This window comes from Nocardioides sp. (genome assembly GCF_047606145.1).
Classification (GTDB): domain Bacteria; phylum Actinomycetota; class Actinomycetes; order Propionibacteriales; family Nocardioidaceae; genus Nocardioides.
This window is the reverse complement of sequence record NZ_JASGET010000129.1, coordinates 1-57,671: the sequence shown is the minus strand read 5'-3', so window position 1 is coordinate 57,671 and position 57,671 is coordinate 1. Positions and strand designations below refer to the sequence as shown.

50 protein-coding genes and 1 pseudogene (1 of these 51 running past the window's edge) are annotated in these 57,671 nt (G+C 68.6%); 38 read left to right on the top strand and 13 right to left on the bottom strand.

The features are described 5' to 3' along the window. The 14 genes from prmC to QM638_RS17145 form a co-directional block, all read left to right on the top strand. Positions 1-729, top strand: partial view of a peptide chain release factor N(5)-glutamine methyltransferase gene (prmC, locus tag QM638_RS17210; protein WP_415143865.1) — the 3' portion only. It extends 135 nt beyond the left edge of the window; the window shows 729 of its 864 coding nt (coding positions 136-864); its start codon lies off the left edge, out of view; it ends in the stop codon at positions 727-729. Positions 730-778: 49 nt separating this feature from the next. Continuing rightward, complete coding sequence (locus QM638_RS17205; RefSeq protein ID WP_415143863.1) at positions 779-1,687, top strand: L-threonylcarbamoyladenylate synthase; 909 nt, start codon at positions 779-781, stop codon at positions 1,685-1,687. Then, positions 1,687-2,847: a glycosyltransferase family 4 protein gene (locus QM638_RS17200; protein WP_415143861.1), complete on the top strand. Its 1,161-nt coding sequence runs from the start codon at positions 1,687-1,689 to the stop codon at positions 2,845-2,847. Before QM638_RS17205 ends, QM638_RS17200 begins: the two co-directional genes overlap by 1 nt. 484 nt (positions 2,848-3,331) lie before the next feature. Beyond that, positions 3,332-3,754, top strand: coding sequence for an ATP synthase subunit I (locus QM638_RS17195; RefSeq protein WP_415143859.1), 423 nt, complete (start codon positions 3,332-3,334; stop codon positions 3,752-3,754). After that, positions 3,751-4,611 (top strand): F0F1 ATP synthase subunit A, encoded by an 861-nt coding sequence (gene atpB / locus QM638_RS17190; protein ID WP_415143857.1) that lies wholly within the window; start codon positions 3,751-3,753, stop codon positions 4,609-4,611. Before QM638_RS17195 ends, atpB begins: the two co-directional genes overlap by 4 nt. Positions 4,612-4,681: 70 nt before the next feature. Then, a complete protein-coding gene (locus QM638_RS17185; RefSeq protein WP_415143855.1) occupies positions 4,682-4,936 on the top strand; it encodes a F0F1 ATP synthase subunit C in 255 nt (84 codons plus the stop codon). Between the two features lie 55 nt (positions 4,937-4,991). Next, the gene (locus QM638_RS17180; RefSeq protein ID WP_415143853.1) at positions 4,992-5,540 is read left to right on the top strand and encodes a F0F1 ATP synthase subunit B; all 549 of its coding nucleotides are present in this window, start codon (positions 4,992-4,994) and stop codon (positions 5,538-5,540) included. Continuing rightward, on the top strand, positions 5,540-6,349 hold the full coding sequence (locus tag QM638_RS17175; RefSeq protein WP_415143851.1) for a F0F1 ATP synthase subunit delta: 810 nt from the start codon (positions 5,540-5,542) through the stop codon (positions 6,347-6,349). The genes QM638_RS17180 and QM638_RS17175 overlap by 1 nt, the downstream gene beginning before the upstream one ends. A gap of 76 nt (positions 6,350-6,425) precedes the next feature. Next, on the top strand, positions 6,426-8,066 hold the full coding sequence (atpA, locus tag QM638_RS17170) for a F0F1 ATP synthase subunit alpha (protein ID WP_415143849.1): 1,641 nt from the start codon (positions 6,426-6,428) through the stop codon (positions 8,064-8,066). 9 nt (positions 8,067-8,075) lie between these two features. Further along, positions 8,076-9,008: a F0F1 ATP synthase subunit gamma gene (locus QM638_RS17165; protein ID WP_415143847.1), complete on the top strand. Its 933-nt coding sequence runs from the start codon at positions 8,076-8,078 to the stop codon at positions 9,006-9,008. Positions 9,009-9,039: 31 nt separating this feature from the next. Next, entirely contained in the window at positions 9,040-10,494 is a 1,455-nt protein-coding gene (gene atpD / locus QM638_RS17160) for a F0F1 ATP synthase subunit beta (protein WP_415143845.1), read from the top strand. Between the two features lies 1 nt (position 10,495). Continuing rightward, positions 10,496-10,885 carry a F0F1 ATP synthase subunit epsilon gene (locus QM638_RS17155; RefSeq protein ID WP_415143843.1) on the top strand — a complete coding sequence of 130 codons (390 nt, stop codon included), beginning with the start codon at positions 10,496-10,498 and terminating at the stop codon, positions 10,883-10,885. A 19-nt stretch (positions 10,886-10,904) separates the two neighbouring features. Beyond that, positions 10,905-11,348 carry a DUF2550 domain-containing protein gene (locus QM638_RS17150; RefSeq protein WP_415143841.1) on the top strand — a complete coding sequence of 148 codons (444 nt, stop codon included), beginning with the start codon at positions 10,905-10,907 and terminating at the stop codon, positions 11,346-11,348. A gap of 85 nt (positions 11,349-11,433) precedes the next feature. Next, complete coding sequence (locus QM638_RS17145) at positions 11,434-12,645, top strand: MFS transporter (protein ID WP_415143840.1); 1,212 nt, start codon at positions 11,434-11,436, stop codon at positions 12,643-12,645. 42 nt (positions 12,646-12,687) lie between these two features. Here the strand turns inward: QM638_RS17145 and QM638_RS17140 are convergent, their stop codons facing one another. Then, complete coding sequence (locus tag QM638_RS17140; RefSeq protein ID WP_415143838.1) at positions 12,688-15,852, bottom strand: SNF2-related protein; 3,165 nt, start codon at positions 15,850-15,852, stop codon at positions 12,688-12,690. A gap of 102 nt (positions 15,853-15,954) precedes the next feature. Then, the gene (locus QM638_RS17135; protein WP_415143836.1) at positions 15,955-16,548 is read right to left on the bottom strand and encodes a cob(I)yrinic acid a,c-diamide adenosyltransferase; all 594 of its coding nucleotides are present in this window, start codon (positions 16,546-16,548) and stop codon (positions 15,955-15,957) included. 109 nt (positions 16,549-16,657) lie between these two features. On the opposite strand from QM638_RS17135, the gene QM638_RS17130 reads away from it, so the two are divergent. The 5 genes from QM638_RS17130 to QM638_RS17110 all read left to right on the top strand — a co-directional run bounded on the left by QM638_RS17130 (position 16,658) and on the right by QM638_RS17110 (position 20,389). Further along, a complete protein-coding gene (locus QM638_RS17130; protein WP_415143834.1) occupies positions 16,658-17,047 on the top strand; it encodes a hypothetical protein in 390 nt (129 codons plus the stop codon). 101 nt (positions 17,048-17,148) lie between these two features. After that, a complete protein-coding gene (locus QM638_RS17125; RefSeq protein WP_415143832.1) occupies positions 17,149-17,454 on the top strand; it encodes an STAS domain-containing protein in 306 nt (101 codons plus the stop codon). 88 nt (positions 17,455-17,542) lie between these two features. Continuing rightward, the gene (locus QM638_RS17120) at positions 17,543-19,639 is read left to right on the top strand and encodes a protein meaA (protein ID WP_415143830.1); all 2,097 of its coding nucleotides are present in this window, start codon (positions 17,543-17,545) and stop codon (positions 19,637-19,639) included. A gap of 21 nt (positions 19,640-19,660) precedes the next feature. Then, the gene (locus QM638_RS17115) at positions 19,661-19,849 is read left to right on the top strand and encodes a hypothetical protein (RefSeq protein ID WP_415143828.1); all 189 of its coding nucleotides are present in this window, start codon (positions 19,661-19,663) and stop codon (positions 19,847-19,849) included. A gap of 15 nt (positions 19,850-19,864) precedes the next feature. Next, positions 19,865-20,389: a ferritin gene (locus QM638_RS17110; protein WP_415143826.1), complete on the top strand. Its 525-nt coding sequence runs from the start codon at positions 19,865-19,867 to the stop codon at positions 20,387-20,389. A gap of 8 nt (positions 20,390-20,397) precedes the next feature. Here the strand turns inward: QM638_RS17110 and QM638_RS17105 are convergent, their stop codons facing one another. Next, a complete protein-coding gene (locus QM638_RS17105) occupies positions 20,398-21,804 on the bottom strand; it encodes an MFS transporter (RefSeq protein ID WP_415143824.1) in 1,407 nt (468 codons plus the stop codon). 102 nt (positions 21,805-21,906) lie between these two features. Here QM638_RS17105 and QM638_RS17100 point away from each other — a divergent pair, with 102 nt between their 5' ends. Continuing rightward, positions 21,907-22,761, top strand: coding sequence for a helix-turn-helix transcriptional regulator (locus QM638_RS17100; protein ID WP_415143822.1), 855 nt, complete (start codon positions 21,907-21,909; stop codon positions 22,759-22,761). Positions 22,762-22,827: 66 nt separating this feature from the next. Here QM638_RS17100 and nucS read toward each other — a convergent pair whose 3' ends face one another. After that, positions 22,828-23,526 carry an endonuclease NucS gene (nucS, locus tag QM638_RS17095; RefSeq protein WP_415143820.1) on the bottom strand — a complete coding sequence of 233 codons (699 nt, stop codon included), beginning with the start codon at positions 23,524-23,526 and terminating at the stop codon, positions 22,828-22,830. A 25-nt stretch (positions 23,527-23,551) separates the two neighbouring features. Between nucS and QM638_RS17090 the strand changes: the two genes are divergently transcribed. Beyond that, the gene (locus QM638_RS17090; RefSeq protein WP_415143818.1) at positions 23,552-24,073 is read left to right on the top strand and encodes a GNAT family N-acetyltransferase; all 522 of its coding nucleotides are present in this window, start codon (positions 23,552-23,554) and stop codon (positions 24,071-24,073) included. 42 nt (positions 24,074-24,115) lie between these two features. Continuing rightward, positions 24,116-25,921 carry a 3-hydroxyacyl-CoA dehydrogenase family protein gene (locus QM638_RS17085; RefSeq protein WP_415143816.1) on the top strand — a complete coding sequence of 602 codons (1,806 nt, stop codon included), beginning with the start codon at positions 24,116-24,118 and terminating at the stop codon, positions 25,919-25,921. Between the two features lie 81 nt (positions 25,922-26,002). Here QM638_RS17085 and QM638_RS17080 read toward each other — a convergent pair whose 3' ends face one another. Further along, entirely contained in the window at positions 26,003-26,497 is a 495-nt protein-coding gene (locus QM638_RS17080) for a DUF4189 domain-containing protein (RefSeq protein ID WP_415143815.1), read from the bottom strand. Between the two features lie 289 nt (positions 26,498-26,786). Here QM638_RS17080 and QM638_RS17075 point away from each other — a divergent pair, with 289 nt between their 5' ends. After that, positions 26,787-27,620, top strand: a complete 834-nt coding sequence (locus QM638_RS17075; protein ID WP_415143813.1) for an alpha/beta fold hydrolase — start codon at positions 26,787-26,789, stop codon at positions 27,618-27,620. Positions 27,621-27,811: 191 nt separating this feature from the next. Here the strand turns inward: QM638_RS17075 and QM638_RS17070 are convergent, their stop codons facing one another. From QM638_RS17070 to QM638_RS17055, 4 genes are read right to left on the bottom strand one after another with little or no spacing between them, the layout of a single operon-like run. Further along, positions 27,812-28,318, bottom strand: coding sequence for a flavin reductase family protein (locus QM638_RS17070; protein WP_415143811.1), 507 nt, complete (start codon positions 28,316-28,318; stop codon positions 27,812-27,814). Beyond that, positions 28,315-28,827, bottom strand: coding sequence for an NADPH-dependent FMN reductase (locus QM638_RS17065; protein WP_415143809.1), 513 nt, complete (start codon positions 28,825-28,827; stop codon positions 28,315-28,317). The genes QM638_RS17070 and QM638_RS17065 overlap by 4 nt, the downstream gene beginning before the upstream one ends. Positions 28,828-28,880: 53 nt before the next feature. Then, positions 28,881-30,191 (bottom strand): NtaA/DmoA family FMN-dependent monooxygenase, encoded by a 1,311-nt coding sequence (locus QM638_RS17060; RefSeq protein ID WP_415143807.1) that lies wholly within the window; start codon positions 30,189-30,191, stop codon positions 28,881-28,883. Beyond that, the gene (locus QM638_RS17055; protein ID WP_415143805.1) at positions 30,191-31,504 is read right to left on the bottom strand and encodes an NtaA/DmoA family FMN-dependent monooxygenase; all 1,314 of its coding nucleotides are present in this window, start codon (positions 31,502-31,504) and stop codon (positions 30,191-30,193) included. Before QM638_RS17055 ends, QM638_RS17060 begins: the two co-directional genes overlap by 1 nt. Positions 31,505-31,813: 309 nt before the next feature. On the opposite strand from QM638_RS17055, the gene QM638_RS17050 reads away from it, so the two are divergent. The 13 genes and pseudogenes from QM638_RS17050 (at position 31,814) to QM638_RS16990 (ending at position 50,068) form a co-directional block, all read left to right on the top strand. Continuing rightward, the gene (locus tag QM638_RS17050; protein WP_415143803.1) at positions 31,814-32,611 is read left to right on the top strand and encodes a GntR family transcriptional regulator; all 798 of its coding nucleotides are present in this window, start codon (positions 31,814-31,816) and stop codon (positions 32,609-32,611) included. A gap of 172 nt (positions 32,612-32,783) precedes the next feature. Continuing rightward, positions 32,784-34,022 carry an NtaA/DmoA family FMN-dependent monooxygenase gene (locus QM638_RS17045; protein ID WP_415143801.1) on the top strand — a complete coding sequence of 413 codons (1,239 nt, stop codon included), beginning with the start codon at positions 32,784-32,786 and terminating at the stop codon, positions 34,020-34,022. 321 nt (positions 34,023-34,343) lie between these two features. Next, positions 34,344-35,234 carry an ABC transporter ATP-binding protein gene (locus QM638_RS17040; protein ID WP_415143799.1) on the top strand — a complete coding sequence of 297 codons (891 nt, stop codon included), beginning with the start codon at positions 34,344-34,346 and terminating at the stop codon, positions 35,232-35,234. Next, complete coding sequence (locus QM638_RS17035; RefSeq protein ID WP_415143797.1) at positions 35,231-36,208, top strand: ABC transporter ATP-binding protein; 978 nt, start codon at positions 35,231-35,233, stop codon at positions 36,206-36,208. The genes QM638_RS17040 and QM638_RS17035 overlap by 4 nt, the downstream gene beginning before the upstream one ends. 155 nt (positions 36,209-36,363) lie before the next feature. Continuing rightward, positions 36,364-38,388, top strand: a complete 2,025-nt coding sequence (locus QM638_RS17030) for an ABC transporter permease subunit (protein ID WP_415143795.1) — start codon at positions 36,364-36,366, stop codon at positions 38,386-38,388. 355 nt (positions 38,389-38,743) lie between these two features. After that, the gene (locus QM638_RS17025) at positions 38,744-40,345 is read left to right on the top strand and encodes an ABC transporter substrate-binding protein (protein ID WP_415143794.1); all 1,602 of its coding nucleotides are present in this window, start codon (positions 38,744-38,746) and stop codon (positions 40,343-40,345) included. Positions 40,346-40,390: 45 nt separating this feature from the next. Beyond that, positions 40,391-41,698, top strand: a complete 1,308-nt coding sequence (locus QM638_RS17020) for an NtaA/DmoA family FMN-dependent monooxygenase (RefSeq protein WP_415143792.1) — start codon at positions 40,391-40,393, stop codon at positions 41,696-41,698. A 179-nt stretch (positions 41,699-41,877) separates the two neighbouring features. Beyond that, positions 41,878-42,829, top strand: a pseudogene (locus QM638_RS17015) (IS481 family transposase). A 272-nt stretch (positions 42,830-43,101) separates the two neighbouring features. Next, positions 43,102-44,184, top strand: a complete 1,083-nt coding sequence (locus QM638_RS17010; RefSeq protein WP_415143790.1) for an IS110 family transposase — start codon at positions 43,102-43,104, stop codon at positions 44,182-44,184. Between the two features lie 562 nt (positions 44,185-44,746). Then, positions 44,747-46,054, top strand: coding sequence for an NtaA/DmoA family FMN-dependent monooxygenase (locus QM638_RS17005; RefSeq protein ID WP_415143788.1), 1,308 nt, complete (start codon positions 44,747-44,749; stop codon positions 46,052-46,054). 33 nt (positions 46,055-46,087) lie between these two features. Then, a complete protein-coding gene (locus QM638_RS17000) occupies positions 46,088-47,410 on the top strand; it encodes an NtaA/DmoA family FMN-dependent monooxygenase (RefSeq protein ID WP_415143787.1) in 1,323 nt (440 codons plus the stop codon). 44 nt (positions 47,411-47,454) lie between these two features. Then, positions 47,455-48,750 (top strand): NtaA/DmoA family FMN-dependent monooxygenase, encoded by a 1,296-nt coding sequence (locus QM638_RS16995; RefSeq protein WP_415143785.1) that lies wholly within the window; start codon positions 47,455-47,457, stop codon positions 48,748-48,750. Positions 48,751-48,847: 97 nt separating this feature from the next. Beyond that, positions 48,848-50,068: an MFS transporter gene (locus tag QM638_RS16990; protein ID WP_415143783.1), complete on the top strand. Its 1,221-nt coding sequence runs from the start codon at positions 48,848-48,850 to the stop codon at positions 50,066-50,068. 450 nt (positions 50,069-50,518) lie between these two features. On the opposite strand, the gene QM638_RS16985 is transcribed toward QM638_RS16990, so the two are convergent. From QM638_RS16985 to mce, 4 genes are all read right to left on the bottom strand, one after another. Further along, on the bottom strand, positions 50,519-51,751 hold the full coding sequence (locus tag QM638_RS16985) for an AI-2E family transporter (protein WP_415143782.1): 1,233 nt from the start codon (positions 51,749-51,751) through the stop codon (positions 50,519-50,521). Further along, entirely contained in the window at positions 51,748-53,040 is a 1,293-nt protein-coding gene (locus QM638_RS16980; RefSeq protein ID WP_415143780.1) for a hypothetical protein, read from the bottom strand. Before QM638_RS16980 ends, QM638_RS16985 begins: the two co-directional genes overlap by 4 nt. A gap of 161 nt (positions 53,041-53,201) precedes the next feature. Next, positions 53,202-54,542, bottom strand: coding sequence for a crotonyl-CoA carboxylase/reductase (gene ccrA / locus QM638_RS16975; RefSeq protein WP_415143779.1), 1,341 nt, complete (start codon positions 54,540-54,542; stop codon positions 53,202-53,204). A 155-nt stretch (positions 54,543-54,697) separates the two neighbouring features. Next, complete coding sequence (gene mce, locus QM638_RS16970) at positions 54,698-55,159, bottom strand: methylmalonyl-CoA epimerase (protein WP_415143777.1); 462 nt, start codon at positions 55,157-55,159, stop codon at positions 54,698-54,700. Between the two features lie 136 nt (positions 55,160-55,295). Here mce and QM638_RS16965 point away from each other — a divergent pair, with 136 nt between their 5' ends. Beyond that, positions 55,296-56,480 carry an acetyl-CoA C-acetyltransferase gene (locus QM638_RS16965; RefSeq protein WP_415143775.1) on the top strand — a complete coding sequence of 395 codons (1,185 nt, stop codon included), beginning with the start codon at positions 55,296-55,298 and terminating at the stop codon, positions 56,478-56,480. Then, positions 56,470-57,465, top strand: a complete 996-nt coding sequence (gene meaB / locus QM638_RS16960; protein WP_415143773.1) for a methylmalonyl Co-A mutase-associated GTPase MeaB — start codon at positions 56,470-56,472, stop codon at positions 57,463-57,465. The genes QM638_RS16965 and meaB overlap by 11 nt, the downstream gene beginning before the upstream one ends. Positions 57,466-57,671: the final 206 nt, after the last annotated feature.

Genomic DNA, 57,671 nt, shown 5'->3' with positions numbered 1-57,671 from the left:
GAGGTGCCGCCCGCGACGCGGAGCCGGTACGCCGACCTGATCGCCCGCCGGGCCGCGCGGGAGCCGCTGCAGCATCTCACCGGGACCGCCCACTTCCGCCACCTCGCCCTCGCCGTCGGCCCGGGCGTCTTCGTGCCACGGCCGGAGACCGAGCTGCTGGCCGGCTGGGCGATCGAGCAGGCCAGCGCGGTGGCCGGTACCGGACGGGCGCCGGTGGTCGTCGACCTGTGCACCGGCAGCGGTGCCATCGCGGCGAGTCTGGCCGACGAGCTGGCCGAGGCACGGCCGGCGCCGCTGATCCATGCCGTCGAGCTGTCCGAGGAGGCGTTCGCCTGGGCCGAGCGCAATCTCGCCGGCACCGGGGTCGACCTGCGTCAGGGAGACTTCGCCACCGCCTTCCCCGAACTCCTCGGGACCGTCGACGTGGTGGCCTGCAACCCGCCCTACGTCCCGTGGGAGGCCTGGGAGTCGGTGGCCCCCGAGGCCCGCGAGCACGACCCGGAGATGGCGCTCTTCTCTGGCCGGGACGGGCTCGACGCGATCCGCGCGCTGGAGCGCCGTGCCGCCGAGCTGCTGCGCCCCGGCGGCGTACTCGGCGTCGAGCACGCCGAGGTCCAGGCCGCATCCGTGCCGGCCATCTTCGGCGCGTCGGGCCGGTGGTGCGCGGTACGCGATCATCAGGACCTGGCAGGGCGTGCACGCTTCACCACCGCGCGACTGGCACGATGAGGGTTGACGCGATCGCCGTGCCCGGCGGCGCGGGCAGGAGAGGAGAGGCGTGAGCACCCGATATCCCACCGCCACCGAGGAGGAACGCGAGGCCGCCATCGAGGCGGCGGCCGAGGCGCTCCACGACGGCGAACTCGTCGTCCTTCCCACCGACACCGTGTACGGCCTGGCGGCGGACGCCTTCGACAAGGGCGCGGTCACCCAGCTGCTGGCCGCCAAGGGCCGCGGTCGGGAGAAGCCTCCACCGGTGCTGATCGCCAACGCCGCCACTCTCGACGCGTTGGCCACGCGGGTGCCGGACTGGGCCCGCACCCTGGTGGAGAAGTTCTGGCCCGGACCGCTCACCATCGTCTGCCACGAGCAGGCCTCGCTGCAGTGGGATCTGGGCGAGGCCCGGGGCACCGTCGCGATACGCATGCCGGACCTCAAGCTCACCCGTGACGTCATCGACCGGGTCGGGCCGCTCGCGGTCAGCTCGGCCAACACCACCGGCGATCCGGCCGCCACCGACGCCGAGGCGGCCGAGGAGATGCTCGGCGACAAGGTCGAGGCGATCCTCGACGGGGGTACGGCGTCCGGGGGAGTGGCCTCGACCATCATCGACGCCACCGGTGAGGAGCCCAGGCTGCTCCGGCTCGGCGCGATCGGCGTCGCCCGGCTCAACGAGCTGCTCGCCGAGCACGACCTCAAGCTGCTCATCGAGGATCCCGACGACGAGGCCGATGAGGCCGATAAGGCCGACGAGAGCGATGAGGTCGACGAAGTCGACGAAGACCTCGACGCCGAGACGGACGCAACGGACGCGACGGACGCGACCGACCAGGCTGAGGACCAGACCGACGCCGAGACCGACGACCAGAACGACGACCAGAACGACGACCAGAACGACGACCAGAACGACGACCAGAACGACGACCAGACCGTCTCACTGACCAAGCAGGACGACGGCGACGCCTGATGCGTGCCTACCTGCTGGTCTTCCTGGTCGCGGCCGTGGTCAGCTACCTGCTGACCGTGATCGCCCGGGAGATCGCCCTGCGCACCGGTGCCGTGGCCCGGGTGCGTGACCGGGACGTGCACGCCGAGCCGGTGCCCTATATGGGCGGTCTGGCCATGCTCGGCGGTCTGGTCGCGGCGTACCTGGTGGCCCGCAAGCTCCCCTTCCTGGCCGACGCCTCCTACGTGGTGCACGACACCGGGGTGGTGATCCTGGCCGGCGCGGTGATCTGTGTGGTCGGCATCATCGACGACATCTTCGAGCTGGACGCGCTGACCAAGCTGGGCGGGCAGATCCTGGCGACCGCCGTGCTGATCGCCTTCAACGTGCAGTACATCTTCTTCACCCGGCCCGATGGGGTGCAGTTCTCCTTCGAGGACTCCCAGGGCGCGCTGCTGACCGGCCTGGTGGTGGTCGCCACCGTCAACGCGGTCAACTTCATCGACGGACTGGACGGCCTCGCCGCGGGTGTGGTCGGGATCGGCGCGGTCGCGTTCTTCCTGTTCTGCTACGAGCTGACCCGGTTCAACGACCTGAGCCGCGCCACCACCGCCGCGCTGCTGAGCGCCGCGCTGGCCGGGGCCTGCGCGGGCTTCCTGATCCACAACTGGCACCCGGCCCGGCTGTTCATGGGGGACAGCGGCTCGATGCTCATCGGCCTGGTGCTCTCCGGCAGCGCGGTCAGCCTGTCCGGGCAGTTCACTCCGACGGATCTGGCCGAGGGAGCCCGCGGATCGCAGGCGAGCCTGTTGCCCACGCTGCTGCCGGTGCTGCTGCCGGTGATGATCCTGGTGGTCCCGCTCGCGGACCTGGTGCTCGCGGTGGTCCGCCGCACCCGGGCCGGGCGGTCGCCGTTCTCGCCGGACAAGCAGCATCTGCATCACCGGCTGCTGGAGATCGGCCACTCCCAACGCCGTGCGGTGCTGATCATGTGGCTGTGGGCCGCGCTGGTCGGCTTCGGGTCGGTGTTCGCCAGCCTCTACACCGGGCCGGCGATGTGGGGCGGCCTGCTCGCCGCGGTGGTGGTCACCCTGGTGCTCACCTTCCTGCTGCCGGCCTACCGGAGCCGGCGCCCCGTGCCGGCTCCGGACGAGCTGGAACGATCAATTTCTTCGCCGTGAAGCGCTTGTGATAGCTTTCACGAGCCATCGGACGATCGCTCGTCCCGGTGGCCGACCCCACACCTACACCACAGAAACGGCCGCCGATGTTGACGACCGCTCAGAGCGCCACCCGGCCCGGGCCAGACCGGGCGATCTGGGGTGGCGATCGCTGTGATACGTTGCGGTCGAACGTCGGGGCGACGTCCACATCTGCTGCGCGCGGCGCGTCCGATGCGTGGGGCCTTCCAGATACCGATCGGTTTCGATGCCAGACCAGCGAGCTGACCAGCAACTGCGAGGCCGAGATCTACTCGGTCTCGGAGGTCTCCTGGTGGGCTGCGTGGTCGGGTGTACGGCGCTCGGGCTGCTCGTCGACCATCTCACCGGACTCGCACCACTGGGCGCGGTTCTCGGCGTCGCCGTCGGGATCGTGCTCGCTTGCGTCGGTTTCGCGATGCGGGTCGCGCGGGCGTTTCGAGACACGTCGGAGTGAGGTGACATCGTGACCAACGCAACCCCGGAGGGCAGTGACCTTCCCCAGGCGAGCATCGGCCGTGTCATCGTCGACCAGCGCAAGATCGAGCTGATCGCCCTCGGTCTGATGATCTTCAGCCTCTGGTTCTACCAGCTCGGCTCGTGGGTGCTGCCCGGGTGTCTGGCGGCCGGCATCCTGCTCGGACTGCTCAACCATCTCGCCACCGAGTACTGGCTGCTCAAGGTGATCTCCAGCGGCCGTACGCCGACCCGGGCGGAGCTCACCCGCGCCACCATCGTGCGGCTGTCCATCCTCGCGGTCGTCGCGGTGGCCATCGCCGCGTTGTTCTGGCCCGACGGCATCGGGGTGCTGCTCGGCCTGGCCATCTTCCGCCTCATCGCCCTGGTGATGACCACCCTCCCGTTGCTGAAGGAGCTGAAGCATCAATGAGCGGCCTGCTGCCCCTCGAGATCGACATCCACCCGGGCGAGCACCCGGAGTGGCACGTCCTCGGCATGACCTTCAACGCCGACACGATCTGGAACACGCTGATCGCGGGCGCGATCGTGGTGGCGCTCGGCCTGCTGCTGCGCCGGCAACTGGTGCGGCGACGTGAGGACAACGTCCCGACCAAGCTGCAGCTGCTGTGGGAGACGATCGTCAAGGAGGTGCAGACCCAGGTCGAGGACAACCTCGGCTTCGTGCACCCGTTCGTGGTTCCGCTCGCGGTGGCCCTGTTCTTCTTCATCCTGATCGCCAACTGGCTGGAGATGATCCCCAGCAAGACGAACGACGACGCGACCCAGATCTTCGTGGCGCCGACCTCGGACACCAACCTCACCTATGCGATGGCGATCCTGGTGATCGTCGGGGTGTGGGTCTTCGGCATCCGCCAGCGCGGCGCCAAGGAGTACTTCAAGCACTTCGTCGGGCAGAGCATCTTTCCGGACAAGAAGGGGATCGACATCCCGATCCGGGTGGTCTTCACCTTCCTCAACGTGCTCGAGGAGCTCATCAAGCCGGTCACGCTGGCACTGCGACTCTTCGGCAACATCTTCGCCGGCGGGATCATGATCGGCCTCATCGCCGGTCTGGTCGCCTGGAAGATCGGCCCGGCCCCGCTCGGTGGTGTGCTCGCGTTCCTGAGCACCATCGCGTGGAAGCTGTTCGACATGTTCATCGGCCTGATCCAGGCGTTCATCTTCGCCCTGCTGACGGTGCTCTACTTCGGCATGGCGGGTGGCGGTCACGGTGACCACGACGAGGAGAGCGCCGAGCACGGCACCACCCCCGAACCAGCGGCCTGAGCCCCGGCTCGGTCCGTTCCAAGAGGTACATTCCACGCGTCGGACCCCGACGCAGAACCAAGGAGAGACAGTGGCAGACATTGATTCGGCTATCAAGACCGCCGGCGCCTTCATCGGCGGCGGGCTTGCGCTCGGCGGCGGCGCGATCGGTGCCGGCGTCGGTGACGGCCTGGCCGGTTCGTCGTACATCCAGGGCGTCGCCCGTCAGCCGGAGGCCCAGGGCCGCCTGCAGACCATCTTCTTCCTGACCGTGGGTCTGGTCGAGGCGATGTTCTTCATCAACCTCGCCTTCATGGCCCTGTTCGTCTTCGTCCTGGGTAAGTGACCGGGCCCCGACCGGGGCCCGCACGACCCGTACTAGACAAAGGACCAAGAGGTAGATGAGCACCTTAGTGAGCGACCTGAACCCGCTGGCGAGCAACTTCCTCGTGCCCAACGGCACGTTCATCGTGGAGTTGATCGCGTTCGTGGTCATCGTGCTCCTCCTGGCCAAGTACGTCATCCCGCCGATCAACAAGGCGATGACGGCGCGGCAGGAGGCGATCCGGCAGCAGTTCGCCGACCTCGACCAGGCGAAGGAGGACGCGGTCTCGGCCCGGGACGAGTTCCAGTCCCAGATCGCCGATGCGCGTCGCGAGGCCGCCCAGATCCGCGAGGAGGCTCGCGAGCAGGGCGCGGCGATCATCGCCGAGATGCGCGAGCAGGCTCAGGCGGAGGCGTCCCGCATCGTCGAGCACGGCAAGGCCCAGATCGAGGCCGAGCGCCAGCAGGCCGTCGCCTCGCTGCGCACCGAGGTCGGCAGCCTGGCGACCGGCCTGGCCGGCCGGATCGTGGGCGAGAGCCTCGAGGACGACGCTCGGCAGAGCCGGGTCGTGGAGCGCTTCCTCTCCGAGCTGGAGTCCGGTACGCCGGCGGGCGGTGTGAACTGATGGACTTCCGCGGAGCGTCGGCCGAAGCCGTCGCGGCCCTGACCGACCAGCTGGTCGACCAGTTGGCCGGCGACCGGTCCGCGGCCGACAAGGCCGCCGGGGCGCTGTTCTCGGCGGCGCAGACCTTCCGCACCGAGCCCGCGCTGCGCCGCTACGCCACCGACACCACGGTGCCCGGCGAGGCGAAGGCCGGTCTGGCCACCGAGCTGTTCACCCGGGTGGACCAGCCCGCTGCGGTGGCGGCGCTGGCGGAGGCGGCGTCGCGTCGTTGGACCCGCAGCACCGATCTGCCGGACGCGGTCGAGCGGCTCTCCGAGGTCGCCGCGATCTGCTCCGCCTCCGACGGCGAGCGCCTGTCCGCCGAGCTCTTCGAGCTGCGCCGGGTGGTGGATCACTACCCGGACCTGCGCGACGCGCTCTCCGACCCGACCCGGACCGTGGGGGACAAGGCCGGCCTGTTGGACTCGCTGTTCGCGGGCAGGTTCCAGGACGCGACCCTGCGGCTGGCCAAGCAGGCGCTGGCCGGCTCCTACGGCACGGTGCCGGCGGCGCTGTCGTCCTACCGCCGGCTGGCCGGGGAGATCCACGGCGAGAGCGTCGTCACCGTCCATGTGGCCGCGCCGCTGAGCACGGACCAGGCGGAGCGCCTGAACGGCGTGCTCTCGCGGCAGTACGGCCGCGCGGTTCACGCCGACGTCGTCGTCGACCCGACCCTGATCGGCGGCGTCCGAGTCGAGGCCGGGGACGAGATCGTCGACGGAACCATCGCCAGCCGCCTCGACGACGCTCGCCGACGGCTGGCCGGCTGAGTCTCGACCAGAGCTCGACCACCGAAGAGCCCGACCACCGAAGAACTTGAAGGAACGAGAGAGAAGGCATCAGCAGATGACGGAGCTCACCATCCGTCCGGAGGAGATCCGCGACGCACTGCAGAAGTACGTCGCCGAGTACAAGCCCGAGGCCGCGAAGACCGAGGAGGTCGGCGTCGTCGCCCAGACCGCCGACGGCATCGCGCGCGTCAGCGGACTGCCCTCGGCGATGGCCAACGAGCTGCTCGAGTTCGAGGACGGCACCCTCGGCATCGCGCTGAACCTCGACACCCGCGAGATCGGCGTCGTCATCCTCGGTGACTTCGACAAGATCGAGGAGGGTCAGGCCGTCCGTCGGACCGGCGAGATCCTCTCGGTCCCGGTCGGCGACGGCTACCTCGGCCGGGTGGTGGACCCGCTCGGGAACGCCATCGACGGGCTGGGCGAGATCGAGACCACCGGTCGCCGTGCCCTGGAGCTCCAGGCGCCGACGGTGATGCAGCGCAAGTCGGTGCACGAGCCGCTGGCCACCGGCATCAAGGCCATCGACGCGATGACCCCGATCGGGCGTGGCCAGCGTCAGCTGATCATCGGCGACCGGGCCACCGGCAAGACCACCATCGCCATCGACACGATCATCAACCAGAAGGCGAACTGGGCCTCGGGCGACCCGACCAAGCAGGTGCGCTGCATCTACGTCGCGGTCGGCCAGAAGGGCTCCACCATCGCCTCGGTGCGCGGTGCCCTGGAGGAGGCCGGCGCCCTGGAGTACACCACCATCGTGGCCGCTCCCGCCTCCGACAGCGCCGGGTTCAAGTACCTGGCGCCGTACACCGGCTCCGCCATCGGCCAGCACTGGATGTACGACGGCAAGCACGTCCTGATCGTCTTCGACGACCTGACCAAGCAGGCCGAGGCCTACCGCGCGGTGTCGCTGCTGCTGCGTCGTCCGCCGGGTCGTGAGGCCTACCCCGGTGACGTCTTCTACCTGCACTCCCGGCTGCTGGAGCGGTGCGCGAAGCTGAGCGACGACATGGGCGCCGGCTCGATGACCGGCCTGCCGGTCATCGAGACCAAGGCGAACGACGTCTCGGCGTTCATCCCGACCAACGTCATCTCCATCACCGACGGCCAGATCTTCCTCCAGTCCGACCTCTTCGCGGCCAACCAGCGTCCGGCCATCGACGTCGGCGTCTCGGTCTCCCGCGTCGGCGGCTCGGCGATGACCAAGGCGATGAAGGCGGTCACCGGCTCGCTCAAGGTCGAGCTCGCGCAGTACCGTGCGATGGAGGCCTTCGCGATGTTCGCCTCCGACCTGGACGCCGCCTCCCGGCAGCAGCTCGACCGGGGCCAGCGGCTGATGGCGCTGCTCAAGCAGCCGGCCTACTCGCCGTACCCGCTGGCGGAGATGACCGTCTCGCTCTGGCTGGGCACCTCCGGTCGTCTCGACATCGTCCCGACCGTGGACGTGCTCAAGTTCGAGCAGGAGTTCCTCGACTTCTTGCGCAACTCGCACGAGGGCATCCTGTCCGTCATCCGGGAGACGACGAAGTTCGAGGACTCCACCGAGTCGGAGCTGGCCGCCGCGTACGACCACTTCCTCGGCGAGTTCCAGACCTCCGACGGCGGGTTCATCCGGGCCGGTCACGAGGAGGCGACCCCGCTGGCGGACGAGGACGTCGAGCAGGAGCAGATCGTCAAGCAGAAGCGGGCGTGAGGTCCTCGCATGGCTGTGTCATTGCGCGAGTACCGCGCGCGGATCAAGTCGACGGAGTCGATGAAGAAGATCACGCGCGCGATGGAGCTCATCGCCGCGTCGCGGATCATCAAGGCGCAGCAGCGGGCGAATTCGGCTGCGCCCTACGCCCGTGAGCTGACCCGGGCGGTCTCCGCGGTGGCGACGTACTCCAACGTCGACCACGCGCTGACCACCGAGCCGGAGTCGGCCACCCGGGCTGCGGTGCTGGTGGTCACCAGCGACCGTGGTCTGGCCGGCGCCTACTCCTCCAGCGCCATCCGGGAAGCGGAGTCGCTGGTGGAGAAGCTGCGTGGCGAGGGCAAGCAGGTCGACCTCTACATCTCCGGCCGCAAGGGCGAGGCCTACTACAAGTTCCGCGGTCGCCCGGTGCGGCGATCGTGGACGGGGCACTCCGACCAGCCGACCTACGAGGTGGCCAAGGAGATCGGCAGCACGCTGATCGAGGTCTTCCTCGCCGGCGCGGCCGAGGCCGGATCCGAGGCGAGCGCGGTCGGTGTGGACGAGGTGCACGTCGTCTACACCCGGTTCGAGTCGATGCTGGTGCAGGCCCCGACCGCCGTCCGGCTGCTGCCGCTGGAGGTCGTGGAGGGCGAGACCCGACCCGAGCCGGGCGAGGTCCTGCCGCTGTACGAGTTCGAGCCGTCCGCCGAGGCGGTCCTGGACGGGCTGCTGCCGCAGTACGTGGAGAGCAGGGTCTTCTTTGCCCTGCTGCAGGCCGCCGCCTCCGAGCTGGCCGCCCGACAGAAGGCGATGAAGTCGGCCACCGACAACGCCGACGAGCTGATCAAGAAGTTCACCCGGATCGCGAACCAGGCACGCCAGGCCGGCATCACCCAGGAGATCAGCGAGATCGTGGGCGGCGTGAACGCCCTCGCCGACGCCAGCTCCGCGAACGACTGACCCCTACCGGAATCTGAGAAGAGTGAGTGACATGACTGCAACGGTTGAAGAGACCGCCGGTACGGCGGCCGCCGGGGCCGCCGGGCGCATCGCCCGGGTCATCGGTCCGGTCGTCGACGTGGAGTTCCCCGTCGACGCCATGCCCGACATCTACAACAAGCTCGAGGTCGACGTGACCCTGGGCGGCGAGACCAGCGTGCTGCCGCTGGAGGTCGCCCAGCACATCGGCGACGGCGTGGTCCGCGCGATCTCGCTGAAGCCGACCGATGGGCTGGTGCGCGGTGCCTCGGTGCGCGACACCGGCGGACCGATCACCGTGCCGGTCGGCGACGCGACGCTGGGACACGTGTTCAACGCGACCGGCGACGTCCTCGACGTACCGGCCAGCGAGCTCCAGGTCACCGAGCGGTGGGGTATCCACCGTAAGGCGCCGGCGTTCGACCAGCTGGAGTCGAAGACCCAGATGTTCGAGACCGGGATCAAGGTCATCGATCTGCTGACCCCGTACGTCCAGGGCGGCAAGATCGGCCTGTTCGGTGGCGCCGGGGTGGGCAAGACCGTGCTCATCCAGGAGATGATCGCCCGGGTGGCCCGTGACCACGGTGGTGTGTCGGTCTTCGCCGGGGTGGGGGAGCGGACCCGTGAGGGCAACGACCTGATCGTCGAGATGGACGAGGCCGGCGTCATCGGGCAGACCGCCTTGGTGTTCGGTCAGATGGATGAGCCGCCGGGTACCCGGTTGCGGGTGGCGCTGTCGGCGCTGACGATGGCGGAGTACTTCCGCGATGTGCAGAACCAGGACGTGTTGCTGTTCATCGACAACATCTTCCGGTTCACCCAGGCCGGTTCGGAGGTCTCCACGCTGCTGGGCCGGATGCCGTCGGCGGTGGGGTATCAGCCGAACCTGGCCGACGAGATGGGCACGCTGCAAGAGCGGATCACCTCGACCCGGGGTCACTCGATCACCTCGATGCAGGCGATCTACGTGCCCGCCGACGACTACACCGACCCGGCGCCGGCCACCACGTTCGCTCATCTGGATGCGACCACCGAGCTGTCGCGTGACATCGCCTCGCTGGGTATCTACCCGGCGGTGGATCCGTTGACCTCGACCTCGCGGATCTTGGACCCGCAGTACATCGGTCAGGCGCACTACGACTGTGCGATCCGGGTCAAGCAGATCCTGCAGCGCAACAAGGAGCTGCAGGACATCATCGCGATCCTGGGTGTCGATGAGCTCTCCGAGGAGGACAAGATCATCGTGTCTCGGGCTCGCCGGATCCAGCGGTTCTTGTCGCAGAACACCTACGTGGCCAAGCAGTTCACCGGCATCGAGGGCTCCACGGTCCCGGTCGCGGACACGATCGAGGCGTTCAACAAGATCGCCGACGGCGACTACGACCACGTGGCCGAGCAGGCCTTCTTCATGTGCGGCGGTCTGGACGACGTCGAGCAGAAGTGGGCTGAGATCCAGAAGAGCCTCTGAGATGGCCGAGGCACTGCACGTCGAGCTGGTCGCGGCCGACCGGACGGTCTGGTCGGGTGAGGCCACCCAGATCAGCGCCCGCACGGTCGACGGCGATCTGGGCGTCCTGCGTGGCCACCAGCCGCTGCTCTCGCTGCTCAGCCCGAGCGTGGTGGAGATCAGCGGGACGAACGAGAAGGTGATCGCCTCGGTGGACGGGGGATTCATCTCGGTGGCCAACGACCGGGTCTCGGTGCTCGCCGAGCACGTCTGGCTGGGCGGCGAGATCGATGCCGCCCAGGCCCGCGCCGAGCTCGACGAGGCGAAGACGGCGGCCGGTGCGAGCGCCGAGTTCGATCCCGCCGTACGGTTGGCCCAGGCCCGCGTCGACGCGGCGGCGAAGGCATCCTGAGGCGAGAGGGCAGACCTGGATGGCGCTGTGGGAGTGGCTGCTGGAAGCAGTAGGCGTTCTCCTCGCGCTGGTCGTGGTCTATGGCGTGGCCCTCATGGTGCGCCGACGCGTCATCGCTCGCCACGGCGGCACGTTCGAGCTCAGTCACCGCGTCCGGGGTGGACACCCCGGACGCGGTTGGCTTCTCGGGCTCGGGCGATACTCCGGATCCACCCTGGAGTGGTTCCGGGTCTTCTCCCTCGATCCACGTCCGAAGAGGATCTGGGAGCGAGCACAGCTCACCTTCGTCTCCAGCCGTACGCCGGCCGGCCTGGAGCAGATGTCGCTCTATCCCGACCATGTCGTGGTCGAGTGCCGCTCCGGTGCTCGTAGCGTCGAGTTGGCGATGTCGGAGTCGTCCCTGATCGGCTTCCAGGCCTGGCTCGAGTCGCGCAACCCGGGCACCGACTGGAGCATCAAGTAGCCGGGTCAACGGCGTCTCATCGGCCCTTCGCGGCGTCGTCCTCGCTGATTCGCGGGCCGGCTCCCCTCCCTGATTCGATGGTGCCATGAGCAGCGCCCTTCGCTCCGCGCGGACCGGATCGGCGATGGTCTTCGCCGCCAACGGGGCACTGTTCGCCTCGTTCGTGTCGCGGCTGCCCGACATCCGCTCGGCGCTGGCGCTGTCCAACGGCGGCCTCGGTCTGCTGCTGCTGTGCGCCGCCGCGGGTTCGGTGGCCGCGCTCCCGTTCGCCGGCCCGGTGGTGACCCGCTTCGGTCCCACCGTGGTGGTGCGGGTGGCCACCGTCGTGTGTGCCACGGCGCTGTTCCTCGCCGCGGTCTTCGTCGTCACCGGGGTGGTCTGGCTGGTGGCGGTCATGCTCGCCGGATACGGCTGCACGATGAGCACCTGGGACGTCGCGATGAACGTGGAGGGGGCCGAGGTGGAGCGGCGGCTGCGCCGCACCACCCTGCCGCAGCTGCACGCCATGTTCAGCCTCGGCTCGGTCGCGGGCGCGTTGGTGGGGGTTCCGATGGCCGCCCTGCAGCTCCCGCTGCCGGTCCATCTGGCGGGCGCGGCGGTGCTGGTCACGGCGCTCTCCCTGTCCGGGACCCGTGCCTACCTCGCCGAGCGTCCCCGCCCGGCGTCCCAGGCCCCGACCGAGCACGGTGAGGCCGCCCGCCCGGGTTCGGGCCGGTCCGCGTTCGCTGCCTGGCGGGAGCCGCGGACGGTGCTGCTCGGGGTGATGGTGTTCGCCTTCGCGGCGGTCGAGGGCAGCGCGAACGACTGGCTGACCCTGGCGGTGATCGACGGCTACGACACACCGCACTGGGTCGGGGTGGCGGCGTACTCCACGTTCGTGGTGGCGATGACCCTCGGCCGCCTGCTCGGCGCGCGGGCGGTGGACCGGTTCGGGCGGGCGCCGATGCTGTGGGGCTGCACCGTCTGCGCCTTCGTCGGCATCCTGACGGTGGTCTACGGCGGTCGGCTCGCGCTGGCGTTCCCCGCGATCGTGGTCTGGGGCATCGGCGGTGCGCTCGGCTTCCCGGTCGGGCTGGGCGCCGCCGCCGACGACGGTGCCCGGGCGGCCGCCCGGGTCGGGGTGGTGTCGACGATCGGGTACACCGCGTTCCTGGCGTTCCCGCCGCTCCTCGGCGCCCTCGGCGACCGGGTCGGGACCCTCGACTCGCTGGTCGTCATCGCCTGCCTGATGCTCCCGGCGGCGATCACCGTGACCGCCGCCCGGCCGCCTCGGGTGGCGGACTCGCTGGTCCGCTGACCGGACCGGGTCGTCCGCCGACCCCCGGCGCGGTCCGGGCGGTCAGTGGTCGAAGAGGCGGCGGATGTCGTCGGCGTCGATGGCGGTGCTCATCAGGCCCTCCCCGTCGACCACCCGGGCGAACAGCTCGGCCTTGCGACCCTGCAGCTCCATCACCTTCTCCTCGATGGTCTCGGCCGACACCAGCCGATAGACCATCACCTTCTCGGTCTGTCCGATCCGATGCGCGCGGTCCACCGCCTGGGCCTCGGCGGCCGGGTTCCACCACGGGTCCAGGACGAAGACGTAGTCGGCCTCGGTCAGGGTCAGCCCGACGCCGCCGGCCTTGAGCGAGATCAGGAACACCTGTGCCGCACCGGTGCGGAACCGCTCCACCACACCCTCGCGGTCCCGGGTGGCACCGTCCAGGTAGGTGAGCTCGATGCCGGCCTCCTCCAGCCGGCGCCGCGCCCGATCGAGGAAGGTGGTGAACTGGCTGAACACCAGCGCCCGGTGGCCCTCGGCGGTGAGCTCGACCAGATGGTCGAGCAGGACGTCCAGCTTCGCCGAGCCGACATGGTCGTGCTCGGCGTCGACCAGCGCCGGGTCGAGGGCGAGCTGGCGCAGCCGGGTGATGGCGCTGAGGATGGCGACCCGGTTCCCGTCGAAGTCGTCGAGCAGCCGGAGGATCCGCTGGCGCTGCTTGGCGAGATGGGCGTCGTAGAGCCGGCGGTGGCGGGCGGAGAGCTCGACGGTGAGCACCTGCTCCTGTTTGGGCGGGAGGTCGGCGGCGACCAGTTCCTTGGTACGGCGCAGCAGGAACGGCCGGATCCGGGTGCGGAAGCGGGCCAACGCGAGCTCATCGCCCTGCTTCTCCACCGGTGTGACCACCTGCTGCCGGAACGTCTTGGCGGAGGGGTAGAGCCCCGGCGCGACGATGGAGAGCAGGGACCACAGCTCCATCAGCCGGTTCTCGAACGGCGTCCCGGTCACCGCCAGCCGGAAGGGTGCCTCGATCCGGCGGACGGCGGCGTACGCCTTGCTCTGGTGGTTCTTGACCTGTTGGGCCTCGTCCAGGATCAGTCCCGCCCACTCCTGGCCGCCGAACTGATCCTGCTCCAGACGCAGCATCGCGTAGCTGGTGACCACGACGTCGCTTCGGGCGGCGATCGCGGCGACGTCGTCCACCCGCCGCTGGACCATGCCGATCCGCAGACCGGGGGTGTGCCGGGCGGCCTCGCTCCGCCACGCCGGGACCACGCTGGTCGGCGCCACCACCAGGAACGGACGGGTGCCGCCGGCCGCCTTGGCGCGAGCGATGGTGGCGAGCACCTGCAGCGTCTTGCCCAACCCCATGTCGTCGGCGAGGATCCCACCGAGGCCCTGGTCGTGGAGGAAGCTCAGCCAGGCGAAGCCGTCCTGCTGGTAGGAACGAAGCGTGGCGGCCAGGCCGGTCGGGACCGGCCTGGGGATCTCGACCAGGTCGCGCAACGCCTGGGCCTTGGCCACCCAGGCGGCGGCCTGCGCGTCCACCACGCCCAGCTCGGCGAGCTCCGCCCACACGCCGAGGTCGTGCTTGCCCACCGAGAGCCGGTCGCCGTCGCGCTCGCGCAGCTGCGCGGCGGCGGCGACCACCTCCCGCAACCGGGCGAGCTCGGGCCGGTCGGTGCTCAGATACAGCCCACTGGGCAGGAGGAGGAAGTCCTCCTCGCGGGTGAGCGCGGCCAGCACGTCGGGCAGCGGCACCTGCTCGCCGTCGACGCTGACCACCACCTCCAGGTCGAGCCAGTCGGTGTGCTCGGGGCCGTCACCGCTCACCTCGAAGCTGATCTGCGGATCCTCGAGGCTCTCCCGGAAGTCGGGACGCTCGACCTCGACGACCTCGAGGTCCTTGACCTCGCGCAGCGCCGGCAGGTGGTGGATGGCGAGCTCCAGCGCGTCGCCGTGGGCGCGGGTGGAGACGGTGAGCAGGTGGCGCAGCGAGTCGGGGATGCGGGCGCGCAGCTCCCGCTCGGCATCGGGGTCTCGCACCAGGCCGAGATCCTCGCGGGAGCCCAACCCATAGCTGCGCGGGCCGTAGGCCCACTCCCAGTGCAGCTCGGCGCGACTGGCCGCGCGCCAGGTCACCCTCAGCCGCAGCATCGGGGGAAGGGGCTCCGGCACCGGGACCGAGTCGTCCGGCGAGTCGATGCTCACCAGTCGGGCCAGCGGGCCGAGGAGCGGCTCGAGGCGGTCGGTGTCGGTGAGCGGCACCCGCAGCGGGTCGCGGTCGATCACCAGTCGTCTGGCGTGGTCAGGCAGCGGCTCGGCGAGCCGGCCGACGACCAGGACGCCGGCACGGAGCAGCGCCACGCTGTGCGCCGGTCGCCCGATCGGCAGCACCGGTGGGCCACTGAGCAGCTGATCGTCGTACCGGACGCCGAAGCGGAGCACGGTGCCGTCGTCCTCCCGAGACGCGGCGCCGGCCCAGGACAGCGGCTCCTCGGCGAGCCGGACCTCCCGCAGGCCGGTGCCGGGCAGGAAGGTCACCTCCGCCTCCGCGGCGGCGCTCAGCAGGCGCACCAGATGATCGCCGAACTCGTCGGCCGGCACGGCCATGGCGCCCACCGAGTAGCCGTACGGCGGAAGTGCCCGGGCGAGCTCCTTGAGCGCGGCGACCTGGGCACGGGGGAAGTCGTGGCCCGGGGTCGCGCGCTGGATCGCCGACCACTCCGCGCCGGTCTTCACCCAGCGGCCGCGATGGCCCAGCCGGAGCGGGCGAAGCCGCAACCCGGGTGCGGAGTGGGCACCGAGGCCGGTCCGGGTCGACTCGACCTCGAACTCCACCGCGAGCGGAGCCAAATGGTCCTCGGGACCGAGGTCCTGGGCCAGTTGATCGAGCAGCGCGCGCAGCCGCGCCTCCCAGTCGGTGCTCGCGGCCGGGTCCTCGCGCGGCGCCGCCAGGGTGAGCGCGAGCGCGGCGCCATGCTTGCAGTCCGCATGCACCGGGCAGCTGCAGGTCGTCACCAGCCAGGGTCCGCTCTCGTCGCTCTCGAAGGTGAGATTGACCCGGTACGGCGCCGGCCTGGTGCCTTGGACATCGGCCGAGGCGGTGAGGAAGGAGCTCTCCATCTCGGTGATCCTCATGCCGGAGACCCGACCCTCGGCGGCGTAGCCGCGGGCACGATGAAGGGTCAGCGGGTCGAAGGCATCCCGCAGCACCTCATCGGTGAGCTGGTCCAGGATCACGCCATGGATTCTGTCAGGCTCCGCCCACAGAGCGGAGTCGGCGGGACCGGTGGCCCGGAGACCGCTCGGACGATCTCCCACCGACCCCTGCCCCAGCCGGGCTCAACGCTCGCCGCCGGGCACCCACAGCACGTCGCCGGCGCCGCGGTTGGCGTAGCGGGCCAGGATGAAGAGCAGGTCCGAGACACGGTTGAGGTAGGTCAGCGCCAGCGGGTTCATCGTCGCGCCGTGCACCTCGTAGGCCGCCCAGGCGGCCCGCTCCGCACGTCGCGCGACGGTCCGCGCGACGTGCAGATGGGCGGCGGCGACGGTGCCGCCGGCGAGGATGAAGGAGCGCAGCTTCGGCAACGGCTCGTTGAACTCGTCGCACCAGGCCTCGAGCCGGTCGATGTAGCTCTGCTCCACGCGCAGCGGCGGGAACTCGGGGTCCGCGACGATCGGCGTGGACAGATCCGCGCCGACGTCGAAGAGGTCGTTCTGGATCGTGGTGAGCACCCGCACCACGTCCGCATCCAGCCCGTCGCCCTCGGCGGCGGCCGCCGCCTGGGCGAGTACGACGCCGATGGCCGCCCCGGTCTCGTCGGTGGTGGCATACGCCTCCAGCCGCCGGTCGGTCTTCGCCGTCACGCTCATGTCGCCGAGCCGGGTCTCGCCGGCGTCGCCGGTACGGGTGTAGATGCGCGTCAGGTTGACCATGGGCCGAGCCTACGGCCGTCGACGTCCGCCGCGGCGAGGCGCTCGAGAATCGCCGGTGGCGATCGTGGAGGGGTCGGGCACAGGCCTAGGGTCCTATGAGGAGAGGCGAATGGCATCGCTCCGTACCGGGTGGCGTGAGGCGCTGGTCTCGATGGTGTCCGTGCTCGGCACCTGGTACGCCGCCTGCCGGGTCGAGCGCGCCGCCGGGCTCGATCTCGACGTGGTCATGCTCGCGACGGTCCTGGCGCTCACCCTCGATCGCGTGGCGTCTCGTGAGGGGACGGTCTCGCGGGGTCACCTGTTGCTCCGACTGCTGGCGCTTCCCGTCGTCGTGCTGGCCGCCGCCGAGGCGGCCCTGGTCGCGGCCGATGCCGCGATCGCCGGCGTCGCGGCCGCGCTCACCACGAGTATCTGGCGGCGACTCGGCGGCTCCTCATCGGCGTCGGCGCCGAGATCCGTGTCGAGATCTGCGCCGGAATCCGCGCCGAAAGCAAGATGAGACTGGAGTGGTGCAACCCGATCGCGTGGTTCGCGCGTCATAGTTGTTGGTAGCGGACGTCTCATCGACGTACGCGGTTAGCGATCTCGGTGGGGGCCGACATGGACATCGCCACAGACGGACAGACGCTCAGGCTGAGCGGAGAGCTCGACGCGCGCACCACCTGGAAGGTGCGTGCCGCCATCCATGACCATCTCGACGCGGTCGAGGGCGACGCGGTCGTCGACGTCACCGAGGTGCGCGCGGTGGACCTGACCGCGCTCCGGGTGCTGGCCTTCGCCACTCGGAGGGCACATGCCGAGGGTCGGCGGCTGACGCTGCGCGGCTGCTGCCCGGCCGTCCGCCGGATGCTGCACCTCTCCCGGCTCTACCCTCGGGTCGAGGTGGAGAACGGCCTGATCGCCTGATCGAGGCCGTCTGTCCAGCGTCGGTGACGTGGCATTTTCCACATCACAGACGGTTACCAACCCGTAACCAGCGGCCTAGTCTCGGGCCATGAGCGACACACAGCCCGAGTCCGGCCCGGGCCCGGATCCGGCGCACGAGCGGCGCGCGACCAAGGACCGGCCGTGGGTGATGCGCACCTACGCCGGGCACTCCACGGCGGAGGCCTCCAACGCGCTCTACCGGACGAATCTGGCCAAGGGGCAGACGGGGCTCTCGGTCGCCTTCGACCTGCCGACCCAGACCGGCTACGACCCGGACAGCCCGCTGGCCCGTGGCGAGGTCGGCAAGGTCGGCGTACCGGTCCCGCACCTGGGGGAGATGCGCAAGCTCTTCGATCAGATCCCGCTGACCGAGATGAACACCTCGATGACCATCAACGCGACCGCGATGTGGCTGCTGGCGATGTACCAGGTGGTCGCCGAGGAGCAGAACCCGGGCGTCGACCCGGAGGAGGTGGCGGCCCAGCTGGCCGGCACCACCCAGAACGACATCATCAAGGAGTATCTCTCCCGCGGGACCTACGTCTTCGGGCCGGAGCACTCGCTGCGGCTGATCAGCGACGTGATCGCCTACACCGTGCACCACATCCCGAAGTGGAACCCGATCAACATCTGCAGCTATCACCTGCAGGAGGCCGGAGCGACGCCGGTCCAGGAGATCGCCTATGCGATGTGCACGGCGATCGCCGTGCTCGACGCGGTCAAGGCGTCCGAGCAGGTCAGCGAGGACGACTTCGGCAAGGTCGTCGGCCGGATCTCGTTCTTCGTCAACGCGGGGGTCCGCTTCGTCGAGGAGATGTGCAAGATGCGCGCCTTCGTCGAGCTCTGGGACGAGCTCACCCGGGAGCGCTACGGCGTCACCGACCCCAAGATGCGCCGGTTCCGGTACGGCGTGCAGGTCAACTCGCTCGGCCTGACCGAGGCCCAGCCGGAGAACAACGTGCAGCGCATCGTGCTGGAGATGCTCGCGGTGACGCTCTCCAAGAACGCCCGTGCTCGCGCGGTCCAGCTGCCGGCCTGGAACGAGGCCCTGGGCCTGCCTCGGCCCTGGGACCAGCAGTGGTCGCTGCGGCTACAACAGGTGCTCGCCTTCGAGTCCGATCTGCTGGAGTACGACGACCTGTTCGACGGATCCCCGGTGGTCGAGGCGAAGGTGCGCGAGCTGGTCGACGGCGCGAAGGCGGAGATCGATCGCGTCCAGGCGATGGGCGGTGCGATCGCCGCCGTCGACTCCGGCTACATGAAGTCGGAGCTGGTCTCGAGTCACGCCCGTCGCCGCGCCGCCATCGAGGCCGGGCAGGAGACCATCGTCGGGGTCAACCGCTTCGAGACCACCGAGTCCTCCCCGCTCACCGCCGACCTCGACGCCGCGATCATGGTCGCCGACCCGCGGGCCGAGCAGGCGGCCATCGAGTCCGTCCGCGCCTGGAAGGCGGCGCGGGACGAGGCCGCGGTGAGCAGCGCCCTGGACGCATTGGCGGCGGCGGCCAAGACCCGTACCAACCTGATGTCGGCGACGCTGGCCGCGGCCCGGGCCGGCGCCACCACCGGCGAGTGGGCCCAGACCCTGCGCGACGTCTTCGGCGAGTTCCGCGCGCCCACCGGCGTGGCCGGCGCGGTCGGAGTCACCGAGGCCGGTGAGGCGCTGGCGCAGGTGCGGGAGCGGGTACGTCGGACCGGAGCGGAGCTCTCCGGCTCGCCGGAGGGACGACTGCGACTGCTGGTCGGCAAGCCCGGTCTCGACGGACACTCCAACGGTGCCGAGCAGGTGGCCGTGCGTGCCCGAGACGCCGGCTTCGAGGTCATCTACCAGGGCATCCGGCTCACCCCGGAGCAGATCGTGTCGGCCGCGGTCGCCGAGGACGTGCACTGCGTGGGGCTCTCGATCCTCTCCGGCTCGCACATGGAGCTCGTCCCCGCGGTGCTCGACGGACTGCGGTCCGCCGGCGCCGGCGACATCCCGGTGATCGTCGGCGGCATCATCCCGGAGTCCGACGGCCGGCGGCTGCTCGAGCTCGGGGTGGCGGCCGTCTACACGCCGAAGGACTTCGGGCTCACCGAGATCATGGCCGGCATCGTCGAGGTCATCCGGACGGCCCACGGCCTGGCGGAGCGATCCTCGAGCGGATCGGGCAGCGGTAGGTAAGCCTAACCTCTCGCTGCTACCATGCCTGCCGTGGGCAAGAAGAAGCTTCCGAAGACCGAGTGCTGCGTCTCGAAGAGCCGCTGCGGGCGGTGTCCGATTCGGATGCTCAAGGAGGGAACCCTGCCCAAGGGGTATACGGTCAAGAAGCGGAAGCTCGTCAGCCTTGACGGCAGCAAAGTGACCAAGAAGCGGCTCTCCAAGGCCGCCTGATCCCCAGGAGCCCGGATGCCAGCCGATCGCTTCGTAGCCCAGCTCAACGTCCAGGTCGGCAACGAGTTGGCCTCGCACAACCAGTATCTGGCCTGCGCCGCCTACTACGAGGCGCTCACCCTGCCGCAGATGGCCGCGTTCTTCTACCGCCAGGCGGCCGAGGAGCGCGACCATGCCCTGATGATGGTCAAGTACCTGCTCGACACCGACGCGAAGGTCGAGATCCCGGCGATCGAGGCCGTCGAGAACGACTTCGCTGATGTGGTCGCCCCGGTCGCGCTCGCTCTGGCGCAGGAGAAGAAGGTCACCGACCAGGTCCACCACCTCTACCGGATCGCGCGCGAGGAGACCGACTTCGCCTCCGAGCAGTTCATGACCTGGTTCGTGCGTGAGCAGGTCGAGGAGGTCTCCACCATGAGCGACCTGCTGGCGGTGGTCACCCGGAACAAGAACGACCTCGAGCAGATCGAGGAGTACGTCGCCCGGGAGGGTGCTCCGGAGGACGGCGATCCGACCGCTCCGCCGATCGCCGGCGCCTGAGCCTCCGCTCAACGCCGGCGCGGCTCCAGGAGCCGGGTGAGGGCGGCGATGACCAGCATCACCGCGGCCAGCAGGTAGGCGGTGCCGGCGAACCCGTCGGGGTCGGCCTGGCTGAGGTAGAGCGACCCGACGACCGCCGAGCCGAGTCCCAGGCCCGCCTGCTGGGTGGTGATGATCAGCCCGCTGCCGAGTCCGGCCAGGTGACCGTCGACCCCGCCGAGCACGATCCCCATCAGCGGTGGCATCACCAGGCCGAGGCCGAGGCCGGCGACCACCATCGGTGCCACCTGGTCGCCGAGGGTGAAGGCACCGTCGGTGTGCGCGACGGTCCAGCCGACGGCGGCGTACCCGAGCACCGCGATCAGCGAGCCGACACTGAGCACGCTGGCGCCGTACCGAGGGACGAGCCGGCCGGCGACCAGCGAGGCGCCCAGGAACGCCAGCGACATCGGCAGCAGGCTCACCCCGATCCGCAGGGGTGACATGCCGGCCGCCTGGGCGACCAGCGAGTAGATGAACATGAACCCGCCGAAGGCGACGAAGAAGGGTGCCGCGATCAGCAGGCCGACCCCGATGCTGCGGAAGCGGAACAGCGGCAGCGGGATGAGCGGCAGCCCGCCGTGTCGCCCGAGCCTGTCCTGCCAGGCGACGAAGGCACCGCCGACCGGCAGCACGGCCGCCAGGCAGATCCAGGTCCAGGTGGGCCAGCCCAGCGCACGGCCCTCGGTCAACGGCAGGATGAGCAGCGTCATGGTGGCACCGAGCAGGCCGGCACCGGTCAGGTCGATGTCGGTGCGGTGTGGCGCCTTGGTCTCCGGCAGGTAGCGCACGATGCCGATCAGGACGATCGCGGTCACCGGGGCGTTGACCCAGAAGATGGCGCGCCAGCCGACGGGGGAGTCGGTCAGCAGGCCGCCGACCAGGAACGCCAGGCTGGTGGCGATGCCGGCGGTCGCGCCGAACCAGGCGATCGCCCGGCTGCGATGCTCGCCATCGGTGCTGGCGTGGATCGTGGCCAGCACCTGCGGCATGGCGAAGGCGGCCGCGACGCCCTGGAGGACGCGGGCGCCGACGAGCTCGCCGGGGGTCTGCGCCACCGAGCACAGCAGACTGGTCAGGGCGAAGAGGGTCAGGCCGGCGACCAGGGCCCGCTTGCGGCCGTAGGAGTCGCCGAGCCGGCCGCCGATCACGACGAGCGAGGCGTAGACGACGCCGTACGCCGCCACCACCAACTGGAGCATGCCGGCGGAGGCGCTCAGGTCCTGGCCGATCTCACCGAGCGCGACGTTGACGCTGAAGAACGACATCACCGGGACCATCACCGCGGTCAGCGCGGCGGTGAGGGCGACCGGATGCATCCGCCGCGGCTCGAGGCGCGCGTCGTCCTGCTCCGAGAGAGTCATTTCTGCGGTCATGTCGACCATCGTGGATCGACCGGTGTCCTGGTGGTGAGAGCCTGGTGATCCTGGTACTGAGAGTGACTGGATACGCCCTCCGGTAAGGGGCACTATGGGGGAGTGACCACGCGTCGAGGCGAGCTCGCCGACTTCTTGCGCACCCGTCGGGAACGGATCGCTCCCGAGGACGTCGGCCTCCCTGCGGGCGGGCGGCGTCGAACCCCGGGGCTTCGCCGGGAGGAGGTGGCGCTGCTGGCCGGCGTGGGGGTGACCTGGTACACCTGGCTCGAGCAGGGACGTGACATCAACGCCTCGGTGCAGGTCCTGGAGGCGATCGCGCGGACCCTGCGGATGGACAACCAGGAGCGTTGGCACCTCTTCGAGCTGGCCGGGGTGACGATCGTGCCGCCGGCGGCCACCGAGTGCCAGCTGCTGGGTGGCATCGGCCAGGAGATCCTCGACCAGCTCGACCCGTTGCCGGCCGTGGTCCTCTCGCCGCGGTCGGACATCCTCGGCTACAACCGCGCCTACAACCGGATGGGTGGCGATCTGGACTCGATGGAGCCGGGGGAGCTCAACCAGATCTGGCTGTTCTTCACCCACCCCTACTGGCAGGACCTGTGTCGCAGCGCCGACCGGGAGCGCGCCGCGGCCTACATGGTCGGCTCGATGCGGACCGCCGCGACCCAGCATCTCGAGGACGTCACCTGGGACCGGTTCATCCGTCGGCTCCGGGAGGCGTCGGCGGAGTTCGACGAGCTGTGGCGACGCCACGACGTGGCCGATCTGGCGACGCCAGCGAAGAACTTCAAGTCCCCGGTCGGGGAGCTTCGTCTCCAGATGACCCGGATGACCATCGGCACCCGCGGACTGACCCGGATGAACGTCTACTCCCCACGGGACGAGGAGACGCGGGCACGGCTGGTCGAGCTGGTGGCCTACGACGCCGAGCAGAAGCTGCGCGCGGTCGGCTGAGCTGTCATCACCGCGGGGCGGTCGGATGCCGCCGTCCGAAGATGCACCTTCGGCCCGGGGCCAGGCTCAGAAGAGCCGTTCCTCGACGTCGTCGAGGCCGCGCAGGGCGTCGTAGTCGACGACCGCACAGACGATGCCGCGGTCCTCGGCGAGCACCCGGGCCTGCGGCTTGATCAGCTGGGCGGCGAAGATCCCTCGCACCGGGCCGTTGCCGGTGAGCAGCGGGTCGCGGTTGAGCAGCTCGAGGTAGCGGGTCAGCTGCTCCACGCCGTCGATCTCGCCGCGGCGCTTGATCTCGACGGCGACCGAGCTGCCGCCGGCGTCGCGGCACATCAGGTCCACCGGGCCGATGGCCGTCGGGAACTCGCGGCGGACCAGGGTCAGGCCGGGCGCGAGGGTGCCGGGATGCTCGGCGAGCAGCTCCTGCAGGTGCCTCTCCACACCGTCCTTCTGCAGCCCCGGGTCGATGCCGAGCTCGTGCGAGGTGTCGTGCAGCACCTCGTCGATGAGGATGCGCAGGGTGTCCTCGGCGCCCTTGGCGGTGCCGCGTGAGCTCACCGTCCACTCGGCCCGGCCGTCGTCCGCGGTACCCTCGCGCAGGGTGCAGGGTGGTGACATCCAGTTCAACGGCTTGTAGGAGCCGCCGTCGGAGTGGATCAGCACCGACCCGTCCGCCTTGAGCATCAGCACCCGGGTGGCCATCGGCAGATGCGCGGTGAGCCGCCCGGCGTAGTCGACCTGGCAGCGTGCAACGACGAGTCTCACGCGGCCTGAATCTACAGTGGGGCCGATGAGGAGCATCCGGGAGGCGGGACCGGCGGACGTCGCGCTGCTGCGCGAGATCGAGGAGGCCGCCGATCGACGCTTGGTGGAGCTCTTCGCGGCCACCGACTGGGCACCGGCCACGCCGGGGGAGCGCCGGGCGGCGCTGCCCGGATTCCTCCTGGTCGTGACCGAGGGCGACGCCGTGCCGGTGGGCTTCGCCCATGTGCTCGAGATCGAGGGCCAGTGCCACCTCGAGCAGCTCGCCGTGCTGCCGGAGCACGGCCGCCGTGGCCACGGCCGGGCGCTGGTGGACGCGGTCAGGGCCGAGGCCGGCGTACGCGGCCATCGATCGGTCAGCCTGATGACCTACGCCGAGGTGCCGTGGAACGCGCCGTTCTACGCGACCTGCGGCTTCGTGGTCGCACCGCCTCGCACGACGTTCGAACACGAGCTCGCCCGCGCCGAGCGACGGCTCGGCCTGGAGCGGTACGGCGCCCGGGTGCTGATGGTGGCGGATGTCACATCCCCGGAAGTGACTCGTCGGTAACGAGGTCTCCCGCGCCCGGTACGACGATGGCATCATGCCTCCATGAGCGATGCAGCGCAGCCTCGTCCGGTCTCGGTCGTCGGTGTCGTCGGTCTCGGCACGATGGGGGCGGGGATCGCCGAGGTGTTCGCCCGGGAGGGGTTCGCCGTCGTGGGCGTGGAGGTGGACGACGAGGGTCTGGAGCGGGGCCGGGCGCATCTGCGGCACTCGACCGATCGAGCCGTCAGCCGGGGGAAGCTCGCGGAGGACGAGCAGGCGGACCTGCTCGGCAGGATCACCTTCTCGACCGATCTGGCCGACCTCGAGGACGCCGACCTGGTCATCGAGGCGGTGGTGGAGTCGCTGGAGCTGAAGAAGAGGATCGTGGCCCAACTCGATGACGTGGTCGGCCCCGACACGGTGCTCGCCACCAACACCTCCTCGCTCAGCGTCACCGAGATCTCCACCGCCAGCAAGCGCCCCGGGCGCGTGGTCGGGGTGCACTTCTTCAACCCCGCGCCGGTGCAGCGCTTCGTCGAGATCGTCCGCACGGTGGTCACCGAGCCGGACGTGCTGAGTGGGGTGCGCGAGGTGGTCGAGCGACTCGGCAAGTCGCCGGTCGTGTGTGGCGATCGGGCCGGCTTCATCGCCAACACCCTGCTCTTCGGCTACCTCAACCACGCGGTGTCGATGTACGAGGCGCACTACGCCAGTCGCGAGGACATCGACTCGGCGATGCGGTTCGGCTGTGGCTACCCGATGGGGCCGCTGGCCCTGCTCGACCTGATCGGCCTGGACACCGCCTACGAGATCCTCGACACGATGTATCGCCAGGGCCGCGACCGACTGCACGCGCCCACGCCGATCCTGAAGCAGATGGTGACCGCGGGCATGCTCGGCCGCAAGAGTGGCCGAGGCTTCTACACCTACGCCGCCCCGGACTCACCCGAGGTGGTCGCCGACGCGCTCACCCCGGACGCCGACGCCACGCCCCGCTCTCGCCGTGAGATCGCGCAGGTCGGGGTGGTCGGCACCGGCACGATGGCGAGCGGGATCATCGAGGTCTTCGCCAAGGCGGGCTTCGAGGTCACCTACGTCGGCCGCGGGCAGGACAAGGTCGACGCCGTGGTCGACCGCATCACCCGCTCGCTGGACAAGGCGATCCAGCGGGGCAGGCTGACCGATGCCGCCAAGGCCGAGACCGTCGGCCGGCTGCACGGCACCACCGCGCTGGAGGATCTGAGCGCCGTCGACATCGTGATCGAGGCGATCGCCGAGGACCTGGCGGTCAAGACCGCGCTGTTCGAGGATCTCGACGAGATCTGCCGGGACGGGAACTCGGGGCGGGGCGCGATCCTCGCCACCACCACCAGCAGCCTGCCGGTGGTGCGTCTGGCGAGCGTCACCGGTCGGCCGCAGGACGTCATCGGCATGCACTTCTTCAACCCGGCCCCGGTGATGAAGCTGGTCGAGGTGGTCTCCACCGTCTCCACCGCCGACGAGGTCGCCGAGACCGTGCGTGCGCTGTGCGCCAGGGTCGGCAAGGTCGCGGTGAGCTGTGGCGATCGGGCGGGGTTCATCGTCAACGCGCTGCTCTTCCCCTACCTCAACGACGCGGTCAAGATGCTCGAGGCGCACTACGCCACCGCCGACGACATCGACACCGCGATGAAGCTCGGCTGCGCGCTGCCGATGGGCCCGTTCGAGTTGCTCGACGTGGTCGGCAACGACGTCTCGCTGGCGATCGAGCGGGAGCTGTACAACGAGTTCCGGGAGCCCGGCTTCGCCCCCGCGCCGTTGCTCGAGCACCTGGTCACCGCCGGCTATCTCGGCCGCAAGACCGGGCGCGGATTCCGTGACTACTCCTGACGGCCCGTTCCGCAGAGACGAGAGGGGCCCCGCCGACCGGCGGGGCCCCTCTCGTCTCTGTCGGGTGCTATCGGGGTGCGCTCAGGCGCGGCGGGTGGTGCACAGCCACGCCCAGATGCCCACCTTGCCCGGACCGGCGACCTTCTTCTTCGCCTTGGCCTTCGCCTTGGCCTTGCCGTAGGCGTAGGCGGACGACCACTCCTTCAGCGTGCCGCTCTTGAGCCGGTAGGCGACGGCGAGGCAGCCGTTGCGGACCCAGCCGGCCTTACGGCACTGGCGGTTCTTGGAGGTCTTGGCGAAGCACTTGTTCTGCGCCTTGTTGACGGCGGTCGACTTGGACTTCTTGTCGTTGGAGAAGTAGGCCTTGTAGCTCTTGATGTTCACCGAGATGGCGCCGAAGCACTTGCGCGCCCGCCAGTTGCAGGTCGCCTTCTTCGGTGCGACGCGGCCGTGCACGGCGGTGGCACTGCTGGACGCGGAGGTCGTCCCGGCGACGACGGACGGGCTGGCCGCCGAGGCGGCTCCGGCTTCGAGCAGGGACACCGTCAGCAGGCCGGCGATGGCGAGGGCAAGCATGCGCCCCACGAGCGTGATGATCGATCGCATGTTTCACTCCAGATCGGGATCGGCAGGTCGTCGGAGACCCTTTCCAGACTCCGAGCGGTCAAACCTCGACAGGGCTGTTTTCGTCGGTCGAGGCTGTTTCTTCGTTGGTCGGGCCTGTCGAAACCATCTACCGCCGGGCGTGGTTTCGACAAGCCCGACCATCGAATCCTGCAGCGATCGGTCTCGGGCCAACCTCACGACTGTCGCTGCCGACCGCCCGGTCGGACACCCCCGGACGGCCACACCGTACGCTGGCCGGGTGCCGGCTCCAGCGACGTCCTCCTCGCCGAGCGGCACACCGAATCTGCTGCACACCCTGAGCTTCGGGGAGCAGGGCCGTCGGGTGGTGTTCTGTCACGGGCTCTTCGGCCAGGGCAAGAACTGGACCCAGATCGCCAAGGCTCTCGCCGGCACGCATCGGACCTGTCTGGTGGACCTGCCCCAGCATGGCCGCTCGCCGTGGCGGCAGCGCTTCGACTATCTCGCGATGGCCGACGAGGTCGCGGCGCTGCTCGCGCCGGAGGACCCGGTGGCGTTGGTGGGGCACTCCATGGGCGGCAAGGTGGCGATGCTGGTGGCGCTGCGCCACCCCGAGTTGGTCGAGCGGCTGTGCGTGGTGGACATGTCGCCGGTGCGCTACGCCGAGACCGGCACGAACCCGAGCCTGGTGGCCGCCATGCGCCGACTGGACCTGGACTCGCTGTCCAGCAGGCAGGAGGCGGATCAGCGGCTCGCCGTGGACGTGCCGGATCCGGTGGTGCGCGGCTTCCTGTTACAGAATCTGCGCCGCGATGCCACCGGGGACCCCGGCTCACGGTGGCGCTGGCAGATGAACCTGGCGGTGCTGGGCGACAGCCTCGACCAGCTCGCGGACTGGCCGGCCGAGGCGCTGGTGGGTGTGGCGCCGTACCGGGGACCGGTGCTGTGGGTGGCCGGAGCGCAGTCCGACTACATCACCGCCGAGTACGAGCCGGCGATGGCGCACTGGTTCCCGCGCAAGCGGCTGGCGACCATCAAGAACGCCGGTCACTGGGTGCACTCCGAGCAGCCGGCCGTCTTCACCGAGGTGCTGCGGCGCTTCCTCGACGACTAGGCCGGTCAGGCGAGCCGCCGGAGCAGTGGTCGATGACCCTGATTCCGATGTCGTGGTGGATGGCGCGTTCGCCAGTTTGTCATAGCGGGTGGCGAAGCTGGGTCGCCCGGGACCGGGATGCTCGCACGGATCCCATGGTACGGAACCAGGAACGGTCCCCCGAACGCGCGCGGACCGGCCTGGCGCTTGGTTCAGCTGGCGATCTCGAGGCGGCGGAAGCCGGACTGGTGAAAGACCAGCGGATTGATGTGGGGCTGGGTCTGGAGGGCTTCGATGCGCAGGAGGATGACGTGGTGGTCGCCGGCGGGGACCTCGGCTTCGATCTCGCATTCGAGCCAAATGGGGGCTCCGCTGATGAAGAGGGCTCCGGCGGTGGTCTCGGCGAGGTCGAGTCCAGCGAACCGGTCACCGTTCTTGGAGGCGAGTTGGCGGCAGGCTTGGTCGTGGGTCTCGCCGAGGACCGAGATACCGATCCGAGGGGCGCGGCGCAACGTCGGCCAGGTGGTGGAGGAATTCTGGACGGCGAAGAGGACCAGAGGCGGTTCCAGGGAGACTCCGACGGTGAAAGAGGAGGCGACCAGGGCGGTGGGTGCGCCTTCGATGCGGGCGGCAAGGGCGGCGACGCCGGACGGGAAGTGACTGAAGGCGTTGCGGAGCAGAGTGGGGTCGGGGAGTTCGGTGAGGTTGGTGGTGTTCATGCGGCTGCTCCCTGCAAAGCGGTCATCGTGCCGCGGATGGTCGAGCCCCACCGGGTGATCCATTCGTCCATGGCAGGGCTTTCGTCGTAGGTCTTGTCCATCAGGTAGAGCCCCGGAGCGGGGCAGGCGGCGCCGAGTTCGGCCAGGACGGGCTTGAGCAGGAGATCGGAGGCCATGAAGTGAGCGGGGCCGGCGCCGAGCATGAGGGGGACGGCAACGACGTCTTGGAGCCCGGTGCCGGTCTCGAACTGGTCGAGGAAGAGTTTGAGCAGTCCGGCGTAGGTGGCTTTGAACGTGGGGGAGGCGACAATGAGGAGGTCGCTGGCCGCAGCCTTGGCGACCGCTTCGGTGACAGCGGGGTCGCCCCATCCGAGGAGTCCGGGGCCGAGAGTGATCACGTCGACAATCTCGGGTTGAGCCTCGGGCGCGAGGCCGTGAGCCAGCAGGGTGGCGGCCTCGGCGGTGCGGGAGGCCGGTTTGGGGTTTCCGACCACGACGGTGAGGTTCACGAACAGTTCCTTTCGGTCAGGAGGGGACGGATCGGTGGCTCTTCGAGCCCCGGCTACGGGAGCAGCAGGTTGTCCCGGAAGTGCTGGTGCGGATAGGTGGTCCTGGCCAGCCCCCGCCGGGTGAGCTCCGGCATCAGCCCGTCGAGAACCTCGGTGAGGTAGTGGCGGGTGATCAGGCCACCGCCGCCGGCGAAGAAGAGGAAACCGTCGCCCCCGACTTCTTCCATGGCCTCCTCCATCTCGTCGACGATCGACTCCGGGGTGCCGACCAAGGTGAGCGATTCGGACTGACTACTTCCGGTGAGCAGCTCGCGCAGAGTCTTCTCCGGCCCGAGCTTGCGGAGTTCCTCGACGATCGACTGGCCGCCGCGCTCCTCGTCGAACTGAGGGAGTGGGGCGTCGAGGTCGAATCGGGAGAAGTCGGTCTGCGCGCTCGACATCAGGGCCAGCTTGCGCATGATGGCGTCGGGGTCGGAGTACATCCGCTCGTGCTTGGACCGGGCGTCGGCCATTGTCTCGCCGACGACGGGCGTGATCATGTAGAGGACTTTGCAGGAGTCGGGGTCGCGCCCCAGCTCCTCCATGCGCTGTCGGATGTCGTCGCGGTAGGCCTTCATACTTGCCCGTCCCTTGGGAGCGGAGACGATCACATCAGCCTCGGCCGCTGCCAGGCCGCGGCCCGCGGGAGAACCGCCCGCCTGGGCGATCACGGGCTGTCCCTGTGGCATCGGGAGGGTGTTGAGCGGCCCGCGCGAGCGGAACCACTTTCCCTCGAAGTCGATCCGGTGGACCTTGGTGTGGTCGACGTAGTACCCGCGCTCGCGGTCCATGACCAACGCGTCCGGGTCCCACGAGCTCCACAGCTGCCGGACCAGGTCGATGAACTCGTGAGCGCGCTCGTACCGGTGGTCGTGGTCGAAGATCTGATCCATGCCGAAGTTCTGGACAGCGCGGTCCTCGGCCGACGTGACGACGTTCCAGCCGATCCGACCGCGGCTGAGGTGGTCCAACGAGGAGACCAGGCGGGCGAGGATGTAGGGCGGGTAGAGCGTCGTCGACATGGTGATGACGATGCCCAGGCTCTCGGTCGCCGCCGCGATCGCGGACGCGAGCGGGACGGGGTCGTTCTTCGGAGAGCGCGTCGTGTACATCAGCTCGAGATCCATCGAGCCGCCGAACGTGTCGGGGACAGTCACGGAGTCTTCCAACATGACGAAGTCGACGCCGGCGCTCTCGAGCATCCGGGCCATCTCGACGTAGAACGTGCCGTCGAGCCAGGTCGCCGGGTCTGACGTCGCCCATGGCGTCTTCCATGCTGTCGGCATGTAGTTGACGAACCATCCGTAGCGCCAGCGCTCGCTCATCAGAACTCCATCAGATTGTCACGGAAGGTGGCGTGGCTGTACGAGGCGCGGGTCAGGCCCCGCGCCTGGAGCGCCGGGGCCAGGCCATCGGTGATCTCGCTGATATAGCGACGGGTGGTCGGTCCCATGATCAGGAAGCCGTCGCCGCCGACCTCGGCCATCGCCTCGTCCATCTGCGCCGCGACGCTCGTCGGCGTGCCGACGAGGGGGATCGACTCGATCGACCATTCGGAGGCGACCTCGGCGAGGGTCCTTCCTCGGGTTCCCTGACGGATGAAGTCGGCCAGTGTGCTGCGGTGTCCGTTGGTGGTCACATCGGGGATCGGTGCGTCCATCTCGTAGACGGAGAAGTCGTTCTCGGTCAGGCAGGAGAGGTGGCCCAGCGCCGTCTCGGCGCGCTGACGTTGGGTCGCGGGATCGTGGCGTTGCTCATCGGCGAGCCGCGCCTCCTGGTCGGTGGCTCCGATCACCGGGCTGACGACGAAGAGCACCTTGCAGCTGTTCGGGTCGCGTCCGGCCTGGACCATCCGTGCCCGGATGTCCTCGCGGAACTCGCACATGGCCTCGAGGCCGTGGGCTGATGCGATGACTGTCTCCGCGTGTGCTGCGGCGAAGGTGCGCCCGCGTGGTGAACCTCCCGCCTGGCAGAAGACCGGCCGGCCCTGGGGGGAACGGGTCGTGTTGAGAGGACCGCGGACCTTGAAGTACCGGCCGGCGTGGTCGATCGGGTGGACCTTGGCTGCATCGGCGTACTTCCCACTCGCTCGGTCGAGCAGGAAGGCATCCGGCTCCCACGAGTTCCAGAGCTTCTCCACGACCTCGACGAACTCGTCGGCGCGGTCATACCGCTCGTCATGATCCGGGAGCGACTCCATTCCGAAGTTCTGCGCCGCTCGGTCCTCGCTCGAGGTGACGATGTTCCAGCCGACCCGGCCGCGGCTGAGGTGATCGAGTGTGGCCATGGTCCGGGCCAGCATGAAGGGCGGATAGAAGGAGGTCGACATCGTCGCGACAACGCCCAAGTGCTTGGTCGCGCCGGTGATGAACGGGACCAACGCGACGGGGTCGTGCTTAGGTGCGTAGAGGGCGTGCTTGAGATCCATCTCGTACGTGCCCGCGTAGATGTCGGAGACCATCGAGGAATCCTCGACCATCATGTAGTCGAAGCCGGCTCGCTCCAGTGAGCGCCCGAAGTCGACGTAGAAGTCGCCCGCGCCCCACTCCCGCGCATCCGAGACGGAACAGAACGGACTCTGCCAGGATGGCGGACGGAAACTGAGGAACCACCCGAGGTGGAACGGCTTGGCTGGCATGGCAGTCATGGTGTAGTCCCGCTGTTTCGCGCAGATGTGGCTCGGGACTCCGCACGATTGCGCCGATCGGCGGCCGTATTGACGAGCGGGCGCGGCTCCCCATTACGCCGTCGGCTCGCGGCGTGTCAACGACGGAGTCGATCGCTGGCCGGTGGGACTGGCGGGAGTCGGCCGATGGCGGATTCCTGGCACGAGCAGCCTGACAACCCCGGCGAGCGTCGGCGCAATCCACCCGCAATGACCTTGATACGGCCGAGCAATCGACGAGTGCCGTACTAGTGACCACCGCCGAGCGCCAGGAGACACGACATGAGCACCGTCGACGTTCAGTCCTTCAATCGGGCGCGCAATGAGACGCGTCGTCGACTCCAGCGATCCCCCCACCGGGTACACGACCTCCTCCGCTCGGGGATCCGCACGGGCCTCCTTGCCGGTAACGGCGCCTTGATCGAGGACGCGCTCGTCGCCAGCCTCGCCGCGAGCCGCAACTCGGTGCGCCAGGCGCTCCAATTGCTTGCGGCCGAGGGGCTCGTCCTCCGCCGACCGAACCTCGGGACAACCGTGGTCGGCTCGATCTCGGAGGTTCCACTCCACGAGATCGTCTCTCGCTCGCAGTTGGGCGCCACGTCCGTGACGGTGAGGGAGGTCGACCAGCGTGAGATCCCCAGCACGGATTACCTTCGCGCCCGCTTGGAGACCGACGCCGAGACCGTTGAAGTCGACGAGGTGCTGGTCTGTGCTGATGGCGAACCACGCTCGGTCCGTGTGTCCTATGTCCCGTGGGAGGGCGCACCGTGCCCGCGGGTCCGCGACGTGATCCCGGTCCCGCAGGCCTTCAAGAAGGTCTTCGGGGTGGCCCTTGGCGAATGCGAGGTCTCGATCAGCGCCGTCGCCTGCGGCGCCTCGCTCAGTGGCATGCTCGGGATCGTCGAGGGAGCGCCGGTCCTCGTCGAGGAGGTCGTGCTCCGTGACGTCAACGGTCAGCCTCGCGAGTTCAGCTACACCCACCATCGTGCCGACCGGGTCGCACTCTCGATCAATCTCCCCGTCGCCGGTCCCCAGTCGGGGCTCGACGACCTCGGGGTCGAGGAGCGCATCGCCAGTTAGTCACTGAAATGTGCCGCTGACCTACGTCTCGCCCCTCAACTGACGCCGTCCGCTCGCGTACGGCTTCCTAGGTGTGCCCGTTCTCTGGAAGGAAGTGCCCATGTTCCACCTCGGTTGGTTTCTCGGCGGCAGTTACGGAATTCACCCGTGGACTGGTCCATGGTCGGGCAATGTGCGCTATGACTGGATGCGTCCGGGTCTCTACGTCGACCTGACCACCTCGCTGGAGCGGGCCGGATTCGACTTTCTCTTCATCGAGGACACCGCGATGGTCGAGGACACGTTGAACGGATCGGCCGAGACGTCGCTGAAGTACGGGATGATGACGCCGAAGAACGATCCGCTGCCGTTGATGCCGCTGTTGACCCAGGCGACCCGACACATCGGGATCATCTCGACGATGTCGACGATCCAGTACCCGCCCTACCTGGCGGCGCGGATGATGGCGACGATGGACCATCTCACCGAGGGGCGGGCCGGTGTCAACGTGGTCACCTCGGTGACCAACCGGGTCGCGCAGAACTTCGGATACGACGAGCACATGGAGCACGACGAGCGTTACCTCCAAGCGGAGGAGTGGATGGACGTCTGCACCGCTCTGTGGAACTCCTGGGAGCCGGGAGCCTATCTGGCTGACCAAGAGACTCCCCGTCTGGTGGACCACACCAAGGTCCATACGATCGACCACGTCGGCAAGTACTTCAAGGTCCGGGGTCCGCTCAACACCCTGCCGGGCCCGCAGGGCCGACCGGTGGTGGGGCAGGCCGGCAACTCGATCCCCGGCCGCAACCTCGCCGCCAAGCACGCCGACACGATGCTCGCCTTCGGCACCAGCGTCGAGCAAATGAAGAAGTTCCGTGAGGACATGCACGAGCGACTCCTGGCGGCCGGTCGCAAACCGACCGACTGCAAGGTGATGTTCCTTGCCACGCCCACTCTCGCCGACACCGACGAGGAGGCCCGCGATCGACGTATCCGACTCGACCGCCAGGCGATGGCGGCGCCGATCGAGACGAAACTCTGGGGCCTCTCCTATATCAGCGGCGGCACCGTCGACTTCGGTCAGTTCGACCTCGACGAACCGGTCCCCGAGTATGTCGGGAACGGCGAGCAGTCCTCGCTCGCCCGCTTCTACGAGCGCGCCCGCGGCAAGACGCTCCGGGAGGCGCTGATGACCAGTCCGGCGGTCGGAGAGGATCTCGATTTCGTCGGGTCCCCGGATACCGTTTCGGCGAAGATGGGTGAAGTCATGGAGGAGGTCGGAGGAGACGGCTTCCTGCTCTACCCGGAGATGAACCGCCGGACCATCGCCGAGATCTGCGACGGCCTCGGCGCGGCGCTGCAGAAGCGCGGACTGGTCAGGACCGGATACGAGGGTGACACCTTCCGCGACAACTTGATGGCCTTCTGATCTTTACGATCAATTTCTCGTTCGATCGTCGCGACGTGACAAACCTGTGGCGACCCAGTGGAATTCATCGAATTTGTGTTTTCCGAAGTGGGAATTAATGTGGTCGATGGATGTCCACACGGGTGGGTGCCACTGGCCGCCGCCATGGGCGTAATACAAATGTGACAAGGTCGCTGCGGGGGTGCTCGGGCGCCGTGACCACGCGTGGATGAGGCGATCTCGGACACCGCCCGGGCCCGATCGGGCGGGAGAACGGTCGGCGTAACCTTTGCCTTACCGAACCGACTCAGCGCCGAATCGACTAGTGGTTTGACTCTTCGCATGGGAATCAAGTTCTCGACTCGAACCGGCTCCGTCGCGGGATCACACCGGGCCGGGGCGTCGGTCGCTGGAGTCGGCGACGTCGCCCTCGAGGTGAGCGATCTCGTCGTTCGGGCGGACAACAGCCGGGGCTTCTCGGAGCTCCTCCACGGTGTCTCTCTTCAGGTGGCATCTGGCACGATGCACGGCCTCGTCGGCGAGACCGGTTCGGGGAAGTCCATGACGGCAGCGGCCGTGATGGGCCTCCTGCCCAAGGGCGTCTCGGTCGTCAGTGGGAGCATCAAGCTCCGTGATCGCGAGTTGGTCGGACTCGGTCCCAAGGAGCTCCACGACCTGCGCGGGCCCGCCTTCGGCATGGTCTTCCAGAACCCCCGTACGGCGCTCCACCCGATGTACAACGTCGGAACCCAGATGTCGCGGGTCCTCGAGGCGCACACGGGATTTTCCCGCCGTGAGCGTCGAGCGAGGATCTTCGAGTTCCTCCGGATGGCGGGGATCGCGGAGCCGCAGCGGATCGCGCAGGCCTACCCGCACGAGCTCTCCGGCGGCCTCGCACAGCGCGTGGTCATTGCGACCTCCCTGATCTGCGACCCGACGTTCCTGATCGCCGACGAGCCGACCACCGGTCTGGACGCGACCGTCCAGCGGCAGATCCTCGAGCTGCTCGCCCGGCTCCAGGGCGAGCTCGGCCTCTCGGTCCTGATGATCACCCACGATCTCTCGATCGTCGCGCAGTACTGCGCAAGCGTGAGCGTGATGCACGTCGGCGACGTGGTCGAGAGCGGGAAGGTACGTCAGGTGCTCCATACGCCGACGGCCTCGTACACCCAGAAGCTGCTCCGAGCGTCGCGCCTGGAGTTCGTGACCCAGCGCGAGCGGGCTACCGCATGAGTGCCCTCGCTCAGGAGTCCGAGGGTGACGTCGTCGTCCTGGACAAGCTCTGCAAGCGGTTCCGTGGCCGTGCGGGCAGCGCCGACATCGTCGCCATCGACGACACCTCGTTCCGCATCCCGCGGGGCGCGACCGTCGGCATCGTCGGCGAGAGCGGATCGGGCAAGTCGACCCTGGTCCGCTGCATCCTCGGCCTGATTTCAGCGGATTCGGGGAGGGCCGAGGTGCTGGGGGTCAACACCGTCGGCGCCAACGAGCAGGTGCTCCGCTCGCTCCGTCGTCGTGCCGGCATCGTCTTCCAGGAGCCGTACGAGGCGCTTGACCCGCGGATGCGGATCGGTGACGCGATCGCAGAGCCGCTCCGGCTCCACTCGACGCTGGCGTCGGACCAGATCGGCGACCGCGTGGGGGAGCTGCTCGAGATGGTGCTTCTGGACCCGGCTCTGCGGACACGTTTCCCGCACCAACTCTCCGGCGGACAGCAGCAACGGGTCAACATCGCTCGGGCGCTGGCCACCGAGCCTGAACTCCTCGTCCTCGACGAGCCGACATCCGCGCTGGACGTCTCTGTCCGGTCCGAGGTCCTCAGCCTCCTGGTCCGTCTGCAGAACCAACTCGGTATGACCTATGTCCTGGTCTCCCATGATCTGCCCACGATCCGCGCCGTCTGCTCCCACATCATCGTGATGTATCTCGGCCGGGTCGTGGAGCAGGGGACCGTCGACCAGGTCCTCGGCTCGCCCTCGCATCCCTACACCCGCTTCCTCCTCGGATCCGCGCTCTCGCTCGACCCGGACGTGAAGACTGCGCCGCCCGAGACGCGCCCGACCGTCTTGGACGGTGCCGTGGACCGTCGCGGCTGCTGCTTCGCTCCGCGGTGTATGGAGGCGATTCCGGACTGCTCCACCACCGTACCGGTGCTCGCCCATCGCGGATCGCCCAGCTTGGTCGCTTGCCTCCGTGCCGGCGAGTAGCTCTTGCGCACCGACCCGTGGGCGTCCGTCACTCCGAGTTCCCCTCCTGCCTCCAGCTGAAGGAGCAAACCGTGGTTGCCGTCGAAGCCACTGATCTGACGACTCCCCCTGCAGCGAAGCCTCAACGTGCGCCTCGCCAGCACCTAGTGCTGTCGATGGTCGCCCGGCGCCTGCTCTTGATGATCCCGACGCTCTTCGGGATCGTCACCCTGACCTTCATCCTCACCCACGCGCTCGGTGGCAACCCGGCACGGCAGATCGCGGGTCAGGCCTCGGACCCGGCGACGATTGCGAAGATCAGTCACGAGTACGGCTTCGACCGGCCTCTGATCGTGCAGTACGGCTCCTATCTCAAGGGTCTGCTCCACGGTGATCTCGGCGTCTCCACCGTCACCGACGAGTCCGTCCTGCACGACCTGGCGGTACGGTTCCCCGCGACCCTGGAGTTGGTCGCTCTCTCCCTTGCTCTCGCCACTTTGATCGGTGTTCCGCTGGGGGCGTACGCAGCACGGACAAAGCTGCGAGGCGCCCAACGTGGAATCCAGATCTACACCTTCATCGCGCTCGCGGTTCCGGACTTCTGGCTCGCTCTGATCGCGATCTACCTCCTCTACTTCCGCTGGGGGGTGCTGCCCTCACCGACCGGGCAGATCGATACCAACGGGGTCGTGCCCGCCGATGTCACCGGAGCGACGCTGATCGATGCCCTCCTCAGCGGTAGCCCCGCGGCGATGGGCAATGCTCTCAGCCACGCCATCTTGCCGGTATGTGTCCTCGGGGTGTTGCTCTGCGCACCGATCACCCGGCTCATGCGGAGTGCCACGCTGGCGGCGATCGAGTCGGACTTCATCCGGTTCGGGACCTCGGTCGGACTCGGCCGTCGCCGCCTCCGACGGTACGCCGTCCGGGCGGCGATTCCGACGATCATCACCTTCCTGGGAACGCTCTTCACCCTGATGCTCGGCGGCGCGGTGCTGATCGAGTCTGTCTTCAGCTGGGGCGGTGCGGCGCAGTATGCCGCTACCGCGATCCAACGGAACGACTTCGCCGCCACCCAGGGCTTCGTCCTGGTCAGCGGCTTCATGGCGATGGTCGCCTTCCTGATCGTCGACCTCGTTCAGATCAAACTCGACCCGCGGATCCGTGCCGCCGCCGTTCCGTGGTCATGGCGTTCAATCGTGATCTGGCGAGCCCGCCGAGCCGCGCGGCCCGCGGAGTCCCCGGTGGAATTGGTCGCGCCGGAGAGCACGGCCCCGGCTGGCGGGCCGAGGACTCGTCTCGCCGGGATCAGAGAGGCCTGGTCGCTGACCAAGGAGGTCGTCTCCCAGGTCCGTCCCTGGCGCTGGCCGACCGCGATGTGGCGTTCGATTCGGACCGGCAACGCGGCTCTCCTGACCGGTGGCGGCATCATTCTGGTGATGGTCCTCGCGGCCTTCCTGGTCCCGCTGATTTGGCCGTACGGCGCTACCGCGCCGGACGTCAACGGCATGTTGAGCGCGCCGAGTTGGTCCCACCCGTTCGGTACCGACTCCACCGGTTTCGATATCTTCATCCGGGTCATCGTCGCTGCCCGGACCGACCTGTGGATCGCGGCGGCCGGGATCGGCCTCTCCGCGATCGTGGGCACCGGGATCGGTCTCGTGGCCGGCTACTCCCGCAGCAGGTATTTCGACGGTGTCGTGATGCGGATCTGCGACATGATTCAGGCGTTCCCGGTCCTCATCGTCGCGATCGCGCTGGTCGCCTTCGCCGGAAACAGCCTGGTCAACGTCGTCTGGGCGCTGATGTTCATCAACATCCCGATCTTCCTCCGCCTCACCCGTTCCCAGGTCCTCACGGTCCGTGAGCTCCGCTATGTCGAGGCGGCCCACGCGATGGGCTACTCCCGGGTGCGGATCCTGGTCCGCCACGTCCTGCCGAACGTGACCGGTCCTACCGTGGTCCAGATCGGCATCCAACTCGGCTACGCCCTGCTCACGGTCGCCGGCCTCGCCTTCCTGGGCGTCGGTGTCCAGGCGCCGACGCCGGAGTGGGGATCGATGATCCTGACTGGCACCGAGACGATCACCACCGGGCAGTGGTGGGCGGTGACCTTCCCGGGCCTGGCGATCCTGGTAGCGGTCGCGGCGTTCAACCTGCTGGCTGACGGCATCGAGCGACAGCGGGACATCTATCGCTGAGCCTCCTTCTGACGGCGCCCGCGGGAGGGGATCGCGAGTCTCGTCCGTATCGGTCGATATGTGACAGGCCGATCCACTCAACGTGCACTCGAAAATATGCGGAAGTCTTTTTCTTGGCGGTGCAGTCGTGGCGAAATTGAAAAGCAACATCGAGCGTGATCAAAATTCACTGAATCTACGTACAATGTGATCAAACTCCGCACCGCAACGATTCTCTGTTTCGGAACCTACCCTCGCGGTCACAGTAAGAGAGATAAGAGTCATGACACAGAATTCTGGAACGCAGCACGCCATGCTTCGGCCCAATGCAGAGGAACAGCGACTGGCCTCGGCGGCGTTCACCCGCCGTAGCCTCATGAGGGGCGCGGGCGGTGCCCTCGCTTTCGGCGGGCTCGCCAATTTCCTGTCCGCCTGCGGCACCGGGACGACCGCCCCTTCCGGCGGCTCCTCCGGCACCGCGATCGACTCCTTGGTCGTTGCCTCCTCCCTGGCCGGTACGGTCTTCGACCCGAATCTCTCGGCGACTGCACTGACCGTCTGGCCGGTCCTCTACGACTCGCTCTTCGACACCTCCACCCCACCCAAGCTGGCGGACGCGACGGCCTACCTGAAGGACTTCGATCCGAAGCCGGCCCTGGCGACCACGTGGGAGGCGAGTGAGGACCAGCTCGAGTGGACTCTCACCCTCAACACCGCCATCACCAGTCCGCACGGCAACAAGTTCAGCTCGGCTGACGTGCTCTGGTCCTTCGAGCGGAACCTGGACATGAAGTGGTACTCCGGGATCTTCCTCAACCGAATCGGCATCACCGACATCAAACAGGTCACGGCACCGGATGCCAAGACGATCAAGCTCTCCCTGCCGCAGGTCGTAGCCCGCAACTACTTCCTCCAGCTCCTTGGTAGCTTCGTGGTCCCGATCTACGACTCCGTCGAGGCCAAGAAGCACGCCACCTCGACGGACAAGTGGGCCTCGGACTGGATCAGCAAGAACGCCTGCGGCTTCGGGCCGTACACCCTCAAGTCGGTCAACAGCGACGGTTCGGCGGTGGAGTTCGAGGCCAACCCCCACTACTGGGGGGAGAAGCCCTTCGACACGGTCACTTGGCGCCAGACCACGGAGTCCAACACGCAGCTCCAGATGCTGCTCAAGGGCAAGGCCCACATCATCGACGCGCTCTCCCCAACCCAGGTGCAGGCGGTGGAGTCCAGCTCGGCTGCGAAGGTGACCTCGGTGACGACCACCGGCTTCGTCTTCATCGGCTTCGACAACTCCAAGGCACCCTTCAAGGACGTCGCGCTCCACCAGGGGATCGCGTACGCCTTGCCCTTCGATGAGATCGTCTCGAGCGTCTACAAAGGCCAGGCCACGGCGATGAAGAGCGTCATCTCGAGCTTCCTCCAAGGCGCCACCGATGAGTATTGGAACTACACCCAGGATCTCGACAAGGCGACGTCGCTCCTCGCTCCCTACGCCGGCGAGTCGATCACGCTGCAGTACAAGTCGGGTGACAACTCGCTCAAGACGATCGCCATCCTGATCCAGTCCTCTCTCAAGGCGGTCGGCCTCAACATCCAGCTCGAGGCGATGGACCCCAACAGCTTCCAGACCAAGCTCACCGCGGCGGAGCTGACCATGTGGCTGGACAATCAGTCCACACCCTTGGTCCCCGATTCGCTCTACGCGCTACAGCTGCTCTTCCCGAGCGAGCCGACCCAGGTGCTGATCCACTATTCCAACAGCATCGTGGACAAGGCGATCGCGGGCCTGGCCACTGCAAAGACCACGGAGGAGCAGAACGCCTTCATCAAGCAGGCTCAGAAGGTCCTGGTGGAGGAGTTGCCGATCGTCCCCTTGGCGCAGTTGCCCTACATCAGCCCGACTGCCGAGGCGATCACCAACATCAGGGGCCACGGCGCCAGCTTCATGTGGATCAAGGACCTGGAGACCACGTGATCACCACCTGGAGGGGCGTACGACGGGGCTCGGGAAGAGAGCAGCATGGCGCCTAAGAAGATGCACCTCGGCTGGTTCATGAATTTCAGCCGATCCACCGCATGGACCGGCCCCTGGGTGCTGGAGAGCGAGGCGCGTGAGTGGATGAACGGCGATTTCCACACCGACTGGGTCCGCTCTATGGAGCGAGCCTGCTTCGACTACGCGATGCTCGAGGACTCCTCGATGGTCTCCGACGGCTACGGGGGCTCGATGGAGATCGACCTCAAGCACTCGTTGTACGCGCCCAAGGGTGACCCGCTCAGCATTGCGCCGATCCTGGCCAAGGCGACGTCGCACATCGGGATCATCTCGACCGCCTCGACCTCGTTCTACCCGCCGTTCCTGCTGGCCCGTTCGATCGCCACGATCGACCATATCTCGCAGGGTAGGGCAGGCTGGAACATCGTCACCTCCAGTGAGGACCGTGCGGCCCAGAACTTCGGTCTGGACCATCTCTACGAGCACGACCTGCGCTACGAGAGGGCCGATGAGTTCGTGGAGGTGGTAGAGAAGCTCTGGTCCTCCTGGGACCCCGACGCGGTCGTGATGGATCGCGAGCGCGGCGTCTACGTGGACCACACCAAGGTCCGTCCGGTCCATCATCACGGGCGCTTCTTCGACGTACGAGGGCCGCTCAACGTGCCGCGGCCGCCGTCGGGCAGGCCAGTCTACTGTCAGGCCGGCGGTTCCCCTCGGGGCCGGGAATTCGCCGCCCGGCACGCCGACACGGTCATCTCGGCTTCGCAGGGAGTCGCCGACATGCGGGAGTTCCGCGACGACATCCGTCAGCGGGCCAAGGCCGCTGGCCGCGAACCGGACGCGATCAAGGTCATGTTCATCACCACGCCCGTGCTGGGCAGCTCCCAGAAGGAGGCCGAGGAGCGCTGGGAGCAGATGCTCCACCCGAGCCAGGCCGGCGTCGAGGTGGCGTTGGGGCACATGGGCGCGCTGACCGAGATCGACTTCACCGACCTCGACCTCGACCGGCCTTTCCCGGTTCTCCAGACGAACGGCCACCGAACGACTCTGGAGAAGTTCCTCGGTCTGGGTTCCACTCCACGCGAGGCAGCCGGGCGCTGGGCGGTCCGCTACACCCATCCCACCTTCGTCGGCACTCCCGACAAGGTCGCCGCAGCGATGGTTGAGATCTTCGACGAGGTCGGGGGAGACGGCTTTCTGATCGCGGCTGGCGGCTCCCGGCGCGGGATCACCGAGATCACCGATGGTCTTGTCGGCGCGCTCCAGCGGCTGGGTCGCGCCCGTACCGCGTACGACAGCGACACGCTGCGCGGGAACCTGACCGCCTTCTGACCTCGCGGGGTCTTTCGTGGCCGAGCCGGGAAGGCGGGACCTCCATGTCCAGATCGGCCGACCTAGGTGTACTGACCACGGACGTTAGGTACGGCGTGCCGGCTGGACGATGACGAAGACCTCCGAGTGAGGTGTGGAGCAACCACGCAACCACACCCTGCTCACAACGGAGGTCTTCGTTGTCCCACGCTAACGCCTGTCTGACTCCGGCCGGTCGGCTACGTCTGGCTCAGCTCATCGTCGACCAGGGCTGGCCGCTGCGCCGAGCTGCGGACCGATGGAACTGCTCGGTGACCACCGCCCGACGCTGGGCCGATCGCTACCGCGCTCATGGCCGGGCAGGCATGGTCGACCGGTCCTCGCGGCCGCACGCCAGCCCACGACGCACTCCTGCCCGGCTCGAACGTCGCGTGCTGGGGCTGCGGGTCACGCGCCGCTGGGGATCGGCCCGGATCGCCTACCATCTGCGTGCCCAGGGGCTGGCGCCCTCGACGGTGCACAAGATCCTGCATCGCTACGGCTGCCCACCCCTGGCCTGGACCGACCCCGGCACCGGGGTGCGGATCAAGTGGGGCCCGGCGCAAGGTCCACTCCTATGTCCACGAGGCCCCCGGCGACCTGGTCCACGTCGACATCAAGAAGCTCGGCCGCATCCCCGACGGCGGCGGACACAAGGTCCTGGGTCGTGCTGGGGGCAAGCGCAACCGTCGCCGCGGGATGGGCTACTGGTACATCCACAACGCCGTCGATGACTGCTCCCGGCTGGCCTACAGTGAGCTGCTCACCGATGAGCGCAAGGAGACCGCGGCCGGCTTATGGCTACGCGCCAATGCTTACTTCAACTCCGTGGGCATCACCGTGGCACGCGTGCTGACCGACAACGGCTCCTGCTACCGCTCCCGCGACTTTGCCGCCGCCCTCGGCCAGATCACGCACAAGCGCACCCGGCCCTACCGACCTCAGACCAATGGCAAGGTGGAGAGATTCAACAGGACCATGCTCGAGGAATGGGCCTACGCCCGCCCCTACGGCTCAGAAGCCCAACGCGCAGACCTCTTCACCAACTGGGTCCACACCTACAATCACTGTGAGTCTTCGGGTGGCCGGTCTGGGACTGGCTGGCAGGGTTAGCGGCGGTCGCTTCGCCCTGGGTCGTGACTCATACAATCACTCGCCCCGATGGGTGCGTTTCGGTGGACTTGTCCGGCTCATGGCGGGCGGCCGACGCTGACCCGGCTCCACCTCGGTGACTTGATCAGAAGACTGCCCGTCCCCGCCGCTCGACGTGTCAAACGGCGGGTCGTGGCTCATCACAGTGCTGCCCCGAAGTGACTTCCATCCAGGCCGGCGCCGGCCGTGTCGGCGGCCGGATCTGTCCCTCGCCTGGAAGGAAGCCCGCCACCGTGACCATCGTCGCGCATGCACACCCGTTCGTCATCGGAGTGGACACCCACGCCCGCACTCACACCCTCGCCCTCCTGGTCGCCGGGACCGGCGAGCTGATCGCCACCGAGCAGTTCCCGACCACCGATGCCGGCCTGAATCGGGCGATCGCCTGGGCAGCACGCCGCACCGGCGGCGACCTCGACACTCTGTGGGTTATCGAAGGCATCGCCACCTACGGCGCCCGCCTAGCGTCGACGGTGACCCGAGCCGGTTACGAGATCGTCGAGGCTGCTCGGATGGACGCACGAGCCCATCGCGACACAGGCAAGTCCGACCCCTTGGACGCCCGCAGGATCGCTGCCGCAGTGTTGTCACTCGAACCTGACCAGCTGCGTCGCCCACGAAGCGACGACGGCATCCGTGCCGCGCTGCGCACTCTGGTCACAGCCCGCGAGCACATGACGACCGAACGCACCGCCACCGTCAACGCGCTCACAGCGCTGCTGCGCGCGACCGCCCTGAGTATCGATGCCCGCAAGCCGCTGACCACGAGTCAGATCGGCGAGGTCGCCCGCTGGCGCACGCGCAGCGAAGACCTTGCAATCCTCACCGCTCGCGCCGAGGCAGTCCGGCTAGCCAAGCGAGTGATCGCACTTAACGACGAGCTCGCGGTCAACCACGCACAAATGGCCAGCCTCATCCGCGCAAGCAAAGCCGCCGTACTGCTGGACAGGACCGGCATCGGCCCAGTTACCGTCGCGGTGGTCTACACCGCCTGGTCACACGCCGGTCGGGTCCGTTCTGAAGCAGCATTCGCTGCCCTGGCCGGCGTCAATCCGATCCCAGCCTCGTCCGGCAACACCACTCGTCACCGGCTCAGCCGAGGCGGTGACCGGCGGCTCAACCGAGCACTGCACATGGCAGTGGTCACGCGCATGACGCACGACCCCGACACCCGCGCCTACGTCGAACGGCGCCGCGCCGAAGGGCGCACCACCAAGGAGATACGACGCTGCCTCAAGCGCTACCTCGCCCGCCAGCTCTACCGAGCCCTCGAGACACTCCACGCTGCGCCTGACCTCGATCCGCAGACCGCTTGACGAAACATAGAAGAGTCCACCGTGGCCACACCGCGCTCGGCGGCAAGTCACCAGCCGACCTCGTGCCCAACCTGCGTGGACAGAACACCTAGCGCCGCGGCGCCGAAGTCGGTGGGCGCTTCGCGCCCACCTGGCACGCACGCCGTCGGGCCGCACGTCGGCGTTCACCGGGGAGGACCGAGGTGGCCGGCGAGCCGGATGCTGCGACGACGAGTCGCTCTGCTCGCCCCGTGGCGTCGTTGCTGGCCGGTGAGCTCGCGATCGGTGCGTACATCCCCGAGGGAACGCCGATATCTCGATTACTCGGCCGATCGTTGTCTCCGCCGTGCCGGCGGTGCCCAGAACCGACTGTGCCGCAATCCGGCGCAACGTCCATTTAACTCCCGCCCGGCTCTGCATCGGTGCAGGTCAGGACGGTGCGGGAGCGGCGCGTCGCGGCCACTCGGCGGCGAAATCGGCGGGACATCGTGGCGTGCTGGATATGCAATCTCGGCCGGACTGACTAGGGCGCGTCAACTCAAGGGCGGTTCGGGTCGAACCGAAGAATTGAAAGGCAGACGACGTGGGCAAGAAGTTTCATCTCGGATGGTTCACCAATTTCGCCCCGCCGATCTGGGAGGACACCTTCAGCGGAGATATCGGCAGCACCTGGGCCGATGGCCAGTTCTACGTCGATTTCGCTCGGGCCCTTGAGCGTGCTCGCTTCGACTACATGATGCTCGAGGACTCCTCGATGGTCTCGGATGCGTTCGAGGGCACCTCGCGTGCCGACCTCAAGCATCACCTCTACGCCCCCAAACACGACCCGTTGGCGCTCGCCCCCCTCCTCGCGGCGGCGACGACCCGGCTCGGCATTGTCGCCACCGCGTCGACCAGCTTCTATCCGCCGTTCCAGCTTGCTCGCGCCATGTCGACGCTCGACCACCTCTCCCGTGGGCGGATCGGGTGGAACATCGTCACCTCGAGTGAGGACCGCGCGGCGCAGAATTACGGATTGGACACGCTCTACGAGCACGATGCGCGTTACGACCGAGCGGATGAGTTCGTCGAGGTCGTCGAGAAGCTCTGGTCCTCGTGGGAGCCTGACGCGTTGATCATGGATCGTGAGACCGGCCAGTACGTCGACCACAACAAGGTCCACAGGATCGACCACAAGGGTCAGTTCTACTCCGTCCGAGGGCCGCTGAACACGCTCCCGTCGCCGCAGGGCAAGCCGGTGTTCTGCCAGGCCGGCGGAAGTCCGCGGGGCCGTCAGTTCGCCTCCGAGCACGCCGACACGATGATCACCCAGTCGCGGGGCAGGGAGCGGATGAAGGCGTATCGGGACGATATCCGCCAGCGCGTGGAGTTTGCCGGGCGGAACCCCGACAGCCTGAAGATGCTCTTCATCGTCAGCCCGGTCATCGCCGAGACCGACGCCGAGGCTCAGGAGACCGCCGCCGCGGCGGCCGCGCGGCGGGAGACGAACGTCGAGAAGGCTCTGGCGCACATGAGCGCCCTGACCGAGGTCGACTTCTCCACATTCGACCTTGACGCCCCGCTCCCCGAGGGGATCGAGACCAACGGCCACCGCACCACCCTGAAGGAGTTCATCCGTCTCGGCGAGAACGGGACCAAGACACTGCGCGAGATCGCGGCGGGCTGGAACATCAACGCAGTGGATCTGATCGGATCGGTCGAGAACGTCGCGGACCAGATGGGTGAGGTGATGGAGCATGTGGGCGGCGACGGTTTCCTGATCTCGGGTCCGATGACGCGTAACTACATCAACGAGATCTGTGACGGTCTGATCCCGGCTCTCCAGCGCCGCGGTCTGACCCGCACCTCTTACGAGCACGAGTACTTCCGCGACAACCTGTTGGCGTTCTGATGGCGCCCCGAGACCCCGGGCGGGTGCGCTGAGATGGCGCTTCCTCGGATGCGGCTCTGCTGGTTCATCAACTACCTGGTCCCCGGGTGGAATGTCCCTTGGTCGGGCAACACCGGTGCCGACTGGATGAACGGCGACTTCTTCGTCGATATGGCGCGTTCACTCGACCGCGCCGGCTTCGATGCCATGATGCTGGAGGACGGCGTCCATCTCTCCGACGCTTACGGCGGCGACTTCCAGGCCACGTTGAAGCACACTGTCGCCGGGCCGAAGCAGGACCCGCTGCCGCTGATCCCCGTCCTCGCAGCGGCGACCAAACGACTGGGCTTCATCGCCACGATGAACTCGACCTTCTACCAACCGTTCCTCCTGGCACGGCTGGTGACGACCCTGGACCACCTCACCGGTGGCCGGGTGGGCTGGAATGTCGTGACCGGCACCAGCGACCAGGCTGCTCAGAACTTCGGGATGGATCAGCTCCCCGACCACGACGAGCGTTATCTCATCGCGGAGGAGATGGTCGAGGTCGTCAAGAAGCTCTGGAGCTCCTGGGATCGGGACGCCGTCGTCCTCGACAGGGTCAATGGGGTCTTCGTCGACCACACCAGAGTCCACCCGATCGATCACCACGGGCGCTTCTTCGATGTCCGCGGCCCGCTCAACGCGCTGCCACCGATCCAGGACCTGCCCCCGATCTTCCAGGCAGGTGGCAGCCCGACCGGCCGGGAGTTCGCGGCCAGGTCGGCCGATGTCATCGTCTCCTCGGCGAAGGGGATCGCGGAGATGAAGGACTACCGCCGTGAGATCCGTCGCCGTGCGGAACTCAACCGACGCGATCCCGACGAGGTCAAGATCCTCTTCATGATCTCCCCATTCCTGGAGGAGACCGACGCCGTGGCGCGGCGACGTCGTGCCGAGCGGCGAGCGGTCACCGATCATCACGCCGAGCGGCGTCTGCTGATGATGAGCGACTCGGTCGACTTCAAGCATTTCCCGCTCGACCGCCCCTTTCCCGACCACGTCGACTCCACCAACGGCAGCCAGTCAATCCTCGAGTCGTTCCGCAAATGGGCCGGTGACCTCCCGCTCCGCGAGGCCGCTTGTCGCGACGAGTTCGAAGCGCTACCGCTGGCCGGGACGCCCGCGACCGTTGCGGACCAGATGCAGCACGCGTACGAGGAGGTCGGCGGCGATGGCTTCCTGATCTTCGCCGGTGGCGGCGGCATGATCACCCGGCGCTACATCGACCAGGTCTGCGAGGGGCTCGTTCCCGAACTGCGTCGCCGTGGTCTCGTCTGGGACCGGGTCCCGGATCTCCCCTTGAACCAGCGACTCCGCATCGATGACGTCGCCTAACCGACCGCGCTCGCCGCTCGCGAGTGCCGACCCCCGGAGGACTGATGAGTGCATCCCCGTTCCACCTCGGCGTCTTCACGTCGTTCACCCGCGGTGGCTTCGCCGGCCGCTGGTCCGGATCGGACACCCACCTATGGCCGACCGGCGAGTTCCACATCGAGATGGCGAAGGCGCTCGAGCGAGCCTGCTTCGACTACGTCATGTACGAGGACTCGCTGATGGTCTCCGATGTCTACGCAGGATCGCACAACACCAACCTGAAGTGGGGCTCGCATGGTCCGAAGCACGACCCGCTCTCGCTGGTGCCGGTGGTCGCCCGCGAGACGAAGAACATCGGGTTGATCGCCACCGCATCCACCTCGTTCTACCCGCCCTACATGCTGGCGCGGACACTTGCGACCCTGTCCTATCTCTCGGATGGGCGGACCGGTTGGAACATCGTGACCTCGAGCGAGGACCGGGCGGCACAGAACTTCGGCATCGACAAGCTGCCGGCCCACGACGACCGCTACGACGTCGCGGACGAGTACGTCGAGGTGGTCAACAGGCTGCTCTCCTCCTGGGAGCCGGACGCGGTGGTCCTCGACCGAGAGACCAACACCTACGTCGACGGCAACAAGGTCCACGCGATCGACTTCGAGGGGAAGTACTTCCGCTCCCGGGGCCCGCTCAACACACTGCCACCGCTGGGCGGGAAGCCGGTCTATTGCCAGGCCGGTTCGTCGCCGCGCGGGCGTCGCTTCGGCGGCACGAACGCAGACACGGTCCTTGCCTCGATGACCGGCGTGGGAGAGATGAAGCGCTACCGCGAGGATGTCCGCTCCTACGCCGCCGAGGCCGGACGCAACCCCGACGATCTCAAGATGCTCTTCATCATTCGGCCCTTCATCGCCGACAGCAAGGAGCAGGCACTGGAGATGAAGGAGCGCGGTAAGGAGCCGCTGGAAGCGTTGCTGTGCACGCTCTCGGTCCTCACCGAGATCGACTTCTCCCGCTATGACGTCGATGCTCCGCTGGACCAGGAGATGCGGACCAATGGCCACGCCGGCTATCTCGATCGCTTCATCAAGACGGGGCAAGGCGGTCAGACACTCCGTGAGGTCGCCGACGGGTTCTCGATCTCCTGCCTCGACCTCTACGGCACACCAGACGCGATCGCCGGCCAGATGGAGGAGGCGATGGAGGAGGTGGGTGGTGACGGTTTCCTCTTCACTGGTCTCAGCAACCGGCGCTCCATCATCGAGTTGACAGAAGGCCTCGTGCCCGAGTTGCAGCGGCGCGGGCTTTCTCGCACCGAGTACACCGGTGGGACCCTCCGCGACAACCTGATGGCGTTTTGATCCTGATCCTCCTCGCGCTCTGACCGCCCACCCGCTCTCCGCGGGGCCAACGACCCACGAGGCCGGCCCCGCGGCCCCACGCCCGGAAGCACCCGTCATGAACATGCGAATGTTGGCCATTGTCGCGGCGATCACGGCGTTTGCGCCGTTGTCGATGGATCTCTATCTTCCGGGTCTTCCTGATCTCGAGGCGGATCTGGATGCTTCTGGCGCGGCGGCTCATGCCACGGTGACAGCGTGTATCGCTGGGTTGGCCTTGGGACAGTTGGTCTCGGGGCTGTCGTCACCGGGACGGAAGCGGAGGCCGTCGTTGCTGGTCGCGATGTCGGTGTGGGTGACGGTGACGGTGTTGTGTGCGTTCGCTCAGAACATCTGGGTGGTGGCCGGTCTCCGGGTCGCGCAGGGCCTGGCTGCCGGGGTCTCGATCGCGTTGGCGCGGACGGTGATCGCGGATCTGGACCCGGAGAATCTGACGCGGCATCTGTCGCGACTGATGGTGGTGTTGGCCTCCGTGCCGATCCTGGCTCCAGTGTTGGGTGGGGTGGCGCTGGCGGTGACCGATTGGCGTGGCCTCTTCCTGACGTTGGCGGCCCTGGGGCTGATGTTGACGGTGATCGTGGCGCGCAATCTGCCGGAGTCGCGGCCAGCGGTTCCGATGGAGGTCGCGGGGACGTCGGGGATACGAGGAGCGTTGCCGTTGTTGGGCAGTGCCCGGTTCCTGATGCCGGCGACGGTCAGCGGCGTGGGCTTCGGAGTGCTGTTCGCCTATATCGGGGTTTCGGCGTTCATCTTCCGGGACCACTTCGGTCTCTCCGCGATCGGATATGGGATCGTCTTCGCGGTCAATGCTGCGGCGATGATCGTGGGGTTCCAGATGGCGCCGCTGTTGCAGCGGTGGATCGGGACGCGCCGGGCGATGCTGACCGGTGCGTCGGTGGGGGCGGTGGGCGCGCTGGCGATGTTGCTGGCCTCGGTGGTATCTCCCGATGCGCTGATTCCGGCGTGTGCCTTGTTGACAGTCGTGTTGTGGGCGGCTGGGATCGTGGTGCCATTGGCTTCTTCGGAGGCCATCGTGGCCTCGCGGACCCGGGCTGCGGCCACGTCGGGGGTTGCGGGTGCGATGCAGTTCGCGATCGGTGGGGCGCTCGGGACGTTGCCGGATCTGTTGCCGGGGCGAGGTGCCGTGCCGTTGGCGGCCGTGGGGTTGATCTGCCTGCTGGTCTGTGTGGCCCTGGTGACGCGGACCCGGGCGATCGGGGCACCTGCGGTCGAGGGCGAGGAGGTGACCGCTGCTGCGATCGTCATCACCGAGTCCTGATCACGACTGCCGTCGTGATCAGGTGGGTCAGGCTTCCGGTCCGCGGTCGCATCGGCCCGCACGCGACCGCATCGGTGTGAGCGGTATCCATCTGACGGCTCAGCTCCGCAGCGTCGATCGGTCCCTCGGCGCCGAGAAGGCGGTCCTTTGCGTCCACATCGACGACCGCAGCCCAGACGCTGTGGCGCTCGGGTCCTGCTGGGAGCCGAACTCGAGGTTGGCGGCGGGAAAGTCCCGGGCCAGCCGGGCCCTCTGCCACCGCCGACGAGGTGCCTGTGGAGGACGCCCATCGGTCTTCGATGCCGGACGTTGCAGAGACCCGAGCCCGCCGCGTACGGCATCAACCTCGTCGGGACACCGGCTCGGCTTCGCCACCATCCGAATCGCGATCATCGACCGCTGGCCTCGACGACCTTCGTCACCGGGCCTGGTCCGAAGCGCTCCGCAGACTCAGCGTTGGTCCTGGGCCCGGACAAAGACCTCGCGCACGATCATCAGGATCGCCGCGGCGGTCGGGATGGCCAGCAACGCGCCGACCACTCCCAGCAGCGAGGCACCGATCAGTGCCGCGATCACCGTGACCAGGCCCGGTACGTCGACCGAGCGAGCCATCACCCGCGGGTAGATCGCGTAGTTCTCCAGCTGCTGGTAGATGACGTAGAAGATCACCGCGATGAGACCGGTCTTGAGATCGGTGCTGGCGAAGGTGATGAGGCAGACGATCACCGCCCCGATGGTCGCGCCGATCATCGGGATCACATCGGTCAGCATGACCACGAAGCCCAGGGCGACGGCGTAGTCGCTCATCCCGATCGCGAACAGGAAGATCACCGAGCTCACCCCGGCGCACACGGCCACGATGAAGGCGCCCGAGACGTACCCGCCGATGCTGTCGAAGATCCGATCGCCGAGCTTCGCGACCCGGGCCCGGCGAGAGGCCGGGGCGAGGCTGTAGATCGCGTGCTTGGTCTTGTCGAAGGAGGCGGTGAAGTACAGCGTGAGCACGATGATCACGAAGGCGTTCACCAGGAATCCGAGCACCGCGAGCCCGACGCCGAGGACGCCGCCGAACAGCGAGCTCACGAAGCTGCCGCCGGTGACGTAGCTCTGGATCTTGTCGAGGATGTGGTACTCGTCGTCGAGGTTCTGCACCCACTGGTTGTTCTCGAGCTGGTTGAACCAGGTCGGCACGTTGTCGCTGATCCGCTGCACCTGGTCACTGATCACCGGGACCAGCGCGACCACGAAGAGGGCCAGTCCGGCTAGCACCGCGAGGATCACCACGATGACGGCGAAGCCGCGTCGCATGCCGCGCCGCTCCAGTGCCACCACCATCGGATTGATCCCGGCGGCGATGAACAGCGACACCACCACCTGGACGATGACGCTGCTGATCGAGTAGACGATGCTGCCGATCGCGAACGCGGTGAGCAGGCCGAGCCCGGCCAGTACGCCCCAGACGAAGGGAGCGCGCCGGGAGAACGGCGGACCCGGTACGCCGAGCGGCGGCTCGTCGACCTCGTCGCTGCTCGCGTCCTCCTGGGTGTCCTCCCGGGTGTCCGCGGGCTCCTGGGCGTCCGCGGTGGTCTCGGTGTCGTCTTCGGCGGAGTCCCGCCGTACCGCCGGATCGGGTGGGCCGGGCTCCGAGCGCCCGTGTCCCTCGGCGGCGTCGGACTCCGTCACGCGCCGTCCTTGTCGGCCTGCTCCTCGGTGCTGTCGGTGCTCTCCGCGTCGGCGGCGTCGGTGCTGTCCTCGCTGTCTTCGCTGTCTTCGCTGTCGGCGTCGGTCGCGGCGGGGACCTCCTCGGCCTGCTCGTCCTCGGTCTTGCCGAACCCGGCGACGAGGTCGGTGAGCGAGGAGAGCTGGACCGCGATCGCGTCGCGGCGCTTGCTGAGCCGGCCGAGCTCGGCGGTGACCGCCGCCCGGGCCCGCTCGGCCTCGAGCGTCGCCGTGGCGCCGAGGTGCTCGGCCTCGGCGCGCGCCTTCGCCAGGATCGCCTCGGCGTCCCGCTTGGCCCGGGAGAGCAGGCTCTCGGCCTCTTGCTGCGCCTCCAGCCGCTGGGCCGCGACCTGCTGCCCGGCGACGCGGGCCCGCTCCTCGGCGGCGGTGGCACGATTCTCCGCCTCCTCGACCAGACGCCTGGTCTCGGCCAGTGACGACTCGTGGTGGTCGGCCGCCTCGCGGGCCAGTCGCTCCTTCTCGACGGCCAGCATCCGGCGGGCCTCCTGGACCTCGCGGTCGGCACCGGCGCGTGCCTTCTCCACCTCGCGCTGGGTGGCGGTACGCAGTTCGGTGGTCTCCTGCTGGGCCGCCAACCGCAGCTGGTCGGCCCCGCGCTTGGCGCCGGCGATGTGGTCCTCGGCCTCGGCGCGCGCCAACGACCGAGTCTGCTCCGCCTCGGCCATCACCTTGGCGCGGTGCTCGTCCATCTCGCTGTAGTGCGAGCTGCGCAGCGACTCGATCTCGCGCTGGGCGGCGGCCTTCGCGGCGGCCACCTCACGCTGGGCCTGCTCGCGGATCGCCGCCGCCTCCTTCTCCGCCGACTCCTTGACCGCGGCGGCCTCCTCCTCGGCGAGCCGCAGCATCGCGCTGGCCCGCCCGCCCAGGCTGGCGTACGTGGGGCTCTTGGTGTCGGCCAGCTCGGCGCGCAGGTCGGTCACTTGCTGCTCGAGCTCCGAGATCCGGCGCTGTGCCGCGTTCACGGCGGTGGAGGCGGCCGAGTGTGCGCTGGTCAGCTGCTGGATCCGCGCGTCGACCGCGGCGGTGTCGTAGCCGCCGCGCCGGACGGTCGGCAGCGGGCTGGTCGACATGGCCGGCGGTGCGCTGGTCGGCCCGGTCGCCGTACTCCCGGGTGCCGCTCGGCCCTCGCGTCCGGGCACCCGTGGCAGTGCCTGAGTCTTCTCGCCATCCGCGCTGCCGGCGGTGGTGCCTTTCGGCTCGTCGTCGAAGATGGACAGACCCTGGTTGCTCATGGTGCGGCGGCTTCCTGTTCCTGTTGTCGGTGGGCTCGACGTGCTCTCAGCTGCTCGCTCCAAGCGTCCCACACCTGGCCCGCCAACGCCTGCCTCCACCAGCGATATCGGCTGGGTGTTCGCTGTGTTCTTGCCCGCGGCGGCTCGCGGGCGGTGGCGCGCTACACGCCGCGGAAGCGGTTGATGGCGTCGAGGTGCTGGGCACGCAGTTCGGGGTCGCGGACGCCGAGCCCCTCCTGCGGGGCCAGGCACAGGACGCCGACCTTGCCCTGGTGCAGGTTCTGGTGGACGTCGAGCGCGGCCTGGCCGACCTCGGCGAGGGGATAGCTGCGCGACAGGGTGGGGTGGATCCTGCCCTTGGCGATGAGTCGGTTGGCCTCCCAGGACTCGCGGTAGTTGGCGAAGTGGGAGGAGATGATGCGCTTGAGGTTCATCCACAGATAGCGGTTGTCGTACTCGTGCATGTAGCCGCTGGTGGAGGCGCAGGTGGTGATGGTGCCGCCCTTGCGGGTGACGAAGACGGAGGCGCCGAAGGTCTCCCGGCCGGGGTGCTCGAAGACGATGTCGATGTCCTCGCCGCCGGTCAGCTCGCGGATCCGCTTGCCCAGCCGCAGCCACTCCTTGGGGTTCTGGCTCGTCCCGTCCTCGTTCCAGAAGCGGTAGTCCTCCGCCCGGCGGTTGATGATGAGCTCGGCGCCCATCCGCCGACAGATCTCGGCCTTGTCCTCACTCGAGACCACGCAGACCGGGGTGGCGCCACCGTTGAGGGCGTACTGGGTGGCGAAACCGCCGAGGCCGCCGGAGGCGCCCCAGATCAGCACGTTGTCGCCCTGCTTCATGTCGCCGCCGTTGCGCGAGACCAGCTGCCGGTAGGCGGTGGAGTTGACCAGGCCGGGGGAGGCGGCCTCCTCCCAGGTCAGATGCGCCGGCTTGGGCATCAGCTGGTTGGCCTTGACCAGCGCCACCTCGGCGAGGCCGCCGAAGTTGGTCTCGAAGCCCCAGATCCGCTGTTCGGGGTCGAGCATGGTGTCGCTGTGACCGTCGGGACTCTCCAGTTCCACCGACAGGCAATGCGCGACCACCTCCTGGCCGGGCTGCCACAGGTGCACCCCCGGACCGGTGGCGAGCACCACGCCGGCCAGGTCCGAGCCGACGACGTGGTAGGGCAGGTCGTGTCGCTTGGCCAGCGGCGAGAGCCTGCCGTAGCGCTCCAGGAAGCCGAAGGTCGCGACCGGCTCGAAGATCGAGGTCCACACCGTGTTGTAGTTGATCGCCGAGGCCATCACCGCCACCAGTGCCTCGCCGGGGCCGAGCTCGGGCGTCGCGACGTCCTCGACGTGCAACGACCGTCGCGGATCCTTCTCCTTGGTGGCCATGCCCTCGAACATGTCGACCTCGTCCTTGTGGACCGTCGCCGCGCGGTAGTGGTCGGGGAGCGGCAGGGCGGCGAAGTCGTCGCTGCCGGACTCACCCGCGAGGATGGCGTCGAGGATCTGCTGCACGGTGGGCTCCTGATGACGGGGTCGGTGTCGCCGCTCTGGCACTGGGCGGGGGCTCTGGCCACCGGAGCCTACTGATCGGTAATCGGCGCCGGGGGTTCCTGTGACGGATGCCACCCCGGCCCGGGACCGGTGTCGCTCAGAGGTTCCGCGACCTCTCAGTGCGGTGCGGGCTGGACGAGCTCGACCAGGACGCCGCCGGCGTCCTTGGGGTGGATGAAGTTGATCCTGGAGTCGGCGGTGCCGCGTCGCGGGGCGTCGTAGAGCAGGCGTACGCCGCGCTCGCGCAGGGTCGCGCAGACCTGCTCGACGTCGGCGACCCGGTAGGCGAGCTGCTGCATGCCGGGCCCGTTGCGGTCCAGGAACTTCGCGATGGTGGAGTCCTCGTCCAGCGGCGCGAGCAGCTGGATCCGGTTGCCGTCGACGCCGGGATCGCCGACCGCGATCATCGCCTCCTCGACACCCTGCTCGGTGTTGGTCTCGCGGTGCACCAGCTGCATGCCGAAGGTCCGGGCGTAGAACGCGATGGCCGCGTCCAGGTCCGCGACGGCGATGCCGACGTGGTCGATCCGGGAGAACAGCGGCGCGAGTGCGGCATTGGTCGGGTCGAGTGCGGTCATGGCCCCACTGTGGCGCGGGCCGGGAAGCGGTGCGAGGGTGTGTGACGATGGGCACAGTCGCCGCCGACCACTGTCCCTGCCACCGTGAGTGGGCGATGGTTAGGCTCGCTGACACGCGCATTCTCTTGGAGGCATCATGTCCGGAACCGTCATCGTGGCCGGGGCACGCACCCCGATCGGTCGCCTGCTGGGTGGCCTGAAGTCGCTCTCCGCCGCCGATCTCGGCGGCGTCGCTGTCAAGGGGGCCCTGCAGAAGGCGGGAGTCGCCGCCGATCAGGTCGACTACCTGATCATGGGGCAGGTCATCCAGGCCGGCGCCGGCCAGAACCCGGCCCGCAGCGCCGGCATCGCGGCGGGGCTGCCGATGGACGTGCCGTCGATCACGATCAACAAGGTCTGTCTGTCCGGACTCAACGCCATCGCCACCGCCGACGCGCTGATCAACGCCGGCGAGTGCGAGATCGTCGTCGCCGGTGGCATGGAGTCGATGACCAACGCCCCGCATCTGCTGCCGAAGTCCCGCGAGGGGTTCAAGTACGGCGACACCGCGCTGGTCGACTCGATGGCCTACGACGCTCTCTACGACCAGGTCACCAGCCAGGCCATGGGCGCGCTGACCGAGGACTACAACACCGCTCACACCCCGCTGTCCCGGACCGAGCAGGACACCTTCGCCGCGGAGAGCCACCAGAAGGCCGCCGCCGCGCAGAAGAACGGGCTCTTCGACGTCGAGATCGTGCCGGTGACCATCCCGCAGCGCCGGGGGGAGCCGATGGTCGTCTCCGCCGACGAGGGGGTGCGGCCGGACACCACGCCCGAGTCGCTGGCCAAGCTGCCTGCGGCGTTCCGCAAGGACGGCACCATCACCGCGGGCTCGGCCTCCCAGATCTCCGACGGGGCTTGCGCGGTGGTGGTGATGAGCAAGGCGAAGGCCGAGGAGCTGGGGCTGGACTGGCTGGCCGAGATCGGTGCCCACGGCATGGTCGCCGGACCCGACACGACGCTGCAGGAGCAGCCGGCCAACGCGACCGCCGCGGCGCTCGCCAAGGAGGGGCTGAGCGCCGCCGACCTCGACCTGGTCGAGTTCAACGAGGCGTTCGCCGCGGTCGGCATCGAGTCCAGTCGCAAGCTCGGCCTGGATCCGTCGATCGTCAACGTCAACGGCGGCGCCATCGCGCTGGGTCACCCGGTGGGGATGTCCGGGGCCCGGGTGGTGCTCACCCTCGCCCACGAGCTCAAGCGGCGCGGCGGTGGCGTCGGTGCCGCCGCACTGTGCGGCGGCGGTGGCCAGGGCGACGCTCTGATCGTGCGTGTCCCCTGACCCCACCGGGCCGGCGGAACTGGTCGGCCGGGCACGTGCCGGTGACGCCCGGGCGGTGGCCCGGCTGGTGTCCCTGGTCGAGAACGCTCCGGTCGGTGGCGGTGCCGGGCTCGGCCCGATCCTCGGAGCCCTCGCCGCCGAGGCGGCACGGGAGGGCTCGGCACATGTCGTCGGGCTGACCGGGGCACCGGGGGTCGGCAAGAGCACGATCACCTCCGCCCTGGTCGCCGAGCTGCGCGCTCGCGGTCGCCGGGTCGCGGTGCTGGCCGTCGACCCGTCCTCGCCGTTCTCCGGCGGTGCGCTGCTCGGCGACCGGATCAGGATGACCGAGCACGCCGGTGACCCGGGAGTCTTCATCCGTTCGATGGCCTCGCGCGGTCACCTGGGTGGGCTCGCCTGGGCGACGCCGCAGGTGCTACGAGTGCTGGCCTCGGTCGGCTTCGACGTGGTCGTGGTGGAGACCGTCGGAGTGGGCCAGTCCGAGGTGGAGATCGCCGCCCTCGCCGACTCCACGGTCGTCGTGCTCGCGCCCGGGATGGGCGATGGGATCCAGGCGGCCAAGGCCGGGATCTTGGAGGTCGGCGACCTGTACGTGGTCAACAAGGCCGACCGGGACGGCGCCGACCAGGTACGCCGCGACCTGCGCGGCATGCTCCGGCTCGCCGACCGGCCGGCCGGGTCCTGGCAGCCGGCGGTGCTCACCGCGGTGGCGCCATCCGGCACCGGGATCGGTGAGCTGGCCGAGGCCCTGGAGCGGCATCGGGGCTGGCTCACCGAGACCGGTGAGCTGGCGCGTCGGCTCCGGCGGCGAGCCCGGGAGGAGGTCGAGGCGTTGGCCACCGGGATGCTGCGCGCCCGCTGGGACGAGCGGGAGACGGGGCTCGGCGAGTTGGCCGACGCCGTACTCGCCGGTGAGCTGGACCCGTACGCCGCGGCCCGGTCGCTGGTGGAGCCGGGCACCGACCGGGATGAGTCGGCCGACTGAGTTCGGCTGAGTCTGGATTATCCGGATATTCCGGATACAGGGACGGACGCCGCATTCCACAGCCGGAGGTGGTCCAATGACCGCCATCATCCCCGCCCTTCGAGGAGACCACCGTGCAGGCACGTCCGGGCCGGGGACGGCTCCTTGCCGCGGGCATGAGCCTTGCCCTCGCGGCGGCGGCGCTGGCGACGGCGGCGCCCGCCTCG

Excerpts from the sequence above, each read along its gene's own strand:
- QM638_RS17055 (WP_415143805.1), bottom strand. The coding sequence starts at position 31,504 with ATGCCAGCCAAGCCGTTCCACCTCGGGTGGTTCCTCAGTTTCCGTCCG.
- QM638_RS17120 (WP_415143830.1), top strand. The coding sequence starts at position 17,543 with ATGAGCGACACACAGCCCGAGTCCGGCCCGGGCCCGGATCCGGCGCAC.
- QM638_RS17020 (WP_415143792.1), top strand. The coding sequence starts at position 40,391 with ATGGCGCCTAAGAAGATGCACCTCGGCTGGTTCATGAATTTCAGCCGA.
- QM638_RS17090 (WP_415143818.1), top strand. The coding sequence starts at position 23,552 with ATGAGGAGCATCCGGGAGGCGGGACCGGCGGACGTCGCGCTGCTGCGC.
- QM638_RS17080 (WP_415143815.1), bottom strand. The coding sequence starts at position 26,497 with ATGCTTGCCCTCGCCATCGCCGGCCTGCTGACGGTGTCCCTGCTCGAA.
- QM638_RS17135 (WP_415143836.1), bottom strand. The coding sequence starts at position 16,548 with ATGGTCAACCTGACGCGCATCTACACCCGTACCGGCGACGCCGGCGAG.
- QM638_RS17085 (WP_415143816.1), top strand. The coding sequence starts at position 24,116 with ATGAGCGATGCAGCGCAGCCTCGTCCGGTCTCGGTCGTCGGTGTCGTC.
- QM638_RS17060 (WP_415143807.1), bottom strand. The coding sequence starts at position 30,191 with ATGAGCGAGCGCTGGCGCTACGGATGGTTCGTCAACTACATGCCGACA.
- QM638_RS17200 (WP_415143861.1), top strand. The coding sequence starts at position 1,687 with ATGCGTGCCTACCTGCTGGTCTTCCTGGTCGCGGCCGTGGTCAGCTAC.
- QM638_RS17070 (WP_415143811.1), bottom strand. The coding sequence starts at position 28,318 with ATGAACACCACCAACCTCACCGAACTCCCCGACCCCACTCTGCTCCGC.
- QM638_RS17155 (WP_415143843.1), top strand. The coding sequence starts at position 10,496 with ATGGCCGAGGCACTGCACGTCGAGCTGGTCGCGGCCGACCGGACGGTC.
- QM638_RS17165 (WP_415143847.1), top strand. The coding sequence starts at position 8,076 with ATGGCTGTGTCATTGCGCGAGTACCGCGCGCGGATCAAGTCGACGGAG.
- QM638_RS16980 (WP_415143780.1), bottom strand. The coding sequence starts at position 53,040 with ATGAGCAACCAGGGTCTGTCCATCTTCGACGACGAGCCGAAAGGCACC.
- QM638_RS17030 (WP_415143795.1), top strand. The coding sequence starts at position 36,364 with ATGGTCGCCCGGCGCCTGCTCTTGATGATCCCGACGCTCTTCGGGATC.
- QM638_RS17145 (WP_415143840.1), top strand. The coding sequence starts at position 11,434 with ATGAGCAGCGCCCTTCGCTCCGCGCGGACCGGATCGGCGATGGTCTTC.
- QM638_RS17115 (WP_415143828.1), top strand. The coding sequence starts at position 19,661 with ATGCCTGCCGTGGGCAAGAAGAAGCTTCCGAAGACCGAGTGCTGCGTC.
- QM638_RS17180 (WP_415143853.1), top strand. The coding sequence starts at position 4,992 with ATGAGCACCTTAGTGAGCGACCTGAACCCGCTGGCGAGCAACTTCCTC.
- atpB (WP_415143857.1), top strand. The coding sequence starts at position 3,751 with ATGAGCGGCCTGCTGCCCCTCGAGATCGACATCCACCCGGGCGAGCAC.
- QM638_RS17110 (WP_415143826.1), top strand. The coding sequence starts at position 19,865 with ATGCCAGCCGATCGCTTCGTAGCCCAGCTCAACGTCCAGGTCGGCAAC.
- QM638_RS17040 (WP_415143799.1), top strand. The coding sequence starts at position 34,344 with ATGGGAATCAAGTTCTCGACTCGAACCGGCTCCGTCGCGGGATCACAC.
- QM638_RS17025 (WP_415143794.1), top strand. The coding sequence starts at position 38,744 with ATGAGGGGCGCGGGCGGTGCCCTCGCTTTCGGCGGGCTCGCCAATTTC.
- QM638_RS17035 (WP_415143797.1), top strand. The coding sequence starts at position 35,231 with ATGAGTGCCCTCGCTCAGGAGTCCGAGGGTGACGTCGTCGTCCTGGAC.
- QM638_RS17125 (WP_415143832.1), top strand. The coding sequence starts at position 17,149 with ATGGACATCGCCACAGACGGACAGACGCTCAGGCTGAGCGGAGAGCTC.
- atpD (WP_415143845.1), top strand. The coding sequence starts at position 9,040 with ATGACTGCAACGGTTGAAGAGACCGCCGGTACGGCGGCCGCCGGGGCC.
- QM638_RS16990 (WP_415143783.1), top strand. The coding sequence starts at position 48,848 with ATGAACATGCGAATGTTGGCCATTGTCGCGGCGATCACGGCGTTTGCG.
- QM638_RS17105 (WP_415143824.1), bottom strand. The coding sequence starts at position 21,804 with ATGACCGCAGAAATGACTCTCTCGGAGCAGGACGACGCGCGCCTCGAG.
- QM638_RS16995 (WP_415143785.1), top strand. The coding sequence starts at position 47,455 with ATGAGTGCATCCCCGTTCCACCTCGGCGTCTTCACGTCGTTCACCCGC.
- mce (WP_415143777.1), bottom strand. The coding sequence starts at position 55,159 with ATGACCGCACTCGACCCGACCAATGCCGCACTCGCGCCGCTGTTCTCC.
- QM638_RS17130 (WP_415143834.1), top strand. The coding sequence starts at position 16,658 with ATGGCATCGCTCCGTACCGGGTGGCGTGAGGCGCTGGTCTCGATGGTG.
- QM638_RS17175 (WP_415143851.1), top strand. The coding sequence starts at position 5,540 with ATGGACTTCCGCGGAGCGTCGGCCGAAGCCGTCGCGGCCCTGACCGAC.
- QM638_RS17150 (WP_415143841.1), top strand. The coding sequence starts at position 10,905 with ATGGCGCTGTGGGAGTGGCTGCTGGAAGCAGTAGGCGTTCTCCTCGCG.
- QM638_RS16965 (WP_415143775.1), top strand. The coding sequence starts at position 55,296 with ATGTCCGGAACCGTCATCGTGGCCGGGGCACGCACCCCGATCGGTCGC.
- QM638_RS17000 (WP_415143787.1), top strand. The coding sequence starts at position 46,088 with ATGGCGCTTCCTCGGATGCGGCTCTGCTGGTTCATCAACTACCTGGTC.
- atpA (WP_415143849.1), top strand. The coding sequence starts at position 6,426 with ATGACGGAGCTCACCATCCGTCCGGAGGAGATCCGCGACGCACTGCAG.
- QM638_RS17050 (WP_415143803.1), top strand. The coding sequence starts at position 31,814 with ATGAGCACCGTCGACGTTCAGTCCTTCAATCGGGCGCGCAATGAGACG.